This is a genomic window from Mammaliicoccus sp. N-M50 (genome assembly GCF_022386995.1).
GTDB lineage: Bacteria > Bacillota > Bacilli > Staphylococcales > Staphylococcaceae > Mammaliicoccus > Mammaliicoccus sciuri_A.
Genome location: NZ_JAJNJA010000002.1, coordinates 230,686 through 288,356 on the forward strand (window position 1 = coordinate 230,686; position 57,671 = coordinate 288,356).

54 protein-coding genes, 1 other RNA gene and 3 other annotated features (2 of these 58 only partly in view) are annotated in these 57,671 nt (G+C 32.5%); of the genes, 53 read left to right on the forward strand and 2 right to left on the reverse strand.

Translation table 11 applies throughout. The features are described from left to right. From LQ622_RS04435 to LQ622_RS04595, 33 genes are all read left to right on the forward strand, one after another. On the forward strand, nucleotides 1-15 hold the final stretch of the coding sequence (locus tag LQ622_RS04435) for an AbrB family transcriptional regulator (RefSeq protein ID WP_239774727.1). 1,056 nt of this gene lie to the left of the window's left edge; the window shows 15 of its 1,071 coding nt (coding positions 1,057-1,071); its start codon lies off the left edge, out of view; the stop codon is at nucleotides 13-15. 48 nt (nucleotides 16-63) lie between these two features. Further along, nucleotides 64-276, forward strand: a binding site (T-box leader). A 40-nt stretch (nucleotides 277-316) separates the two neighbouring features. Next, entirely contained in the window at nucleotides 317-2,947 is a 2,631-nt protein-coding gene (locus tag LQ622_RS04440; protein WP_204189008.1) for a valine--tRNA ligase, read from the forward strand. Between the two features lie 8 nt (nucleotides 2,948-2,955). Then, nucleotides 2,956-4,218, forward strand: coding sequence for a bifunctional folylpolyglutamate synthase/dihydrofolate synthase (locus LQ622_RS04445; RefSeq protein ID WP_126477556.1), 1,263 nt, complete (start codon nucleotides 2,956-2,958; stop codon nucleotides 4,216-4,218). A 138-nt stretch (nucleotides 4,219-4,356) separates the two neighbouring features. Further along, nucleotides 4,357-5,754 carry a YfcC family protein gene (locus LQ622_RS04450; protein WP_204189006.1) on the forward strand — a complete coding sequence of 466 codons (1,398 nt, stop codon included), beginning with the start codon at nucleotides 4,357-4,359 and terminating at the stop codon, nucleotides 5,752-5,754. 176 nt (nucleotides 5,755-5,930) lie between these two features. Continuing rightward, nucleotides 5,931-6,656, forward strand: a complete 726-nt coding sequence (locus LQ622_RS04455) for a prepilin peptidase (protein WP_204170152.1) — start codon at nucleotides 5,931-5,933, stop codon at nucleotides 6,654-6,656. After that, nucleotides 6,646-7,362, forward strand: coding sequence for a RadC family protein (gene radC, locus LQ622_RS04460; RefSeq protein ID WP_037588446.1), 717 nt, complete (start codon nucleotides 6,646-6,648; stop codon nucleotides 7,360-7,362). Before LQ622_RS04455 ends, radC begins: the two co-directional genes overlap by 11 nt. Before the next feature lie 44 nt (nucleotides 7,363-7,406). Next, nucleotides 7,407-7,685, forward strand: a complete 279-nt coding sequence (locus tag LQ622_RS04465) for a hypothetical protein (RefSeq protein WP_204170029.1) — start codon at nucleotides 7,407-7,409, stop codon at nucleotides 7,683-7,685. 273 nt (nucleotides 7,686-7,958) lie between these two features. Further along, nucleotides 7,959-9,698: an ABC transporter ATP-binding protein gene (locus LQ622_RS04470; RefSeq protein ID WP_204170028.1), complete on the forward strand. Its 1,740-nt coding sequence runs from the start codon at nucleotides 7,959-7,961 to the stop codon at nucleotides 9,696-9,698. Continuing rightward, nucleotides 9,695-11,443, forward strand: a complete 1,749-nt coding sequence (locus LQ622_RS04475) for an ABC transporter ATP-binding protein (RefSeq protein WP_037588440.1) — start codon at nucleotides 9,695-9,697, stop codon at nucleotides 11,441-11,443. The genes LQ622_RS04470 and LQ622_RS04475 overlap by 4 nt, the downstream gene beginning before the upstream one ends. 369 nt (nucleotides 11,444-11,812) lie before the next feature. Next, nucleotides 11,813-12,256 (forward strand): DUF4930 family protein, encoded by a 444-nt coding sequence (locus tag LQ622_RS04480; RefSeq protein WP_239762015.1) that lies wholly within the window; start codon nucleotides 11,813-11,815, stop codon nucleotides 12,254-12,256. A 101-nt stretch (nucleotides 12,257-12,357) separates the two neighbouring features. Continuing rightward, the gene (gene mreC / locus LQ622_RS04485) at nucleotides 12,358-13,215 is read left to right on the forward strand and encodes a rod shape-determining protein MreC (protein WP_037588437.1); all 858 of its coding nucleotides are present in this window, start codon (nucleotides 12,358-12,360) and stop codon (nucleotides 13,213-13,215) included. After that, a complete protein-coding gene (gene mreD / locus LQ622_RS04490) occupies nucleotides 13,215-13,718 on the forward strand; it encodes a rod shape-determining protein MreD (RefSeq protein WP_037588435.1) in 504 nt (167 codons plus the stop codon). The genes mreC and mreD overlap by 1 nt, the downstream gene beginning before the upstream one ends. Nucleotides 13,719-13,777: 59 nt before the next feature. After that, nucleotides 13,778-13,851, forward strand: a sequence feature (ribosomal protein L21 leader region). Nucleotides 13,852-13,863: 12 nt separating this feature from the next. Then, entirely contained in the window at nucleotides 13,864-14,172 is a 309-nt protein-coding gene (gene rplU / locus LQ622_RS04495; RefSeq protein WP_016911517.1) for a 50S ribosomal protein L21, read from the forward strand. Nucleotides 14,173-14,175: 3 nt separating this feature from the next. Next, nucleotides 14,176-14,496: a ribosomal-processing cysteine protease Prp gene (locus tag LQ622_RS04500; RefSeq protein ID WP_037588433.1), complete on the forward strand. Its 321-nt coding sequence runs from the start codon at nucleotides 14,176-14,178 to the stop codon at nucleotides 14,494-14,496. A 10-nt stretch (nucleotides 14,497-14,506) separates the two neighbouring features. After that, on the forward strand, nucleotides 14,507-14,791 hold the full coding sequence (gene rpmA, locus LQ622_RS04505; protein ID WP_025904267.1) for a 50S ribosomal protein L27: 285 nt from the start codon (nucleotides 14,507-14,509) through the stop codon (nucleotides 14,789-14,791). Nucleotides 14,792-14,948: 157 nt separating this feature from the next. After that, entirely contained in the window at nucleotides 14,949-15,515 is a 567-nt protein-coding gene (locus tag LQ622_RS04510; RefSeq protein ID WP_232193780.1) for a Spo0B domain-containing protein, read from the forward strand. Between the two features lie 2 nt (nucleotides 15,516-15,517). Next, nucleotides 15,518-16,807, forward strand: coding sequence for a GTPase ObgE (gene obgE / locus LQ622_RS04515; RefSeq protein ID WP_204170026.1), 1,290 nt, complete (start codon nucleotides 15,518-15,520; stop codon nucleotides 16,805-16,807). Between the two features lie 12 nt (nucleotides 16,808-16,819). Beyond that, the gene (locus tag LQ622_RS04520) at nucleotides 16,820-17,281 is read left to right on the forward strand and encodes an ACT domain-containing protein (RefSeq protein WP_025904264.1); all 462 of its coding nucleotides are present in this window, start codon (nucleotides 16,820-16,822) and stop codon (nucleotides 17,279-17,281) included. 14 nt (nucleotides 17,282-17,295) lie between these two features. Continuing rightward, on the forward strand, nucleotides 17,296-17,886 hold the full coding sequence (gene ruvA / locus LQ622_RS04525; protein ID WP_025904263.1) for a Holliday junction branch migration protein RuvA: 591 nt from the start codon (nucleotides 17,296-17,298) through the stop codon (nucleotides 17,884-17,886). Between the two features lie 28 nt (nucleotides 17,887-17,914). After that, nucleotides 17,915-18,895, forward strand: coding sequence for a Holliday junction branch migration DNA helicase RuvB (gene ruvB, locus LQ622_RS04530; protein WP_411814786.1), 981 nt, complete (start codon nucleotides 17,915-17,917; stop codon nucleotides 18,893-18,895). Nucleotides 18,896-18,911: 16 nt separating this feature from the next. Beyond that, nucleotides 18,912-19,937, forward strand: coding sequence for a tRNA preQ1(34) S-adenosylmethionine ribosyltransferase-isomerase QueA (queA, locus tag LQ622_RS04535; RefSeq protein WP_204170023.1), 1,026 nt, complete (start codon nucleotides 18,912-18,914; stop codon nucleotides 19,935-19,937). Between the two features lie 15 nt (nucleotides 19,938-19,952). Next, nucleotides 19,953-21,092: a tRNA guanosine(34) transglycosylase Tgt gene (tgt, locus tag LQ622_RS04540; protein ID WP_025904260.1), complete on the forward strand. Its 1,140-nt coding sequence runs from the start codon at nucleotides 19,953-19,955 to the stop codon at nucleotides 21,090-21,092. Nucleotides 21,093-21,104: 12 nt separating this feature from the next. Further along, a complete protein-coding gene (yajC, locus tag LQ622_RS04545) occupies nucleotides 21,105-21,368 on the forward strand; it encodes a preprotein translocase subunit YajC (protein ID WP_025904259.1) in 264 nt (87 codons plus the stop codon). A gap of 169 nt (nucleotides 21,369-21,537) precedes the next feature. Then, entirely contained in the window at nucleotides 21,538-23,829 is a 2,292-nt protein-coding gene (gene secDF, locus LQ622_RS04550) for a protein translocase subunit SecDF (RefSeq protein ID WP_239762014.1), read from the forward strand. 415 nt (nucleotides 23,830-24,244) lie between these two features. Further along, nucleotides 24,245-26,539, forward strand: coding sequence for a single-stranded-DNA-specific exonuclease RecJ (recJ, locus tag LQ622_RS04555; RefSeq protein ID WP_239762013.1), 2,295 nt, complete (start codon nucleotides 24,245-24,247; stop codon nucleotides 26,537-26,539). Continuing rightward, complete coding sequence (locus tag LQ622_RS04560) at nucleotides 26,539-27,057, forward strand: adenine phosphoribosyltransferase (protein WP_025904256.1); 519 nt, start codon at nucleotides 26,539-26,541, stop codon at nucleotides 27,055-27,057. The genes recJ and LQ622_RS04560 overlap by 1 nt, the downstream gene beginning before the upstream one ends. Before the next feature lie 119 nt (nucleotides 27,058-27,176). Beyond that, on the forward strand, nucleotides 27,177-29,366 hold the full coding sequence (locus LQ622_RS04565; RefSeq protein ID WP_025904255.1) for a RelA/SpoT family protein: 2,190 nt from the start codon (nucleotides 27,177-27,179) through the stop codon (nucleotides 29,364-29,366). 13 nt (nucleotides 29,367-29,379) lie between these two features. Continuing rightward, nucleotides 29,380-29,832, forward strand: a complete 453-nt coding sequence (gene dtd / locus LQ622_RS04570) for a D-aminoacyl-tRNA deacylase (RefSeq protein ID WP_025904254.1) — start codon at nucleotides 29,380-29,382, stop codon at nucleotides 29,830-29,832. Beyond that, nucleotides 29,829-30,701, forward strand: a complete 873-nt coding sequence (locus tag LQ622_RS04575) for an N-acetylmuramoyl-L-alanine amidase family protein (protein ID WP_204170021.1) — start codon at nucleotides 29,829-29,831, stop codon at nucleotides 30,699-30,701. The genes dtd and LQ622_RS04575 overlap by 4 nt, the downstream gene beginning before the upstream one ends. 322 nt (nucleotides 30,702-31,023) lie before the next feature. Next, entirely contained in the window at nucleotides 31,024-32,289 is a 1,266-nt protein-coding gene (gene hisS, locus LQ622_RS04580; RefSeq protein WP_037588417.1) for a histidine--tRNA ligase, read from the forward strand. Continuing rightward, on the forward strand, nucleotides 32,289-34,061 hold the full coding sequence (gene aspS / locus LQ622_RS04585; protein WP_126477546.1) for an aspartate--tRNA ligase: 1,773 nt from the start codon (nucleotides 32,289-32,291) through the stop codon (nucleotides 34,059-34,061). Before hisS ends, aspS begins: the two co-directional genes overlap by 1 nt. Nucleotides 34,062-34,118: 57 nt before the next feature. Further along, nucleotides 34,119-34,311: non-coding RNA, 6S RNA (ssrS, locus tag LQ622_RS04590), on the forward strand. Between the two features lie 53 nt (nucleotides 34,312-34,364). Next, nucleotides 34,365-35,132, forward strand: coding sequence for a tRNA threonylcarbamoyladenosine dehydratase (locus LQ622_RS04595; RefSeq protein WP_025904250.1), 768 nt, complete (start codon nucleotides 34,365-34,367; stop codon nucleotides 35,130-35,132). Between the two features lie 44 nt (nucleotides 35,133-35,176). Here the strand turns inward: LQ622_RS04595 and LQ622_RS04600 are convergent, their stop codons facing one another. After that, on the reverse strand, nucleotides 35,177-36,439 hold the full coding sequence (locus tag LQ622_RS04600) for a replication-associated recombination protein A (protein ID WP_204188553.1): 1,263 nt from the start codon (nucleotides 36,437-36,439) through the stop codon (nucleotides 35,177-35,179). Nucleotides 36,440-36,528: 89 nt separating this feature from the next. Here LQ622_RS04600 and cymR point away from each other — a divergent pair, with 89 nt between their 5' ends. Next, a complete protein-coding gene (gene cymR / locus LQ622_RS04605) occupies nucleotides 36,529-36,948 on the forward strand; it encodes a cysteine metabolism transcriptional regulator CymR (RefSeq protein ID WP_025904248.1) in 420 nt (139 codons plus the stop codon). 215 nt (nucleotides 36,949-37,163) lie between these two features. Then, entirely contained in the window at nucleotides 37,164-37,898 is a 735-nt protein-coding gene (locus tag LQ622_RS04610) for a trypsin-like serine peptidase (RefSeq protein ID WP_126477544.1), read from the forward strand. A gap of 45 nt (nucleotides 37,899-37,943) precedes the next feature. Here the strand turns inward: LQ622_RS04610 and LQ622_RS04615 are convergent, their stop codons facing one another. Beyond that, nucleotides 37,944-38,954, reverse strand: a complete 1,011-nt coding sequence (locus tag LQ622_RS04615; RefSeq protein ID WP_025904246.1) for an LLM class flavin-dependent oxidoreductase — start codon at nucleotides 38,952-38,954, stop codon at nucleotides 37,944-37,946. A gap of 316 nt (nucleotides 38,955-39,270) precedes the next feature. On the opposite strand from LQ622_RS04615, the gene sal(A) reads away from it, so the two are divergent. The 18 genes from sal(A) to LQ622_RS04705 form a co-directional block, all read left to right on the forward strand. Continuing rightward, the gene (sal(A), locus tag LQ622_RS04620; protein WP_204188555.1) at nucleotides 39,271-40,896 is read left to right on the forward strand and encodes an ABC-F type ribosomal protection protein Sal(A); all 1,626 of its coding nucleotides are present in this window, start codon (nucleotides 39,271-39,273) and stop codon (nucleotides 40,894-40,896) included. Between the two features lie 59 nt (nucleotides 40,897-40,955). Continuing rightward, nucleotides 40,956-42,104, forward strand: coding sequence for a cysteine desulfurase family protein (locus LQ622_RS04625; RefSeq protein WP_037588405.1), 1,149 nt, complete (start codon nucleotides 40,956-40,958; stop codon nucleotides 42,102-42,104). Further along, on the forward strand, nucleotides 42,097-43,206 hold the full coding sequence (gene mnmA / locus LQ622_RS04630) for a tRNA 2-thiouridine(34) synthase MnmA (RefSeq protein WP_037588402.1): 1,110 nt from the start codon (nucleotides 42,097-42,099) through the stop codon (nucleotides 43,204-43,206). Before LQ622_RS04625 ends, mnmA begins: the two co-directional genes overlap by 8 nt. A gap of 86 nt (nucleotides 43,207-43,292) precedes the next feature. Continuing rightward, the gene (locus LQ622_RS04635) at nucleotides 43,293-43,961 is read left to right on the forward strand and encodes a tetratricopeptide repeat protein (protein ID WP_204188556.1); all 669 of its coding nucleotides are present in this window, start codon (nucleotides 43,293-43,295) and stop codon (nucleotides 43,959-43,961) included. A 2-nt stretch (nucleotides 43,962-43,963) separates the two neighbouring features. Continuing rightward, on the forward strand, nucleotides 43,964-46,354 hold the full coding sequence (gene recD2 / locus LQ622_RS04640) for an SF1B family DNA helicase RecD2 (protein WP_191835640.1): 2,391 nt from the start codon (nucleotides 43,964-43,966) through the stop codon (nucleotides 46,352-46,354). A 39-nt stretch (nucleotides 46,355-46,393) separates the two neighbouring features. Next, nucleotides 46,394-46,559: a binding site (T-box leader), on the forward strand. Nucleotides 46,560-46,603: 44 nt separating this feature from the next. Next, complete coding sequence (gene alaS / locus LQ622_RS04645; RefSeq protein ID WP_239762011.1) at nucleotides 46,604-49,234, forward strand: alanine--tRNA ligase; 2,631 nt, start codon at nucleotides 46,604-46,606, stop codon at nucleotides 49,232-49,234. 67 nt (nucleotides 49,235-49,301) lie between these two features. Further along, nucleotides 49,302-49,571 (forward strand): IreB family regulatory phosphoprotein, encoded by a 270-nt coding sequence (locus LQ622_RS04650; RefSeq protein WP_037588397.1) that lies wholly within the window; start codon nucleotides 49,302-49,304, stop codon nucleotides 49,569-49,571. Then, the gene (ruvX, locus tag LQ622_RS04655) at nucleotides 49,564-49,992 is read left to right on the forward strand and encodes a Holliday junction resolvase RuvX (RefSeq protein ID WP_025904238.1); all 429 of its coding nucleotides are present in this window, start codon (nucleotides 49,564-49,566) and stop codon (nucleotides 49,990-49,992) included. Before LQ622_RS04650 ends, ruvX begins: the two co-directional genes overlap by 8 nt. 19 nt (nucleotides 49,993-50,011) lie before the next feature. Next, nucleotides 50,012-50,317, forward strand: coding sequence for a DUF1292 domain-containing protein (locus LQ622_RS04660; protein WP_025904237.1), 306 nt, complete (start codon nucleotides 50,012-50,014; stop codon nucleotides 50,315-50,317). Nucleotides 50,318-50,396: 79 nt separating this feature from the next. Then, nucleotides 50,397-51,512 carry an endolytic transglycosylase MltG gene (gene mltG, locus LQ622_RS04665; RefSeq protein WP_239774728.1) on the forward strand — a complete coding sequence of 372 codons (1,116 nt, stop codon included), beginning with the start codon at nucleotides 50,397-50,399 and terminating at the stop codon, nucleotides 51,510-51,512. Between the two features lie 183 nt (nucleotides 51,513-51,695). Further along, a complete protein-coding gene (locus LQ622_RS04670) occupies nucleotides 51,696-52,337 on the forward strand; it encodes an O-methyltransferase (protein WP_126477539.1) in 642 nt (213 codons plus the stop codon). Continuing rightward, nucleotides 52,337-53,260, forward strand: a complete 924-nt coding sequence (locus LQ622_RS04675) for a peptidase U32 family protein (RefSeq protein ID WP_037588393.1) — start codon at nucleotides 52,337-52,339, stop codon at nucleotides 53,258-53,260. The genes LQ622_RS04670 and LQ622_RS04675 overlap by 1 nt, the downstream gene beginning before the upstream one ends. Before the next feature lie 23 nt (nucleotides 53,261-53,283). Continuing rightward, entirely contained in the window at nucleotides 53,284-54,552 is a 1,269-nt protein-coding gene (locus LQ622_RS04680; RefSeq protein WP_037588390.1) for a peptidase U32 family protein, read from the forward strand. After that, nucleotides 54,552-55,175: a uridine kinase gene (gene udk / locus LQ622_RS04685; RefSeq protein WP_025904232.1), complete on the forward strand. Its 624-nt coding sequence runs from the start codon at nucleotides 54,552-54,554 to the stop codon at nucleotides 55,173-55,175. Before LQ622_RS04680 ends, udk begins: the two co-directional genes overlap by 1 nt. Nucleotides 55,176-55,204: 29 nt before the next feature. After that, nucleotides 55,205-55,681 carry a transcription elongation factor GreA gene (gene greA, locus LQ622_RS04690; RefSeq protein WP_025904231.1) on the forward strand — a complete coding sequence of 159 codons (477 nt, stop codon included), beginning with the start codon at nucleotides 55,205-55,207 and terminating at the stop codon, nucleotides 55,679-55,681. A gap of 149 nt (nucleotides 55,682-55,830) precedes the next feature. Further along, nucleotides 55,831-56,556: a 5-oxoprolinase subunit PxpB gene (gene pxpB, locus LQ622_RS04695; protein ID WP_239762009.1), complete on the forward strand. Its 726-nt coding sequence runs from the start codon at nucleotides 55,831-55,833 to the stop codon at nucleotides 56,554-56,556. Next, entirely contained in the window at nucleotides 56,553-57,560 is a 1,008-nt protein-coding gene (locus LQ622_RS04700; protein WP_239762008.1) for a 5-oxoprolinase subunit C family protein, read from the forward strand. The genes pxpB and LQ622_RS04700 overlap by 4 nt, the downstream gene beginning before the upstream one ends. Further along, nucleotides 57,557-57,671 carry the start of an acetyl-CoA carboxylase biotin carboxyl carrier protein gene (locus LQ622_RS04705; protein WP_204252596.1) on the forward strand. The gene runs 305 nt beyond the window's last position, so 115 of the gene's 420 nt are visible here — the first part of the coding sequence; it begins with the start codon at nucleotides 57,557-57,559; the stop codon falls past the right edge of the window. Before LQ622_RS04700 ends, LQ622_RS04705 begins: the two co-directional genes overlap by 4 nt.

Below are 57,671 nucleotides of genomic sequence, written 5' to 3' on the forward strand. Positions count from 1 at the left end.
AAATATGGAAATTAAATTGAATCAATATTGACTTATATGGATTCTGCTTATATTATTAAAGTAATCGAATATTTATCAAGGAAGAGTAAATCATTGATTAATGATAGAGAGTGCATGGTTGGTGTAAATGCATATTAATGATGATTGAAGGTAGCCTTAAATTGAACGTTAATTGAAACTAAGTAGGTTAATGCGTGTGCGAGCGATAATCGTTAGAGTGCAATATAAGTGATTATATTGAATTTAGGTGGTACCACGGTTTAACCCGTCCTATTTATTAGGACGGGTTTTTTATATTATAAAGGGAGTGATTTTAATGGAAATGGAACCTAAGTATAACCCTAAAAAGGTTGAAGAAGGCCGTTATCAATTTTGGTTAGATCATAATTATTTTAAGCCAAGTGAAAATAAAGACAAGGAAACATACACAATTGTTATTCCACCACCAAATGTAACAGGGAAGTTGCATTTAGGTCATGCATGGGATACAACTTTACAAGATATTTTAACAAGAATGAAAAGAATGCAAGGCTATGACACATTGTATTTACCTGGTATGGACCATGCAGGTATTGCGACTCAAGCTAAAGTTGAAGGTAAATTAAGAGAACAAGGTTTATCAAGACATGATTTAGGAAGAGAAAAATTCCTTGAGCATGCTTGGTCATGGAAAGAAGAATATGCTGACTTTATTAGAGCTCAATGGGCTAAATTAGGTTTAGGATTAGACTATAGTCGTGAACGCTTTACTTTAGATGAAGGTTTATCTCAAGCAGTTAAAAAAGTGTTTGTTGATATGTATAACAAAGGTCTTATCTATCGTGGTGAAAGAATTATTAACTGGGATCCACAAACTAAAACAGCTATTTCTGATATTGAAGTTATTCACGAAGATATTACAGGTCATTTCTATCATATTAAATATCCTTTTAAAGACGGAGAAGGCGCAATTGAAATTGCAACGACACGTCCTGAAACGATGTTAGGTGATACAGCAATCGTTGTTAACCCAAATGATGATCGTTACAAACATTTAATTGGTAAATCCGTTATCTTACCGATTATTGGCCGTGAATTACCGATTATTGGTGATGACTATGTTGATATTGAATTCGGTAGTGGTGCAATGAAAGTTACACCAGCTCATGACCCTAATGACTTCGAAATTGGTGAAAGACATCAACTTGAAAAAATTAATGTAATGAATGAAGACGGTACGATGAATGAGCTTGCAGGTAAATATAATGGCTTAGATCGTTTTGAATGCCGTAAACAATTAATCGAAGACTTAAAAGAAACTGGCGAATTAATCAAAATAGAAGAACATGTTCATTCTGTTGGACACTCAGAAAGAAGTGGCGCAGTAGTTGAACCTTATTTATCTACACAATGGTTTGTTAAAATGGAGCCATTAGCTAAACAAGCATTAGACAATCAAGATACAGATGGTCGTATTAATTTTGTACCAGAACGTTTTGAAGGCACATTCAATAGATGGATGGAAAACATTCGTGACTGGACAATTTCAAGACAATTATGGTGGGGTCATCAAATTCCAGCATGGTACCATAATGAAACAGGTGAAACATACGTTGGTGAAGAACCTCCAGCAGATATCGAGAATTGGACTCAAGATGAAGATGTTCTAGATACATGGTTTAGTTCTGCATTATGGCCATTCTCAACATTAGGTTGGCCAGATGAAAACAATGAAGATTTCAAACGTTACTATCCAACTAATACGTTAGTAACAGGTTATGATATTATTTTCTTCTGGGTATCAAGAATGATTTTCCAAGGATTAGAATTTACAGGTAAAAAGCCGTTCAATGACGTTTTACTACACGGTTTAGTAAGAGCTGAAGATGGCCGTAAAATGAGTAAATCACTTGGTAACGGTGTTGACCCAATGGATGTAATAGATGAATATGGTGCAGATAGTTTAAGATACTTCTTAGCTACTGGTTCATCTCCAGGTCATGACTTACGTTATTCTACTGAAAAAGTTGAAGCGGTATGGAACTTTATCAATAAAATTTGGAATGCGTCTCGTTTCAGCATTATGAATATCGGTGAAGATTTTAAATTTGAAGATATAGATTTATCTGGTGAAAAATCTGTTGCAGATGAATGGATCCTTACACGATTAAATGAAACGATTGCGAACGTTACGGATTTAAGTGATAAATATGAATTCGGTGAAGTTGGCCGTGTATTATATAACTTTATTTGGGATGAATTCTGTGATTGGTATATCGAAATGAGTAAAATACCAATGAATGGTGATGACGAAGCTAAAAAACAAATGACACGTTCAGTACTAGCTTATACGTTAGACCAAACAATGCGTATGCTTCATCCATTAATGCCATTCGTAACAGAACATATTTGGCAAGCATTACCACATGAAGGCGAAACAATTATTCAAGCTTCATGGCCAGAAGTAAGACCAGAATTATCAAATGAAAATAGTAAAGTATCTATGCAACTATTAGTTGAAATCATTAAATCTGTAAGACAAGCACGTCGTGAAGTGAACACGCCAATGTCTAAAGAAGTACCAATTCACATTGAAGCTAAAGACGAAAAAGTGAAAAAACAACTCTTAGACAATAAAGACTATTTAATGCGTTTCTGTAATCCAAGTGAGCTAGTGATTGATACGAAAGTTGATATTCCAGAAAAAGCAATGACTGAAGTTGTATTTGGTGCAACAGTTGTATTACCTTTAGAAGGTTTAATTGATATGGATAAAGAAATAGAAAGACTTGAACAAGAACTTCAAAAATGGCAAAAAGAATTAGATCGTGTTAATAAAAAATTAAGCAATGAAAAATTCGTTGCAAATGCACCTGAAAAGATTATTAACGAAGAAAAAGATAAAAAAGTTAATTATCAAGAAAAATATGATGGTGTATTAGCAAGAATTGAACAACTGAAAGGCTAGGAAATCTTATGAATTATTTAGATAGTTTACACTGGATACATGAACGCACGAAGTTCGGTATTAAACCAGGCGTTAAAAGAATGAAGTGGATGCTCGACAAATTAGGTAATCCTGAAGAAAAGATTCAAGCAGTTCACGTAGTCGGTACAAATGGTAAAGGTTCAACTGTCAGTTATTTAAGAGAAGCCCTAGTAGCTAATAACTATGAAATCGGTACTTTCACATCGCCATATATTGTCACTTTCAATGAAAGAATCAGTATTAATGGAACACCAATCACAGATGATGAATTGGTTGAGTTAGTTCAGATAGTTAAACCAATATCTGAACGACTTGAATCTGAAACTGATTTAGGTCCTGCTACTGAATTTGAAATCATTACATTAATGATGTTTGTATATTTTGGTACAGTACATCCTGTAGATTTTGTCATCATTGAAGCGGGATTAGGTGCTTTAAATGATTCAACGAATGTATTTCAACCAATAATGACGGTGTTAACAAGTATCGGTTTAGATCATACTAATATTTTAGGAGATACGTATATGGATATTGCAAGAGAAAAAGCTGGTGTCATTAAACCAAGTGTTCCTCTTGTATATGCGATTAAGCCTAAAGATGCGTTACATTTCGTTAGAGAAGTAGTTGAGAAAAATTACAATAAAGGTCTAGAACTAGATCGCGATTTTCATGTACTATCAGATGATACTGAATTTACGTATCGATATGGTAGTTATGAATTAGAAAACATTCAACTCAAAATGATAGGTCAACATCAGCATGAAAATGCTGCACTAGCGATCACAACACTTATTGAAATGTATCAAAGAGGTATGATTCAATTAAACTTTAATACAATGATTGATGCGATAGAACATACAACATGGTCAGGTCGAATTGAAAAAGTTCAAGAAGAACCACTTATTTTAATAGACGGTGCCCATAATAGAGAAAGTATTGATGCGTTAGTAGATACATTAAAACAATACTATTCTGACAAAAAAATCGATGTATTATTTGCAGCGATAGATGGTAAGCCAATAGGGAAAATGATGAATAGCATAGAAGAAATAGCCAATAGATTTTATGTAACAACATTTGATTTTCCAAAAGCATTACCAATAGATGCAGTATACGATTATTTAGAGCACCACCATATTGAAAAAGTTCAAGACTATCCTCAATTTATTGAACAATACGACGGAGAATTACTCGTTGTAACAGGAAGTTTATACTTTATTAGTGAAGTAAGAAAATTATTTAAAGATTAATATAAAATGCCGTCAAAGTCATTGACTTTGACGGCATTTTTTTATGGGCATGCACGAATAAAATCGAAGATTTTTATATAATATTCAATATTTTCTGATAATAGTGTATGATGGTACTTATAAATAGGGGGGATTAATTTGAAAGATTTAGTTGGAAAATTTATAAGGTTCAAGAATCCTCATACATATGCTATATTGCTTTTCATTATTGCTATGAGTTGTTTGCTGACATATGTCATACCTTCTGGGGAATTTGACAGGAAGTCTGTTGATGATCGGGAAGAGGTTGTTTCGGGTACATATCATTTAGTAGATAGTGAACCTTCTGGCTTTTTAGAAATATTTAGATCAATACCTGAAGGATTAATCAGTGGTGCTGATATTATCTTTTACATATTTTTAGTTGGTGGTGCTTTTGGCATTATTCATAAGACAGGTGCCATTACAAATGGTGTCAATGCCGCGATGAATAAGCTTGGTAAAAACGGTAAGTTAATGATTCCACTAACGATGTTCATTTTTTCATTGCTTGGTTTCTCTATAGGTTTAGCTGAAGAGACGATTATTTTTGTTCCAATCGGTATAGCGATTGCTAGAGCAGTCGGATATGATGCAATGACAGGTGCTGCAATGATTATCATGGGCGCTGCTGCTGGCTTTCTCGGCGGAATGCTCAACCCATTTACAGTTGGCGTTGCTCAACAGATTGCAGAAATTCCACTTTTTTCTGGATGGGAATTTAGAACAATTATTTATATTTGTGTATTAATTGTAGGTATTGCATACGTTATGTTTTACGCTCGAAAAGTTAAAAAGAATCCAAAGAAAAGTTTAGTATATGAGTTAGAACAACAAGAAAAAGATCAAATAGGACCGCAAGAAGAAATTGGTAGATTTACAAAGCGACAAATGTTTTGTTTAATTTTATTAATTAGTGCAATATGTTTTAACGTATTTGGTATTTTTACATTTGGTTGGTCATTTAATGAAATGAGTGCCAATTTCTTGCTAGTCGGATTATTGGCAGGTTTTATTGCTGGTCTAGGTTTTAATGGTACTTTCGATGCATTAATCGAGGGTATGCAGTCTATTTTATTTGGAGCATTAATTGTTGGCTTCGCTAAAGCAATCGTCGTTGTATTAGAAAATGGTAAAATTATCGACACAATCGTTTATTATTTAACAAATACAATTCAAGATTTACCAGCAAGTATTACGGTAGGGATGATGTTTATCATACAAATGATTTTGAATTTCTTCATCCCATCTGGTTCTGGTCAAGCGATGACGACTATGCCATTAATGGTGCCAATTTCTGATTTATTGAATATCAATAGACAAATGGCAGTACTTGCCTTCCAATATGGTGATGCAGTGAGTAATAGTATTTTCCCAACATCAGCTTCATTAATGGGAGGATTAGCTGTAGCAGGAATCTCATACACAACTTGGGTTAAATTTATTTGGAAGTTATTATTACTGTGGGTTGTTATCTGCTTAGTTGGTATTATTATTGCATTAGCCCTAGGTTATTAAATTTTAAAATTTTACAAAACTTGAAAAACACATGCTATCTTTAGGTGTTTTTCAAGTTTTTTTAATGGATTTATAAAGCGTTTAAAAGTATTAGAGCTATTTACTAACAAAATGCGATTATAAATATTGAGGTGTTATTTGGTATATTAATTTATATCAAAAAGGAGTTAAAAAGCATGTTCAAAATGTTTATATTCGGTGCAATCATTGCAAGTTATATGTATCAACTTACGGGTGTGAAGAAAGTGAACTTTCATTTGTTAACGAAGCGTTCTGTTTGTGAATCATGCCATACATCACTTAAACCAATAGATTTAATACCCATTGTAAGTTATGTAGCATTGCGCGGTAAATGTCGTTATTGTAAGAAGGATATTCCAATAAGTTTATTAATTTGTGAAGTCTTTTTAGGCATACTATTTCTCACTCCAATTCTTTCAACAGTTCAACTAAATCCTCTTTTGTATTACTTCTTAATTATCTTTTTAATACCTTTGTCCATTTATGATTTCCATCATTTTGTCATACCGAATCATATGCTCATCATTATGTTAGTATGTAGTGTTTATTTATTTGGAATAACGCGAGAACAATTTATTTACGCACTGATTATCATATTAATTTTGCACATCTTATATTTCATATCAAGGGGAGGGCTAGGTTATGGAGATATTAAATTATTTTCGTTACTCAGTTTAATTTTATCGGTATCACATTTTATATTATGTTTTATGTTTACTTTTATATTTGCGGGTGTATTGATCACACTTTATGTATGTATCACACGAAATAAAATTCAAAAAGTACCACTCGTTCCTTTTTTGACACTTGCAGTTATATTTGTACAATTATTCCAAATTCAACTTAATGATTATTTTTTAGGAGGCTACTATGGTTATTAAAATTAAAGATTTACAACATGAAGATAAACCGAGAGAAAGACTTAAATCATATGGTCCGGATAAATTAACAAATAGAGAATTATTGGCGATCATTATTAATTCAGGAAGCAAACAATACTCCAGTCTAGAATGTGCAAATAAAGTATTGAATTTAGTTGAAAATACTAGAGAGCTAAGACATTTAACATTGTCTGAATTGCTAAGTGTTAATGGCATTGGTGAATCTAAGGCAATTACAATTTTGGCAGTTATTGAATTAGCTAAAAGAATGCATAGCAATACTGTTCTCGACAAAGTAGAAATCAATGAACCACAAGATGTTGCAGATTATTTAATGGAAAAATTAAGATATTTAAAGCAAGAACACTTTGTGGCTTTATTATTAAATACAAAGAATCAAATTATACATGAACAATCGATTTTTATTGGTTCATTAAATATGGCTGTTGTTCATCCGAGAGATTTATTGAGAGAGGCAGTTAAGCATTCTGCTGCTTCAATTGTGATTGCACATAATCATCCAAGTGGTGATCCAACACCCTCCTTAGAAGATATTAAAACGACAAAGCGCATATTATATTGTTGTGATTTAATGGGTATCGACTTATTAGATCATATTATCATTGGTGATGGTGAATTTATTAGCATATTTGAAAACGACTATATCATGCGTGAAGACTTAGAAATTAATAATATAACTGAATGATTCAATGTTATAATGTAATTAAAAATGAGTCAGGAGTTTTTATTTTGCAAATCATAACGTTCATATTTGTCGTATTACCGTTACTATTTATCATTTCTTTATTTCAACGCAAGAAAAAGCGACCAATTGTTAGAAAAGACTATGGCATCACTTTGGTGTTAGGTATCATAGGTGTATTCTTAGCATCTATTATTCTTACTTTAACTAAAGATGGTTCTGCACTTTCAATTAATTTAATGTTCGGTTCAATTGTTGCAGGAATTGCTTGGGGTATTCTCGTTTCAATTACATTATTCATTTTAAACAAAATATTAAACAAATAAATAAAATTGTAAATTTTCGGATATTATATTGACATTAATTTTTGAAAAGGCTATCATTAACTTAAATTTATGAGAGAGGAGGTAGTGACTTATGAGAAACATCAGAAGAAGATTTTATAAACAAACAACATCATACATCACTACCCCTACGTTAAATATGAAGCATTAGGGAGTAGTATATTCACTTCCTTTAGAATGTAATTTAAGCACACGCTTTCTTTAAGGATGCGTGTGCTTTTTTGTGTTTAATGATAGGGGTTAAGGGGGGACAACATGTTTCAAGCAATTAAAAAGTTAATGTGGTTTTTTAAAGGTCATTGGAAGAGATATACGATTGCAATTATTCTGTTGCTAATTGCGAACGTTGTAGAAGTATTGCCACCTTGGATAGTAGGGCAGACTATAGATAAGATAAGTGACCGTTCTTTGACTGAACAAATATATCATCAATTAGTAATTATTTTTATAATTGTATTAATTTTGTCTTATATCGTGAATTATATTTGGAGAACTTTAATTTTTTCAGGTTCTCAAATACTTGAGTCACTTATGAGACGTAAACTGATGCAAAAATTTTTATCTATGAGTCCAACATTTTTTGAGAAAAATCGAACTGGAGATTTAATGGCAAAGTCTACAAACGATTTGAATCAAATTAGAAATACTGCAGGGATAGGGATTTTAACTTTAATTGATTCTACGACATTTATGGGAACGATAATATTAACGATGGGTATTACAGTGTCATGGAAGCTTACACTATTTGCACTGATTCCATTACCTTTACTAGCCATATTAGAAATTGAATTAGGTAAAAGAATTCATAAACGCTATTTAGTTTCACAAAAATCGTTTGGTGATATGAATGACAGTGTTCTTGAGTCTATTGAAGGTGTACGTGTTACAAGAGCGTATGTACAAGAAGATAAACTCAACAAAGATTTCAAAAATATGACCGAAAGTGTCGTAGAAAAATTTATGAATGTTGAAAAAATGGATGCGTTTTTTCAACCAATAACGATTATTATCACTGCTATGAGTCAAGTGATCGGAATAGGTTATGGAGCATTTCTCGTTAACAGTGGTGAAATGACAATTGGTGGACTAATTTCATTCACCGTATATTTAAATATGCTCGTATGGCCAATGTTTTCAGTTGGTATTTTGATTAATATTATGCAAAGAGGTAATGCGTCTATAGATCGTGTTGAAGAAACATTAAATGAAGCGGAAACAGTAATTGATGTAGAAAATAAAGGTATGCCTTCACATGATATAGGTATGAATTCGGTTGTGTTTAAATATCCATCAAGTGAATCCATAAACTTGAACAACATCAATATTATACTAGGTAAAGGTGAAACTTTAGGTATTGTTGGTGCAACTGGTTCTGGGAAGACGACGTTAATCAAACAAATTTTGAAAGAATATCCTACTGGTGATGGAGAAATCGTACTTGGAGATACTAATATTAATCAAATTTCAAAAAGTGATTTAAGAAGTTTAATTGGTTATGTATCTCAAGAAAATATTTTATTCTCTAGATCTATTAGAGATAACATTAGATTTGGTAAATCGAATGCTACCGACAATGAAATCGAAGAAGCGATCAAATTAGCATACTTTGAAAAAGATATCGAACGTTTACCTCAAGGATTAGAAACATTAGTAGGAGAAAAAGGTATAGCTATTTCTGGAGGTCAAAAGCAAAGAATAGCAATTGCTAGAGCATTGATAATGGATCCTAAAATATTAATTTTAGACGATGCACTATCGGCTGTTGATGCAAAAACTGAAAAGAAAATTATACAAAATATACAAAAATATAGACAAGGTAAAACAACCATTATTGCGACACATCGATTATCTGGTGTTAAACATGCTAATCAAATTGTTGTCATGGACCACGGAGAAATCACGGAGTCAGGTACACATGATCAATTACTCCAAATGAATGGTTGGTACAAATCTCAATTTGAAAGACAACGGTTGAAGGAGGTGTATAGCAAGTGAGTATTGTAAATCAACTCTTTCCATTTGTTAGCAAATATAAGAAAAGATTCATCATTGGTATTGTTATATTAATTGGAGCAGTGGGGTTCGAATTATTAGGGCCATTGGTTGCGATGTATATTATTGATCATTATGTTAAAACATCTGCTTCACAAATTATACAATTACGACCAGTGCTACTATTATTGAGTTTGTTCTTTGTAGTGTCACTTATTCATGCGATATTAAGTTATTTTCAAACACTCGTTCTTCAACGTGCTGGATCAGATGTAATTAAAGAGTTAAGAATTAAGCTCTTTGAACACGTTCAAAAGTTACCGATTAAATACTTTGATAATTTACCAGCTGGAAAAGTAGTAGCTAGAATAACGAATGATACGCAAATGATACTCGAACTATTCACTGTTATATTACCAAACTTTATTTCAGCTTTTATTACGATGATAGGTGTCATTATTGCGATATTCTTTATTAATATTAAAATTGGTTTTATCGCATTGATTACAATACCTTTCGTAATACTTTGGTTATTGTGGTACAAAAAAGTAACGGGTAAATACAACTATGTCATTCGAGAAAAAAATAGTGATATGAATGCACTTATCAATGAATCTATAAATGGTATGAATATCATTCAAGCATTTAAACAGGAAAAACAAATTATGAATGATTTTGATGAAATGAATCAAGCGTATTTAAACAATTATAAAAAAATCATACAATTTGATTCGCTGACAGAACATAATTTGTTAAGTACGATTAGAAGTATTGTGTTTTTAATGTTAATTGTCGTATTTGGAACACAATTTCTAAATTCTTCTGTTGCAATTTCAGTCGGAACGTTATATATTCTTGTAAATTATATAACAAGATTGTTTGATCCATTGTTTGGTGTATTAAATGTATTGGGGCAATTAGAACAGGCAAGAGTTTCTTGCGTAAGAGTATTTGAAATGATGAATGTCTCTGAAGAAAAGATGCCAGAACATCAAATTCAGTTGCCTAAAAAAATAGAAGGTCGTGTACATTTTAAAGATGTATCGTTTGCTTATAATGAAGGTGAATACGTCTTGGAAGATATCAATTTAGATGTCGATAAAGGACAAACAATTGCGTTAGTTGGACATACAGGTTCTGGGAAAAGTTCTATTATGAATTTACTATTCAGATTCTATGATCCTACTAATGGAACAATTGAAATTGATGGTATACCGACCATTAAGACTGATAAAAGAGATATGCGTAAACATATGGGCATTGTATTACAAGACCCATACTTATATACAGGGACTATTTTATCCAACATTACATTAGACGATCCTAAAGTAACACGAGAAAAAGCTGTTGAAAGTTTAAATGCAGTAGGTGGAGATAGAGTGTTAGAACACTTTAAAAAAGGTATTGATGAGCCAGTTATAGAAAGGGGTCGAACACTAAGTTCTGGACAACGACAAATCATTTCATTTGCGAGAGCACTTGCATTTGATCCAGAAATTTTGATTTTAGATGAAGCAACATCAAGTATTGATTCTGAAACGGAAGAAATTATACAAAAAGCAATGACTGTGTTGTCTAAAGGACGAACATCATTTATTATTGCGCACCGACTTTCAACGATTAAGAATGCTGATCAAATTATTGTTCTTGATAAAGGTCGCATTATTGAAAAAGGCAATCATGATGAGTTAATCAAGTTAGAAGGGCAATATTACAAAATGTATCAAATGCAGTCTTTAACAGATTAATCGTGTTAAACAAACTAATGGCCTGGGATATATTATCCCAGGCCATTGTTTTATATTTTTTAAACTCATCATTGCGGTCACATAAAGTAAAGTACGCCTTGATATATGAAGTAAATAACTAAAGCGATGATTGCTAATTTTATTACAACTCTTAATAATCCAACGAAAAATCTAAAAAAGATAATTAAAAACAAGATAGCTAAAAATATATATATTAATTCCAAATTTATCACCTCTTGAATTCATTATAAAGAATAAACTCATTAAATACATCAGACTACAGAATGATTAAAGATTTAGGTCTAAAGCCCGATGATGATATTTGAGCAATTTTCGTATAATATAAATGAATGAGAGGTGTCTATAATTTTGAGATGGTTATTTAGATTAATTAGAAATTTATTAGCGTTATTAGCAATTGTCATTATCATTGTTATTGTATATAGAAACGTACCAGCATTGAGTGATTTAAATCCGTTTGATCATAGTAATGAACAAACGACTGAAGAAATGGCTCCACAACATGCAAATGCAACTTATAAAATTGAAGATAATCCATTATTACAAAATGTACCATTAGGTCAAACTAAACAAGCATTTAATTGGATCAATAAAAGTGAATTCATGGATGTTTCAGGACTAGAACGTATGGGATTTGACGACAACTATGTTGCAGGGCAAAGAGGAACAGAGTATATCTTGTATAAATTTGGGGAACCAAAGATGTATGTTTATCAAACAGAGCAAGATTTAATGAATGATTTAAGTGCAATGCACTCAAATATAGAATTATTACCTAAAACTGCATATTAAATTTTTATTTCGGCAGTCTCTTACTTTATTTAAAGTGCTGTGTAAGCTAAAATAGTAATATCATTGTTAATGAGTCATTTGAAGATTAAGAGGTGTTCGGATTGTCGAATTTTTTTAAAAATAATAAAATAATGATTTTTCTAATTTCTATGGTTTTATTAATTGTAATTGTTGGTTATTCAGTGAGAGCGCAATCTGCATCGCTTAGTGAACAATATGCGAGTGATACATCATCGTTTGGTGGAAGAATCGTATCTTATCCAGTTACTTTTGTTTCTGATTTCTTCTCTGGAATTTTCACTTCAGACGAAGACGTTGATAAACTAAAAGAAGAAGTAAAAAGTACAGATCAAATCAAAGCTGATAAAGCAAGATTAGAAAAAGAAAACAAAGCCTTAAAAAAAGAATTGGATATGAAGGATATTTCGCAATTCAATCCAATATCAGCTACTGTAATCGGTAGAAGTCCAGATCAATGGATGAATACAATCATTATTGATAAAGGAAAAAAGAGCGGCATGAAAGAAAATATGGCTGTCATTACGAGTGAAGGTTTAGTAGGTAGAATTAAAAAAGCAAACCAATTTTCTTCACAAGTTGAATTAATATCTACAAGTGTTAAAACGAGTAAGCTTTCAGTAGATATACAGCAAGATGATGATAATATCTTTGGTATGATTAATCGATATGACGAAGATAAAGATTTACTTGTTATTAGTGATATCGATAATAAATACAGTATCAAAAAAGGATCTAAAGTTGTAACAAATGGTTTAGGTGACCAACTTCCTAAAGGTATATTAGTTGGTAAAGTTGAAAAAGTAGAAAATGATGAATATGGTTTATCTAAAGTTGCTTACATCAAGACATCTACAAACATTAAAGAATTAAACCATGTATATGTTGCTAAACGTGATCCAGAAACGATACCTTCATCTGAAGAAAGTGGTGAGGAATAATGAGATTTTACGTTATTCCTTTAATTGGTGTCTTATTATTTTACTTAGATTCATTATTAACACGTTTATCACCTTTACATTTATTTGGTGAGACATTTATTATCGTGCCTCGATTAACATTTTTGTACTTACTCATAATTGCTGTATACAAAAATCCTAAAGTTGCCATTATTTTAGCAATCGTTACAGGTATTTTTACAGATATTTATTATGGCGGTATATACGGTGTCTATACATTTGGATATGCTATTTTTGTGATTATGATGGATAAACTATTTAAAGTATTTTATAGAGATATTTTGATGATGGTTATTCTCTTAATATCTTCAGTTGTATTACTTGAAATATGGGTCATGGTTTTTTATGGATTTTTAGGCATTGCCTCTATTAATATTGGCCAAATTATTCTATTTAGATTAATTCCAACTGTCATATTTAATTTAATATGTTTAATCATCATTTTCCCATTTGTATTAAAATTATTAGAAAGAAATACTAATTAATGAAAGATTATTGACATCAATAGCTGTAGGTGGTACTCTATTGAAGTTGAGTAGTTTCTAGCTACATACAACCGCTCGATCATAGGTCTTAAAGTACGTATGTCACCTATGAATGGCGTGACTTAAAAAATTAGGAGGTGCAAGTATGTTTGCTATAATTGAAACTGGCGGAAAGCAAGTTAAAGTAGAAGAAGGTCAAACAATTTGGGTTGAGAAATTAGACGTAAATGAAGGTGATTCATTCACATTTGACCAAGTATTATTTGTAGGTGGAGATTCAGTTAAAGTTGGATCACCTGTTGTTGAAGGTGCTTCAGTTACTGCTAAAGTTGAAAAACAAGGACGCGGTAAAAAAATCACTGTATTCAAATACAAAGCTAAGAAAAACTACAAACGTAAACAAGGTCATCGTCAACCTTACACTAAATTAACAATCGAAAAAATCAACGCATAATTTATGATTAATGTAGATGTTAGTTTGAATCAAGAAGGGCAAGTTACAGATATTGAAATGTCTGGACATGCTGATTCAGGTGAATACGGTAAAGACTTAGTCTGTGCCGGTGCTTCAGCAGTTGTCTTTGGTACAACAAATGCTATCATTGGATTAACTGATGAGTCGCCTGATATAGATTACAGTGACGACGGTGGATATTTTCATATACGTAGTGTAAACTTAGAAAATGAACAAGCGCAAATATTATTACAAGGCCTTATCGTTTCTTTGAAAACAATCGAAGAAGAATATGGGCAATATATTAAACTAAATTACAAGTGAGGTGTAACTCATGTTAAAATTAAACTTACAATTTTTCGCATCGAAAAAAGGGGTAGGTTCTACAAAGAACGGTCGTGACTCTGAATCAAAACGTTTAGGTGCTAAACGTGCTGACGGTCAATTCGTTACTGGTGGTTCTATTCTTTATCGTCAACGTGGAACTAAAGTTTTCGCTGGTGAAAACGTAGGTCGCGGTGGAGACGATACATTATTCGCTAAAATCGACGGCGTTGTTAAATTCGAACGTTTTGGTCGTGACAAAAAGAAAGTATCTGTATACGCAGCTGCTGAATAATCTTTATATTTAGATGAGGCTGGGACATGTATAATTGTCCCAGCCTCAATCATTATGTTGGCAGTTATTTATATAAATATGAATGGTACGTTTTATTTATAATGAAGGTATTCAGAAATGCAGTTTCTTTTTTTATTCATAATATTAAAATGTTATAATGAGTGTTATGAATAATGATAATAAAGGTGATGGAATGAATAATTTAGATGTGTATTTAAAGTCTAGACATGATTTTGTGAATCAGTTCCAATTGTTATATACATATAAACAGTTAGGAAAACATGAAGAGGTTGATTTATTAATTGATGAATTGTACAAAAATCTCAAGCAAGAACAGTTGTTTTTAAATGCACCGTGTAGAAAATTTGTTCATAATGTATTTGAATACAAACTATCTTTGTCAGGCTCTAAGTGGACATTTGAAATTGACAACTCAAATATCGATTATTATCAAAAGAACTTAGAAAGAACAGATAATACTTTAGCAAATATATTTAATGATTTGAAATATGTTGTGATTAACGATATGGATGAAAAAAATATTCATATTAGTCTTACAGTAGAAGAGGAATTTGTCACAATGATTATTTGGTTAAGTGCGACTAATCAGGAGCTTAATCAAATTGAACAATCATTTTCTAAATATAACGTTGAAATTTTATCAGAAAGTCAAAATCATATAGAATTAGAATTTTTTATTAACATAAAAGAAATAGAGGTGTAAACATGTTTATAGATCAGGTCAAAATATCGTTAAAAGCTGGTGATGGCGGTAACGGTTTAGTAGCTTTTCGTCGTGAAAAGTATGTTCCATTTGGTGGACCAGCAGGTGGCGACGGTGGTAAAGGTGCGTCAGTCGTATTTGAGGTAGATGAAGGTTTACGTACTTTATTAGACTTTAGATTCCAAAGAAAATTTAAAGCTGATAAAGGTGAAAATGGACAAAGTAGTAATATGCACGGTCGTGGAGCAGACGACTTAATATTAAAAGTACCACCTGGTACAATTATTAAAAATGCTGAAAATGAAGAGATTTTAGCTGACCTTGTTGAACATGGTCAACGCGCTACAGTCGCTAAAGGTGGCCGTGGTGGTAGAGGTAACTCAAGATTTGCTTCAGCAAGTAATCCGGCACCAGATTTCTGTGAAAATGGTGAACCTGGTGAAGAACTTGAAGTCATGTTAGAACTTAAACTTATGGCAGATGTAGGTTTAGTAGGTTATCCAAGCGTTGGTAAATCAACATTATTATCTATCGTTTCCAAAGCAAAACCAAAAATCGGTGCTTATCACTTTACGACAATTAAACCTAATTTAGGTGTTGTCCAAACAAATGATGGTCGAGGATTTGTAATGGCAGATTTACCGGGTTTAATTGAAGGTGCTTCAGAAGGTGTTGGTTTAGGCCATCAATTCTTAAGACATATTGAACGTACAAGAGTAATTGTTCATATAATTGATATGAGTGGTATGGAAGGCAGAGACCCATATGAAGATTATGTTACAATTAATCAAGAATTAAAATCATATAATGAAAATCTTTCTAGAAGACCACAAATTGTTGTTGCGAATAAAATGGATTTACCAGATTCAGAAACACAATTAGAAATGTTTAAAGAACAACTTCAAGAAGATGTTAATATTATTCCTATTAGTACAGTTACACGTCATAACGTTGATAAACTACTATATCAAATTGCTGATTTATTAGATGAAACTGAAGGAATGGACTTCGATTCAGTCGAAGAAGAAACTGGCGTACATCGTGTTGTCTATAAACACGAAAAATCACGAGATCATTTTGTTATTACAAGAGATGACGATGGTGCCTATGTTGTATCAGGTAATTCGATTGAAAGATTATTCAAAATGACGGACTTTAATCGTGATGCAGCAGTTAGAAGATTTGCAAGACAAATGCGTTCAATGGGTATTGATGATGCCTTAAGAGAACGCGGTGCTTCAAATGGTGATATTGTAAGAATTTTAGGTGGAGAATTTGAATTTGTCGAATAGGGCGTGTTCCAATTGAAAAAATCAAATGAATCAACAAAAAGGTTTTATTTAATCAGAGAAGATGTTTTGCCAGAGTCAGTGCAAAAGACAATCAAAGTTAAAAATGCATTATTAAAAAATAATAATTTAACGATTTATGATGCAGTTAAAGAATTTAATTTATCTAGAAGTGCTTTTTATAAATATAAAGATACAATATTTCCAATTGATAGATTAGAAGAACAGACCAAAAATTTAACATTAATTTTATATGTACAAGATGAAGTGGGAATGCTCGCAACTGTCTTGAATAAAATTGCTGAAGTTAAAGGTTCTGTACTTACCATACATCAAAGTCTACCAATAAAGGATAGAGCAACGATTACTATTTCTCTTAATGCTGCAAATATTGAGTTATCATTAGAAGAGTTAATGGATGCAATTAAAGAAAGTCCATATGTTGATGAAGTAGAAATTATTGGAATGAGTATGTAAAGGAAGTTGTCTAAATGTATGCATATATAAAAGGAATCGTTACACAATTATATCCTTCTCATATTGTAGTTGAGGCAAATGGTATAGGTTATGAAATTCAAACACCTAACTCATATCGTTTTCAATCTCAATTAGATAAAGAAACGCAAGTATATACACAATTAATTGTGCGTGAAGATGCCCAATTATTATATGGATTTGTGAATCTTGAAGAAAAGGATATGTTTTTAAGCTTAATTAAAGTGACAGGTATTGGACCGAAGTCAGCTTTAGCAATTTTAGCGACAAGCACGCCTAATGAAGTAGCAATTGCTATAGAAAATGAAAATGAATCATATTTAACAAAGTTTCCAGGTATCGGTAAAAAAACAGCAAGACAAATTATTCTTGATTTAAAAGGGAAATTAATCATCACAGAAGAGTCTGAGTTATTCCCAGAAAGTAAAGATGCCGGTCAAGATGTATTAGAAGAAGCTTTGTTAGCTTTAGAAGCATTAGGTTACTCTAAACGAGAAATTACAAAAGTTAAGAAGAACCTAGAAAAAGAATCATTTGATTCAGTAGATGCTTGTGTTAAAAGAGGTTTAGCATTACTTATTCAGTAAATGAGGTGATTTTTTGGATGAGCGATTAATGGATGAACATGGGCACGAAGATGATATCCAAAGTGAACTTTCATTAAGACCAGATACTTTAAATCAATATATTGGTCAAAACAATATTAAATCAAACTTAGATATATTTATTAAAGCTGCTAAGTTAAGAGAAGAACCTTTAGATCATTGTTTACTTTACGGTCCACCTGGTCTAGGTAAGACAACTTTAGCTCATATTATATCTAATGAGATGAATGTTAATTTACGAACTGCAAGCGGACCTTCTATTGAAAGACCCGGTGATTTAGCAGCCATACTTTCTGCGCTACAACCTGGAGATGTACTTTTCATAGATGAGATACACCGATTAAGCAGAGTTGTTGAAGAAGTGTTATACCCTGCAATGGAAGATTTCTTCTTAGATATCGTTGTTGGTAAAGGTGAAGAAGCAAGAAGTATTAGAATCGATTTGCCGCCATTTACGCTAGTAGGTGCCACAACGCGTGTCGGGAGCCTTTCAGCACCTTTGAGAGATCGTTTCGGTGTGCATCTTAGATTAGAATATTACGACGATAATAGTTTACAAGAAATTATAAAGCGTACTGCTGAAGTATTTGAAGTAGACATTGATCAAAATAGCACGGTTGAGTTATCTAAACGAAGTAGAGGGACACCTCGTATAGCAAATCGTTTATTACGTAGAGTGCGTGATTTTGCTCAAGTAGAAGGTGACGAAGCAATTTCTATAGATATTACAAAGCATGCTTTAGATTTATTGCAAGTAGATGAAGAAGGACTCGACCATATAGACTATAAAATTATGCACTGTATCCTGAATAATTATAAAGGTGGTCCAGTTGGATTAGATGCAATAGCAGCTACAATAGGTGAAGAACGTATAACACTTGAAGACGTTTATGAACCTTATCTCATCCAAAAAGGATTTATAGAAAGAACGCCAAGAGGTCGTCGTGCAACTGCATTAAGTTATGATCACTTCGACGTAAAAAAGGATTAGGAAAGAGGCAAAGTTTGTGAATATTGAAGATTTCGATTTTGATTTACCTGAATCATTAATTGCACAAACACCACTGTTAGATAGAGAAAGCAGTAGGTTATTAAAATGTAATAAAGTAACAGGTGAATTAGAAGATTTAACATTTAAAGAAGTTGTCAATCAACTTTCACCAGGGGACTGTTTAGTATTAAATGATACGAAAGTTATGCCAGCAAGGTTATTTGGTATCAAAGAAGAAACTGGTGCAAAAGTAGAAATGCTAATGCTAACGCAACAAGAAGATAATGAATGGGAAGTATTGATTAAACCAGCTAAACGTATTAGAGTTGGTCAATCTGTGTCATTTGGAGAAGGTAAAATTATTGCGACTTGTGTCAAAGAACTTGAACAAGGTGGACGCATTATGAAACTTTCATACGAAGGTATTTTACAAGAAAGATTAGATGAACTAGGTGAAATGCCTTTACCACCATATATTAAAGAACGTTTAGATGACCAAGATAGATATCAAACAGTTTATGCTAAAGCAGTTGGGTCTGCAGCTGCGCCTACAGCAGGTTTACATTTCACTGAACATTTATTACAAGAAATCGCTGATAAAGGCGTCCACATTGCTTTTATTACATTACATGTTGGCTTAGGTACATTTAGACCAGTTAGTGTAGATAATATAGATGATCATGAGATGCATTCAGAATATTACCAAATGACTGCTGAAACGGCTGATTTATTAAATCGTGTAAAAGCAAGTGGTCATAAAATCATATCTGTAGGTACAACATCTACAAGAACGCTAGAAACAATTCGATCTAAAAATGACCAATTTGTTGAAGAAAGTGGTTGGACAGATATATTTATTTATCCGGGATATGAATTTAAAGCGATAGATGGATTAATTACCAATTTCCATTTACCAAAATCAACACTTATCATGTTGGTATCTGCATTATCAACTAGAGAACATATTTTAAATGCATATAAACATGCTGTTGAAGAAAAGTATAGATTCTTTAGTTTTGGCGATGCAATGATTTTAATATAGAAAAGGAGTAACAATATGCCTGCAGTAACATATGAGCACATTAAAACTTGTAAGCAATCAGGTGCAAGACTCGGGATTGTGCATACACCTCATGGTTCATTTGAGACGCCAATGTTCATGCCTGTTGGAACTAAAGCAACCGTTAAGACAATGAGCCCTGAAGAGCTTAAACAAATGGAAGCAAAAATTATACTTAGTAATACCTATCATTTGTGGTTACAACCTGGAAGTGATATCATTTCTAAAGTGGGTGGATTACATAAGTTTATGAATTGGGATGGACCTATACTTACTGATTCTGGTGGTTTTCAAGTATTCAGCTTAAGTGATATGAGAAAAATCGAAGAAGAAGGTGTACATTTTAGACATCATTTAAATGGTTCTAAATTGTTCTTAAGTCCTGAAAAAGCGATGCATATTCAAAATGATCTTGGTTCAGATATTATGATGGCGTTTGATGAATGTCCTCCAATGCCATCTGAATATGAATATGTAAAAAATTCAATTGAGAGAACATCAAGATGGGCGGAAAGATGTCTAGAAGCTCATCGTCGCCCTGAAGATCAAGCTTTATTTGGTATTATCCAAGGTGGAGAATATAAGGATCTTAGAGAGCAAAGTGCTAAAGACCTCGTTTCACTTGATTTTCCTGGCTATGCAATTGGTGGTTTGTCTGTTGGTGAACCTAAACCTGTCATGTATAGAATGGTTGAACATACAACGCCATTAATGCCATTTAATAAACCAAGATATTTAATGGGAGTTGGTTCTCCAGACGCATTAATCGAATGTTCTATTAGGGGCATCGATATGTTTGATTGCGTATTACCTACACGTATAGCTAGAAATGGTACATGTATGACATCTCAAGGTAGAGTCGTTATAAAAAATGCTAAATATCAGCAAGATTTATCTCCACTTGATCCAGAGTGTGATTGTTATACATGTAGAAACTATACTAAAGCATATTTGCGTCATCTGATTAAAGCAGATGAAACATTTGGAATTCGTCTTACTACATATCATAATTTGTATTTCTTATTAAAACTTATGGAGAACATTCGCCAAGCAATAAGAGAAGATCGATTACTTGATTTCAAAGATGAATTTTTCGAGCAGTATGGACTAAATGTAGATAACCCCAAAAACTTTTAAAGGAGATTGAATATGGAAGTATTAGTACAATTATTACCTATTATCTTAATTTTTGCGCTTGTTTGGTTCTTAATGATCAGACCACAACAAAAGCGTGCTAAAGAACATCGTGAATTATTAAACCGTTTAGAAGTGGGTCAAAAAGTAACTTCAATCGGTGGTATCAAAGGTACAGTTAGAGCAGTTGATGAGTCTATCGTTGTTGTTTCTGTAAACGATAAAGGACACGAAATTACATTTGAAAAACCAGCTATCAAACAAGTAGACCCTTCATAAAATAGTTTACTTTTTTAGGAAATTGGTTTAATATTATGTATCATATTTGATGTTAAAAGACATGGTTATCCATGTCTTTTTTTCATTCATGAATGTTATGGCTATTCAACTATAGTTGATGTATGCTATAACATATATAGTGAATTAAATATATGTAAGAGGTGTTATCGTGAAAAAGCGGAGTAGAATTATAGCCTTTTTACTTCTTGCAGTGTTGGTTTTTAGTTTAATAGGATCAACAACAAAAGATATAACAAAGAATGTAAATTTAGGTCTAGACTTACAAGGTGGTTTTGAAGTATTATATCAAGTTAATCCTTTAGACAAAGGTGATAAGATTGATAATGATGCGGTTAAATCTACTGCAAAGACTTTAGAGTCACGTGTAAACGTATTAGGTGTTTCTGAGCCGAAAATTCAAGTTGAGGAAGGTAATCGTATTCGAGTTCAATTAGCTGGTATTAAAGACCAGAATGAAGCTCGTGAAGTACTTTCAACACAAGCGAATTTAACAATCAGAGATGCAAAGGATAGAGTTTTACTATCTGGTAAAGATTTAGTTCAAGGTGGCGCTAAGCAAGGCTTTAAGGACAATACAAACGAAGTAGCCGTTACACTTAAGCTTAAAGATGCCAAAAAGTTCAAAGAAGTAACTGAAAAAGTTTCTAAAATGAATCCTAATTTAATGGTCATTTGGATGGACTATGAAAAAGGAGACAGTTACGAGAAAGAAGCTAAAAAAGAACAAGAAGGTAAAGAGCCAAAATATATTTCTGCAGCAACTGTAAGCCAACCAATCAATTCAGAAAATGTTGAAATTTCTGGTGGATTTAATGGTGAACAAGGCGTTAAAGAAGCAAAACAAATTGCAGACTTATTAAATTCAGGTTCACTACCTGTTAAATTAGATGAAGTGTATTCTACATCAGTAGGTGCGCAATTCGGTAAAGATGCATTAGATGAAACAGTACTTGCTTCTACAATAGGTGTAGGTATTATATTCTTATTCATGCTTATTTACTACCGATTACCTGGTGTTGTAGCAGTCATTACATTAAGTGCTTATGTTTACTTAACATTAGTAGCATTTAACTTTATTTCAGGGGTATTAACATTGCCTGGACTTGCAGCCTTAGTATTAGGTGTAGGTATGGCCGTTGATGCTAACATCATCATGTACGAACGGATAAAAGATGAATTACGGATCGGAAGGACACTACAACAAGCCTTCAAAAAAGGTTCTGGTTCTTCATTTATTACGATATTAGATGCTAACTTAACAACAATTTTAGCAGCGCTCGTATTATTCGTATTTGGTGAAAGTTCAGTAAAAGGTTTCGCAACAATGTTATTACTTGCGATTCTAATGAGTTTTGTAACTTCAGTATTCTTCACAAGAATATTATTAGGTTTACTAGTAAACTCAAATTACTTCAAGAAAAAATACAATTGGTTTGGTGTTTCTAAGAAAGATAGACATGATATTAGTGAAAGATTAGATGTTCATGATTTAAGAACAGTCTATGACAAAATTAATTTCGTAAAACTTGCTAAACCATTATTAACATTTAGTATTATTACAATCATAGTTGGTGCCATCATCGTATCAATATTCAGATTGAATTTAGGTATTGATTTCACAAGTGGTACACGTGTTGACTTACAATCTGATCAAGCTATCAAGACTGAACAAGTTTCAAAACAGTTTAAAGATATGGGGTTAGAACCATCACAAGTTACAACAAGTGGAACTGGAAACAAAATGGCAACCGTACAATTTAAAGATGCATTAAACAAATCTGAAATACAAAAAGTTAAATCTGACTTTGGTAAATCATTGGGTCATGATCCAAACGTAAGTACGGTTTCACCAGTTGTTGGTCAAGAGTTAGCTGGAAACGCATTAAAAGCAATGCTTTATGCAGCAATAGGAATTGTATTATACGTATCCTTTAGATTTGAATGGAGAATGGGTACAACTGCAGTACTTGCGTTATTACATGACGTATTTATGATTGTAGCAGTATTCAGTTTATTCAGACTCGAAGTGGATATTACGTTTATTGCAGCAGTTCTAACAATAATTGGTTATTCAATTAATGACACAATCGTTACATTTGACCGCGTAAGGGAAAATTTACGTAAAGTGAAAGTGATAACGAAACCAGAAACTGTTGATATGATCGTTAACTCATCTATTAGACAAACGATGACAAGATCAATCAATACCGTATTAACAGTTGTAATCGTAGTTGTCGCATTATTAATACTTGGATCATCAAGTATCTTCAACTTCTCATTAGCACTATTAATCGGTTTAGTATCCGGGGTGTTCTCATCAGTATTCGTCGCAGTACCTTTATGGGGTATCTTGAAAAAACGACAACTTAAAAAATCAGAAAATGGTAAATTAGTTGTATATACTGAGAAAAAATCTAACGATGAAAAAATATTAGTTTAATAAATCATGTACCTGTCCTTAGTAAAAGGGCAGGTGCTTTTTTATTTTAGAATATAGGTTTAACTAAGGCGCCCCATAATTACAAAAGTCCATAGAAATGTAACCAAGGCAGCCTATAGTAACAAAAGTCGTCTGAATTGTAACTAAGGAGTGCCATAGTAACAAAAGTCCGGGGAATTGTAACTAAGGAGTGCCATAGTAACAAAAGTCGGAGGAAATGTGACTAAGGCGCCCCATAATTACAAAAGTCGTCTGAATTGTAACTATGGAACCCTATAATTACAAAATCCCGACAAATTGTAACTAACAGCTGCCTTTTTATTCATACATACTCTTTGCTCATGTTTTATTTGTTTAGTAGAGAAAGTATGATATTTCATGTATAATGTTTTGAGTAGAAATGAGGAGATTTGATATGACTAAAGCTTGTTATCAATGGAAAAAATCAGAGCTCAATCAAAATATTGATCCGCAAATCATAAAAAAATATAAAATTTCGCCACTTTTAGAAAAAACTTTAATTTCAAAAGGCTATACGTCTGAAGAACAAATTGAAAGTTTATTATCTAATGAAGTGTTATTCCACGATCCGATGTTACTAAGTGATATGGAAAAGGCAACTTCGAGAATACATAAAGCTATTGAAAATGATGAAAGAATATTAGTATATGGTGATTATGATGCAGATGGTGTCACATCTACAACGATTCTCGTTAAGACTTTAGAGTCTATGGGCGCTACAGTAGGTTGGTATATTCCGAATAGATTTACTGAAGGATATGGACCAAGTGAAGCGGCATTTAGAAATGCACATGATGAAGGTGTTTCTCTTATCATTACAGTGGATAATGGTATTCAAGGTCATCACGAAATTGATATTGCCAATGAACTTGGTATTGATGTGATTGTGACAGACCATCATGAATTTGGCGAAACAAAGCCTAATGCATATGCGATTGTTCACCCTATGCACCCTGATTTTAATTATCCGTTTAAATATTTAGCTGGTGTAGGTGTTTCATATAAACTTTCTAAAGCACTTAAATCAGATATATCAGATGCATTCTTAGGACTAGTTGCTATCGGTACGATTGCCGACTTAGTGAGCTTAACGGATGAAAATAGATATATGGTTAAACAAGGGTTACGCATATTAAATGAACAACCTTTACCAGGGATAAAAAGTTTATTATCCGTAGCTGATTTTACGGATGAAGTAAGTGAACAAACAGTTGGCTTTATTATCGGACCTCGTTTGAACGCAGTTGGTCGATTAGATGATGCCAGATTAGCTGGAGAGTTGCTTATGAGCGATGATGACGATGAAGCGATGTTCTTAGCTGAAGAAGTGGACCAATTTAATACAGAACGTAAAGCAATCGTTGAAAATATTACGAATGAAGCTATGGAGCTAGCTGAAATTGAAATGCAACAAAATGCCCAATTTCTAATACTTGCAAAAGAAGATTGGAATGAAGGTGTATTAGGTATTGTGGCTTCAAGAATAGTCGAGAAGTATCATTTACCAACAATTGTATTAAATGTTGATATTGAGCAAAACCACGCTAAAGGTTCAGCAAGAAGTATTGAACAAGTTTCAATGTTTGAATTTCTAACAAACCATAGCGACTTAATTCGTAAATTTGGTGGCCATCATATGGCAGCTGGTATGACATTAGATATTGACGCGATTGAACCATTGAAGAAAGCTTTGAATGAAGATATGCACAACATAACAGAAGGTAAAAAATTATTACCACAGTTAATCGTTGATGCAGAAATAGAAACTTCAGATATTACGGTTGATAACATATTTGATTTAGAAAGATTAAGACCTTTTGGTACTGATTTATTAGCACCACTATTTTCAATTAGTAATGTTTCGGTTAAATCTGTTAAAGGTATCGGTCAAGGTAATAAACACCTTAAATTAACTTTAACAGACAAAAATATTGCAGCTTTACATTGGAATGCGGGACATCTCATTCATGATATTTCTAATGATACGACAATCAATGTTGCAGGTAGTTTAAATGTTAATGAATGGAATGGACATCAATCACCACAAATTATTCTTAAAGATTTAGCGTTGAGTAATAACCATGCTATTTTTGATTATAGAAGTAAAAATAAACATGACTTGTTAAAAATTGATCAAGAAAATGCATTGTTTGTTATTAACTCATCATCAGAGAAAATAAATGAGCAATATATATATTATGGTGATACGTATCCAAATGAAGTCGAAACGTGTGTGTTAAGAGATTTACCACAAGATTTAGAATCATTCAAACAAACTTTATCTAATATTAAAGCCGAAAAATATTATTTAGTATTTAAAGGGCAAACAAATTCATACTTTGAAGGTATTCCAAGTGATGAAAAGTTCAAACAAGCTTATAAAGCTTTATATATGAATCAATCAACAAATATTCAAAATGATGGCATGAAATTATGTGAAGCATTAAAAATTAAACCTGATCAATTGAAATTCATTTTGAATTGCTTTTATGAGTTAAACTTTATTACAATGAATCGTGGTATAATTGAAATAAATAAAGATGCGGGAAAAAATGACATTCAAAACGCACCGTTATATCAAGCAAGAAAACAACAAATAGAAATAGAAAAGACATTGTTGTACAATGATAGCCAATCATTAATTAAGTGGATGCATTCATTGTTAAGTGATGTTGAGGAGGAAGTATAATGGATTTAAAACAATACGTTTCAGAAGTACAAGATTGGCCAAAACAAGGTGTTAACTTTAAAGATATTACGACAATTATGGATAATGGTGAAGCATACAAGTATGCTACTGACCAAATCGTACAATATGCTCAAGACAAACAAGTTGATGTTGTAGTTGGACCAGAAGCAAGAGGATTTATTATTGGTTGTCCTGTGTCATACGCAATGGGTATTGGCTTTGCACCAGTACGTAAAGAAGGGAAATTACCTCGTGAAGTAATTCGTTATGAATATGATCTTGAATATGGATCAAATGTGTTAACGATGCACAAAGATGCAATCAAACCAGGTCAACGTGTATTGATTACAGATGATTTATTAGCAACAGGTGGTACAATTGAAGCGGCAATTCACTTAGTAGAATCATTAGGTGGAATCGTAGTGGGTATCGCATTTTTAATTGAACTTAAATATTTAAACGGCATTGAAAAATTAAAAGGTTACGATGTTGTTTCGTTAATTTCATACGATGAATAAAATAGTCACTTTGTGGCTATTTTATTTTTAATTATTATAATTAACGGTGGCATATTACTATTGAAAATTGCTATAATAGTAATATTCAAGAGAATTTTATTTGATGAGGTGGTGTCCCTATGAATAAAGAATATCCATACAGTGCTGATGATGTTTTATATAAAGCTAAAAGTTACTTATCTGAAGATGCATATCGTTTAGTAGAAAAGAGTTATGATTTGGCTTTTAAAGCACATCAAGGACAAATTAGAAAAAATAATTTGCCATATATCATGCATCCTATTCAGGTAGCGGGTATTTTAACCGAAATGAAATTGGATGGTCCAACTATAGTTGCTGGATTCCTTCATGATGTAATTGAGGATACACCTTATACGTATGATGATTTGGTAGAAATGTTTAATGAAGAAGTAGCCATTATTGTAGATGGTGTTACAAAATTAAAAAAAGTTAAATATAAATCTAAAGAAACGCAACAAGCTGAAAATCATAGAAAATTATTTATAGCAATTGCTAAAGATGTCCGAGTTATATTAGTTAAATTAGCAGATAGATTACATAATGTTCGTACTTTAAAAGCGATGCCTAAAGAAAAACAAAAACGTATTGCTAAAGAAACGTTAGAAATCTATGCACCACTTGCGCATAGATTAGGGATCAATACAATTAAGTGGGAACTTGAAGACATCTCATTAAGATATATTGATAGTGTTCAATATTTTAGAATTGTTAATTTGATGAAAAAGAAAAGAAGCGAACGAGAAACGTATATTGCAAATGCGATTAAAGATATAGAGTCTGAAATGGAAGTTATGAATATTTCTGGTGACATAAGTGGTAGACCTAAACATATCTATAGTATTTATAGAAAAATGGTCAAACAGAAAAAGCAATTCGAACAAATTTTTGACTTACTTGCGATCAGAGTAATCGTTCCTTCAATCAAAGATTGTTATGCCGTGCTAGGTCTTGTCCATACATTATGGAAACCAATGCCTGGTCGATTTAAAGACTATATTGCTATGCCTAAACAGAATATGTATCAATCGCTGCATACTACAGTCGTTGGTCCAAATGGAGATCCGTTAGAGATACAAATCAGAACATTTGAAATGCATGAAATTGCAGAACATGGGGTTGCTGCACACTGGGCATATAAAGAAGGCAAAAATTTAAGCAATAAATCAGAAGAATATTTACAAAAAATGAGTTGGCTACAAGAAATCGCTGAAACTGACAATACATCACCTGATGCAGAAGAATTTATGGAATCTTTAAAATATGACCTTCAAAGTGATAAAGTGTATGTCTTTACACCTGAAAGTGATGTAGTTGAATTGCCATATGGTGCAGTTCCAATTGATTTTGCATACGCTGTTCACAGTGAAGTAGGTAATAAAATGATAGGTGCGAAAGTTAATGGCAAAATCGTTCCTATTGATTATAAGTTATCTACTGGTGATATTGTTGAGATTAGAACGAGTAAACATTCATATGGGCCAAGTCGAGATTGGTTAAAAATCGTTCGATCTTCAAGTGCGAAAAGTAAAATCCGCAGTTTCTTCAAGAAACAAGACCGTTCTGCCAATATTGAAAAAGGTAAATTCATGATTGAAGCGGAAATTAAAGAGCATGGCTACAATGTAGATGAAGTATTAAATGCTGAAAACATTAAACTTGTTAACGAAAAATATAATTTTTCAAATGAAGATGATTTATATGCTGCAGTTGGTTTTGGTGGCATAACTGCCTTACAAGCTGTTAACAGACTTACAGAAAAGCTTAGACTTGAACGTAAGAAACAATCGCTTAACCAAGTGCAAGAAGTCAATAAATCCATTCCAATTAAACAAGATATTAGAACAGATACTGGTGTTTATGTCGAAGGTTTAGATAACATGCTTATTAAACTTTCTAAATGTTGTAATCCAATACCTGGTGATGAAATCATTGGCTATATTACAAAAGGTCACGGCGTTAAAGTTCATCGTAAAGATTGCCCAAACATCGTTAACGAAAACGAACGATTAATCGATGTTGAATGGGTTAAAAATACAAATGAACAAAAAAATTATCAAGTAGACTTAGAAATTACAGGTTACGACAGAAATGGTTTATTAAACGAAGTACTTCAAGTTGTGAATGCCATTAAAGTACAATTAGTAAAAGTTTCAGGTAAAGCTGATATAGATAAAAATGCTGTTATTAACATTAGCGTAATGGTTAAAAATGTGAATGACGTATATAGAATTGTTGATCGAATTAAACAATTAGGCGATATTTATACAGTAAGTCGTGTATGGAATTAAGAGGTGAATTTTTTTGAAAGTTGTTCTACAAAAAGTAAGCCAAGCTAAAGTGACATCTGAAAATACTCAAAATGAAATTAAACAAGGATTCTTATTATTAGTCGGTGTTGGACAAGAATCTACTTATGCAGATGCAGATGTTATCGCTAAGAAAATAGCAAAGACAAGAATTTTTGAAGATCAAGAAGGTAAAATGAATTTAGATATACACCAAGTCGGTGGTGAAATCTTGTCGATATCACAATTTACAATATATGCTTCAGTAAAAAAAGGTAATAGACCTGGATTTACAAATGCTAAAAGTCCAGATGAAGCATTAAAGATTTATGAATATTTTAATGAACAGTTAGCTTCTTATAACATTAACGTGAAAACAGGAGAGTTTGGCGCACATATGGATGTGTCATTAATCAATGATGGACCAATTACGATTATATTCGAAAGTAAGGATGGTAACATTCAATGAACCGAATTAATTTATGGTTTAAAAAGAGGAGAATAAAGCCTGTTCCTGTCATCAGTGTTGTCATTTTACTGATTGTTTTGTTAATCATTATTATTTATTTATTGATTCCTAAAGAGGACGAACCTAAAACATTATCTATGAAAGAAGATGGTGAGTTAAGAACTGGCCCTGCCGCTTATTATCCTATTATCTTTGATGTAAAAAAGGGAGATAGTTTTGATATAACAGATAGAGAAGGAAAATGGTTCGAAGTCAAAAATGATCAAAATGAAAAAGGCTGGATTGCTGGTTGGCATACAAATCTTGATATTAAAGAAGATGTTAATCCAGTATTAAAACCATTAAAAGGAAAAGTGATTATTTTAGACCCTGGTCATGGTGGAAGTGACCAAGGTGCATCGAGTTCAAAACATAAAGATGTAACCGAAAAAGTCATTACATTAAAAACTGCAAAAGAACTTAAAGAAATGCTTGAAGCTGAAGGCGCTAAAGTGAAAATGACGAGAACTAAAGATGAATATGTTAAATTAAAAGATAGACAAGGTGATGGAGATGTCTTTATTAGTATCCATAATGATGCATTAGATTCATCAGCACCACATGGTTTAACAGTTTATTACCATCATGATTCTCAAAAAGAATTTGCAGATACGTTACAAACTTCAATCAATCAAAAATCCATACTATCTGATAGAGGTGTACGAAACGAAAACTTCCAAGTGATTCGTCAAACTAAAATGCCTGCTGTATTGTTAGAGTTAGGTTATATTAGTAATCCTACAGATGAAGATTTAATTGTTGATAGAAAATATAGACACATTGTAGAAACAGGTATTGTTGACGGTTTGAAAGTTTACTTTTCAAATTAGATATTGACTACTACAGATTATGGGTTTAATATTAATATAAATTATGAAATAGATTATATACCGTTTATTCTTGAATAGTATGCCGATATAGTAGGAGACAGAGAGTATAACATTTGCTGAAAGTTATATGAATACTGCGTATACTTTTGAACACAAGAAGAGGGAATCTTACGAAAATAAGATCGGTTAACATCCGTTATAATGTTGTTAAGTGAGTATTTAATGGATCATTAAATACTAATTAGGGTGGCAACACGGATAATTCGTCCCTTGTATGTATATGCATACAAGGGACTTTTTATATTTTAAAGGAGGAAATATTATGATTAATATACCACGCGGTACACAAGATTTATTACCAAAAGACACTTATAAATGGCAATACATTGAGAACAAATTACATGAGTTAATGAAAATATATAATTATAAAGAAATTAGAACACCAATATTTGAAAGTACTGAACTTTTTAGTAGAGGTGTCGGTGATTCAACAGATGTTGTACAAAAAGAAATGTACACATTTAAAGATAAGGGTGATAGAAGCATTACATTAAGACCTGAAGGCACTGCAGGTGTTGTTAGAAGTTACATCGAAAACAAAATGCAAGGTGAACCTAATCAACCAGTTAAGCTTTATTACAATGGTCCAATGTTCCGATATGAAAGAAAACAAAAAGGGCGTTATCGTCAATTCGTTCAATTCGGGGTAGAAGCTATAGGATCAGAAAATCCTGCTATTGATGTTGAAATTATTTCAATGCTCGTACACATATACAAATCTTTCGGATTGAAAGACTTAAAATTAGTCATCAATAGTATTGGTGATGCAGAATCAAGAGCTGATTACACTAAGGCATTACAAGCGCACTTTGAACCAGTAATTGATACTTTCTGTAGCGATTGTCAAAGTCGATTACACACAAATCCAATGCGTATATTGGACTGTAAAGTAGACAGAGATAAAGAAGCAGTTAAAAATGCGCCTAAAATTACGGAATACTTAAATGACTATTCTAAACAATATTTCGAAGAGGTAAAAAGTTTATTAGACGAACTTGGTATCGAGTATGAAATAGATACGAATTTAGTACGTGGGTTAGATTATTATACACACACAGCATTTGAAGTAATGAGTAATGCTGAAGGATTTGGTGCTATTACAACTTTATGTGGTGGCGGTAGATATAACGGCTTACTAGAATTACTTGATGGTCCTAAAGAAACAGGTATTGGTTTTGCATTGAGTATTGAACGTTTGTTACTAGCGCTTGAAGCTGAAGGTATTGAAATTGAAGAAGAAGAAACTATCGACTTATTTATTGCAACAATGGGTGAAGAAGCGGATAGAATGTCAGTTCAATTAATCAATCAATTAAGAATGGCTGGTATTAGTTGTGATAAAGACTATTTACAACGTAAATTAAAAGGTCAAATGAAACAAGCCGATAGATTAAATGCGAAATATACGATTGTATTAGGTGAGAATGAATTAGAAAAACAAGAAGTGGAAGTTAAAAATATGGAAACTGGTGAAAAGACACTTGTTTCGTTATCAGAATTAGAGAATTATTTAAAGGTGGAATCATAATGGAAAAAAGAACAACATATGCTGGTAAAATAACTGAAGAATATATTGGTCAAACCGTTACTTTAAATGGTTGGGTACAAAAAAGACGTGACTTAGGCGGTTTAATATTTATTGATTTACGTGACCGCGAAGGCGTTGTACAAATTGTCTTTAACCCAGACTTCTCTCAAGAAGCTTTAAGTGTTGCTGAGAAAATCCGTTCTGAATATGTTATTCAAGTTAAAGGTTTAGTAACTAAAAGAGACGAGAAATCAATTAATGACAAAATCAAGACGGGTAAAGTTGAAGTACAAGTCTCTGAAATTACAATTTTAAATGAATCTGAAACACCTCCATTTTCTATAACAGATATGAATGATATTGATGAAAATGTAAGATTAAAATATCGTTATATTGACTTAAGAAGAGAAAGTTTAGCTCAAACATTCAAAATGAGACATCAAATTACACGTGCAGTAAGAAATTACTTAGATGAAGGTGAGTTTTACGAAGTAGAAACACCTGTGTTAACTAAATCTACGCCAGAAGGTGCGAGAGACTATTTAGTACCATCTCGTGTACATGATGGAGAGTTCTATGCTTTACCTCAATCTCCACAAATATTTAAACAATTATTAATGATTGGTGGATTTGATAAATACTATCAAATCGTTAAATGTTTTAGAGACGAAGATTTAAGAGCGGATAGACAACCTGAATTTACGCAAATCGATATCGAGATGAGCTTTGTAGATCAAGAAGACGTTATCAAAATGAATGAAGGTCTTATGAAACGTATCATGAAAGATGTAAAAGGTATTGATATTACAACGCCATTCCCACGTATGACATACGCTGAAGCAATGGAAAGATACGGAATTGACAAGCCAGATACAAGATTTGGTATGGAACTGATTAACTTATCAGAACTTGCTTCAAAAATGGACTTTAAAGTGTTTAAATCTGCAGTTGAAAATGGTGGAGAAGTTAAAGCAATCGTCGTTGAAGATGGTGCGGCTGATTACTCTAGAAAAGATATCGACCAATTACAATCATTTGCAAGTATATATGGAGCTAAAGGTTTAGCTTGGGTTAAAGTAACAGAAGAAGGCTTAAACGGTCCAATTAGCAAATTCTTTGATGAAGATATTACTGCTGAATTATTAAAACAAACTGAAGCTAAAACTGGAGACTTAGTATTATTTGTAGCAGATAAAAAAGATGTTGTAGCAGCAAGTTTAGCGCAGTTAAGAAATAAACTTGGTAAAGATCGTGGTTTAATTGATCCAAATAAATATAATTTCTTATGGGTAACTGATTGGCCATTATTTGAATACGATGAAGAATCAGAACGTTATGTTGCAGCGCACCATCCATTTACTGCACCTAAAAAAGAGCATGAAGAAATGCTTGAAACTGATCCAACAAATGTTGAAGCGAATGCATACGATATCGTTTTAAATGGTTTTGAATTAGGTGGAGGATCTATTAGAATTCATAAATCAGAACTACAAGAAAAAATGTTTAAAGCGCTTGGATTTACTGAAGAACAAGCACAAGAACAATTTGGATTCTTAATTGAAGCGTTCAAATATGGTGCACCACCACATGGCGGAATTGCTTTAGGTTTAGATAGATTAGTTATGTTATTGTCAGGAAGAACAAACTTAAGAGATACAATTGCATTCCCTAAAACAGCAAGTGCTTCTTGTCTATTAACAGATGCGCCAAGTGAAGTATCTAACAGTCAGTTACATGAATTACATTTGCAACTTGATTTAGATGAAAAATAATTAAAAGTATAAATACTTGTTATTTAGAAGAATTATGATAAAATAAATTTATAAGGTAGTCATCTGAAGTGTTCGTAATAAGCTTTTTATATTTTGACCTAACACTTTTGATCAAGGGAGCCTAATTGGTTTTCTTAATAGCGCATACGCCTCGTAAGGAGGACATGCAAAATAAGAAACAGGGCACCCACCTGTATATAGCAGGCCAAAATGATCTAGCACTTAATATTACGGCACAATTGGATTCTATCGGTACGCAAGACTTTATGTCTTGCGTATTTTTGTGTAAAGGAGTAAATAATGATGAAGCATCAATTTTCAAGAAATGAATTAGCGATTGGTAAAGAAGGCTTAGATTTATTAAAAAGTAAAACAGTAGTTGTCCTTGGTGTAGGCGGTGTAGGTTCATTTGCTGCTGAAGCACTAGCGAGAACTAATATTGGTCATATCATATTAATAGATAAAGATGATGTAGATATCACAAATGTAAATAGACAATTACATGCATTAACAACAACAATTGGTCAATCAAAAGTAGATTTAATGGAAGAGCGTATTAAATTAATTAATCCTGATTGTAAAGTCACTTCATTGCATATGTTCTATACTGAAGAAACTTACGAAGCTTTATTTAATGAATACGACATTGATTACTTTGTAGATGCTAGTGATACAATCATGTATAAAGTTCATCTTATGAAAGAGTGTTTAGAAAGAGGTATTAATGTTATCTCAAGTATGGGTGCTGCAAACAAAACAGACCCTACTAAATTTGAAATAGCTGATATTTCTAAAACACATACAGATCCTATGGCGAAAATTATACGTCTAAAATTAAGAAAAATGGGCATTCATAAAGGTATTAATGTTGTATTTAGTGATGAAAGTCCAATTATGATAAGAGAAGATGTAAAAGAAGTTGTAGGCGATAAAAACGCAAAAGTTAGAAAGGCGCAAATGCCACCATCATCTAATGCTTTTGTACCAAGCGTTGTTGGTTTAATTTGTGCAAGCTATGTTGTGAATGATATTTTGAAAGATATCCCAGTAAAAAGAATCAAAGATAAATAGCTAACAGCTTTGATAATAAAAAATGAGACTGGATACGTCCAGCCTCATTTTTTTAAGTTGCGATATATTTCTGCTAATTTTTGTTCAGATTTAGATGTGAGTTTAGGTTGATAATATTGTTTGCCTTTTAAAGTATCAGGTAAATATTGTTGTTCTACATATCCATTTTCATAATTATGTGGGTATTTATAACCAATTGCATTTCCTAATTCTTTTGCACCTTGATAGTGTCCATCTTTCAAATGTTTCGGAACTAAACCGGCTTTACCTTTTCTGATGTCTGATAGAGCTTCATCAATAGATACAATAGCTGAATTAGATTTAGGTGATAAGCATAGCTCGATGACCGCTTGGCTTAATGGTATACGTGCTTCTGGAAAGCCGAGACGTTCACTCGCTTCAATAGCTGATAATGTTCTAGCTGCAGCACCCGGAGAAGCTAAACCGATATCTTCATAGCTAATTACGAGAAGGCGTCTTGCAATAGTAGGTAAATCTCCCGCTTCAATTAATCTAGCTAAATAATGTAGCGCTGCGTCGACATCACTACCTCTAATAGATTTTTGGAATGCACTCATAACATCATAATGTTGATCACCATCTTTATCGTGTTGGAAAGCGTTCTTTTGAATACAAACTTTCGCATCTTCAATCGTGACATGACGTTTGTCATCTTGAACATCAGCACTTAGTACAGCAAGTTCGAGTGCATTTAAAGCGCTTCTCACATCGCCGTAACTTGCTTTTGCGAAATATTCTAAAGCATCTTTGTCTACAACAGGAGCGTATGATGCTAATCCATTTTCTTCATCTTCAATTGCTCTGTTTAAAGCAATGATGATATCATCTTCATTAAGAGGATATAGTTCAAAGATTTGCGTTCTGCTTCGTATAGCTGGGTTGATAGCATGGTATGGGTTTGACGTCGTTGCGCCAATAAGAACGATTTTGCCAGATTCTAAATGCGGTAATAAGAAATCTTGTTTTGCTTTATCTAGACGATGAATTTCGTCTAGTAAAAGTATAACTTGTCCAGACATTTTGGCTTCTTCAACGACAAGTTGCATATCTTTTTTAGTGTTAGTGACAGCGTTAAGTTGTCTAAATTTATATTGAGTACTCCCGGCAATAGCTTGGGCGATACTCGTTTTTCCAATTCCCGGAGGTCCATAAAATATCATAGAAGTTAACTTTTTAGTGTTAACCATTCTTCTAATAATGGCTTTTGGACCGACTAAATGTTCTTGGCTTATCACATCGTCAATCGTTTGGGGACGCATTCTATAAGCTAATGGTTCGTTTTTCATTTGGAATCAACCTTTCTAATTACTCAAAGTGTACAAAAAATGATAAAATGAATTAATAATATTTTTTTAGAAAATAAGAGGTGTAGTACATGAAAATTTCTACTAAAGGACGATATGGCTTAACACTTATGATATCGTTGACTAAGCGTTATGGTCAAGGATGTACATCTTTAAAGTCAATCGCTGAAGAAAACAATTTAAGTGATTTATATTTAGAACAATTAGTAGGACCGCTACGTAATGCTGGTCTTATTAAAAGTGTAAGAGGTGCCAAAGGGGGCTATCAATTACAAAAAGCACCATCAGAAATTACAGCTGGTGATGTGATTAGATTGTTAGAGGGGCCAATTACACCTGTTGAAGGTATAGAAGACGAGCCACCTGCACAACAACAATTGTGGATTCGTATTAGAGACGCTGTAAAAGAAGTTCTAGATAATACAACACTAGAATACTTAGCAAATTATACAAATGAAGATGAACTAGAAGGCTATATGTTCTATATCTAGTTCACAAATTAAATAGGATAGCAATCTTCAAGACGAATATTGAAGATTGCTATCTTATTTTTTATTTCTTAACTGTATGGATTTCATGCCTAACTGCACAAAATATTTCGTTATTTTAACAGTTAAGCATGAATATGTGTTAAGTAGTGTAATATTCCCCTTCAAGATTATTTTCATATTAAGATAGTTGTACACTACAACAAAGGGGAGAGTATATGAAAAATTTAAAACGATACATATTAAGTGTAGTAGCAGTTTTATTATTAAGTTTCATTGCATTACCGTTTGAAGTTAACGCAAAGACAGATGGTCCGTCATCTAGAGTTATATTACCGAAAAATGATCGTACACAAATTACGAATACAACGTCTGCACATTATCAATCGATTGCATTCGCTGATATCGGAGGTACATCAATTGCATCAGGTGTAGTTGTCGGTAAAAATACCGTTCTTACAAATAAACATGTAGTAGATGCTACGAATGGTGATGCTTCTGTACTAAAATTCTCACCAGCAGCAAATGGCGATGGGAATTTCCCAGCTGGTACATTTACAGCAACTGATTATAAAGTAGCGCCAGGCGGTGAAGATTTAGCAGTCGTTACAGTCGGTAAAAATAGTAAAGGTCAATCTATTGGTGACGCTGTTCAAGCAGCGACAATCGCAGATACATCTTCAGTTAAAAAAGGTGATAACATCACAGTAACAGGTTATCCAGGAGATAAACCTATTGCGACATTATGGGAAAGTAAAGGTAATATATTGTCTGCTTCAGGTAGTGACGTATCTTACGACTTAAGTACTTATGGTGGTAATTCAGGTTCACCAATCTTTAATGCAAATAACCAAGTTATTGGTTTACATTATGGTGGCGTACCAGATAGCCATAATAGTGGCGTGTTATTTAACAGCAACGTTCAACAATTTATACAAAGTAATTTAAAATAAAAAAACGATCATAAAGTGATGACTCATCACTTTATGATCGTTTTTTTATGCTTCCCCGTATACATCATCTACAATTTTCTTGAATGATTCATATGATTGGTATTGTTTATCTAAATCATAAATATAGCTCACTGCCATAATTTCATCTACATTGTATTTGTTTTGGAAATCTATCAATTGTTGTTTTACAGTTTCTTCACTACCAATGAAAGATGTGTTTGTTTTAGACTGCGCCATATATTTTTCTTGTGGTGACCAAATGTTTTCAAGTTGATCAGTAGGGGGTTGTAATGGCATGCGCGCATTTCTTACAATACTTAAGAACATCAAGTGCATAGTTGAAGATAAATAAGTCGCTTCTTCATCTGTTTCGCCAACAATGACATTTAAACAAACGGTCATGTATGGCTCATCTAAATATTCTGATGGCTCAAATAAGTCTCTATATATTTCGATTGCTTGAGCCATTTGATCTGGTGCAAAGTGTGCTGCAAAGACGTATGGTAAACCTAATCGAGCAGCTAAATGTGCAGAGTCCGTTGAAGATCCTAACACATATATCGGTATATTTGTATCTACACCTGGATATGGTCTTACATATGATTGTTGTTCTTCAGGACCAAAATATTGTAGTAATTGTTTAATATCGTCACCAAATGTATATACACCTTTATGTGAATCTCTTCTTAGTGCAGAAGCGGTCATCATATCGGTACCTGGTGCTCGTCCTAAGCCAAGATTTAATCGATTAGGAAACATTGTAGCCATTGTTCCAAATTGCTCAGCAACAATAAGAGGCGCATGGTTTGGTAACATGATACCGCCTGAACCTACTTGAATAGACTCTGTATGTTCAAGTGTATGTTGAATGAGTAAAGCAGTTGCAGAACTTACTAAATTTGGTGCATTATGATGTTCTGCAATCCAGTAACGTTCGTAGCCTAATTTTTCTACATTTTGAGCAAGTGATACCATATTCTTAATAGCATCTTGTTCCGTTTCACCTTTTCTAAGTGGAACTAGATTTAATGCAGAAACTGGGAATTTTGATTTCATTTTGTGACGCTCCTTACATAATTATATATTGGAAGTATATCAACTGTATTTATGTTGTACTATTTAATTGCTCAACAACATTTGACTAATATGTAACTAAAAGTTATAATTAATGCAAATTTACAGAGAGGTGGCATCAACAATAGGCATGGATATCCAATAATTTTTTGCGCTAATAGTAAATAACGTAAAAAACCATTGTATTACGCAATGATGATTGGATAAGTATGTCTATAATATGATGTTGCCGTTACAAACTGAGAATAGTGTAATGGTGCGTCTTCATGTGTAATACATGGGTATAGGAGGCTACATTATGCTATTTTTATTTGAAGAAAAAGCATTAGAAGTTGAACATAAAGTATTAATACCCGAGTTGACTTTTTCAATAGAGGACCATGAACATTTAGCAATCGTTGGTGTTAATGGTGTTGGAAAGTCTACATTATTAAAAGTGATTCACCAAGATCAAACAGTTGATTCAGCGATGATGGAACAAGATTTAACACCTTATAATGATTGGACAGTTATGGATTATATAATTGAATCTTACCCAGAAATCGTCAAGGTTAGATCGCAACTTAATCATACAGATATGATTAATAAATATATTGAGTTAGATGGATACCTTATAGAAGGAGAAATCGTAACAGAAGCAAAAAAGCTCGGCATAAAAGAGGAACAACTAGAACAGAAAATTTCTACTTTAAGTGGTGGAGAACAGACAAAAGTTTCATTTTTAAAAGTAAAAATGTCTAAGGCATCGTTATTATTAATCGATGAGCCAACAAATCATATGGATTTAGAAATGAAGGAATGGTTGACGAAAGCTTTTAAACAAGAACAACGTGCTATATTATTTGTATCTCATGACAGAACATTCTTAAATGAAACACCAGATGCTATATTAGAATTGAGTCCTGATGGTGCTAAGAAATATATCGGTAAATACGATAAATACAAACAACAAAAAGATATAGAGCATGAAACATTAAAGCTACAATATGAAAAGCAACAAAAAGAACAAGCGGCTATTGAAGAAACGATCAAAAAATATAAAGCGTGGTATCAAAAAGCAGAACAAAGTGCTTCTGTGCGAAACCCGTATCAACAAAAACAATTAAGTAAGTTAGCGAAACGATTCAAATCAAAAGAACAACAATTAAATCGTAAACTTGATCAAGAGCACATCGCTAATCCAAATAAAAAAGAGAAAGCTTTCTCAATACAACATCATGATTTTAAATCACATTATTTAGTTCAATTTAACCATGTGTCGTTTGCATATGATAATAGGAAGATATTCGAAGATGTATCTTTCTATATTAAGCGAAATCAAAATGTGATTATAGAAGGCAGAAATGGAACAGGAAAATCAACTTTAATCAAATTGATACTCGGTGAACTCGAGCCGACTAAAGGTGATATAACTGTTCATCCTGAATTAGAAATTGGATATTTCTCTCAAGATTTTGAGAACTTAAATATGCACAATACTGTTTTAAATGAAATATTAGAAATTCCTGAAATGAAAGAAGCAGATGCAAGAACCATTTTAGCAAGCTTTTATTTCGATAAGAATAGAATAAATGATGTCGTTGAAACACTGTCCATGGGTGAAAAGTGTAGATTACAATTTGTAAAATTATATTTTTCAAATCCTCATATTATGATTTTAGATGAGCCGACAAACTATTTTGATATTGGCATGCAAGAAAAAATCATTCAATTAATACAATCATTTCAAGGTTCAGTCCTTATTGTATCTCATGATGATTATTTTAAATCACAAATTAAAGACCAAATATGGACGATCAAAAATCATCAAATGACGCATGAAAATGTTCAAGTTAAAGATCCAATTAATACAGAATCTATGAAACATCAATTAAAAGAATTAGAACAATATACAGAAGAAAGAAATCGTGAAACAGAGTTCTAGTCTTTTCATAAAAATGGTGCTAGAATAGGTACATTGAAAACTAAGAAAGGACGTTCAACATGAAAGTATATGCAGATTATGCAGCAACTACTCCAGTTAAGCCCGTTGTAACTGAAAAAATAACAGAAATATTATCTGAACACTTTGGAAACCCGTCATCTATTCATTCAATTGGGAGAGACGGTAGAAAGTATTTAGATCAATCAAGACGAGAGATTGCTACATTATTAGGTGCAAAGCCTCAAGAAGTTATTTTTACAAGTGGGGCAACAGAGTCTAATAACACAGCAATAAAAGGTATAGCACGAAAACGAAAACATATAGGTCAACATATTATAACGAGTAGAATAGAGCATCATTCTGTATTGCATGTCTTTGAAGAACTTGAACGTGAAGGTTTCGATGTTTCGTATATAGATGTAAATTCAGAAGGTATTGTCGATATTGATGCTTTGAGACAAGCAATCCGACCTGATACGACATTGGTGTCAATTATGTTAGTGAATAATGAAGTCGGTACAGTTCAACCTATGTATGATATTGCGGAAGTCATAGAGAATACGGATATCGTATTTCATGTTGATGCTGTTCAAGCTATCGGTCATATGCCAATAGAATTCGATGAAATGCCAGTTGATATGTTAAGCATAACTGCGCATAAATTTGGCGGACCAAAAGGAATAGGTGCATTGTTGGTAAAACAAGGTGTTCAGTTCGAAACGTTTATACAAGGTGGCGAACAAGAAGTAAAGCGAAGAGCAGGTACAGAGAATGTTCCATATATATGTGGAATGGCAACAGCGCTGAAAGACGCTTATGAACATATGAATGAAAGTAATATTCATTTAATGAACTTAAAAGAAAAGCTCATTGTAGGTTTACAACAACGTGCAATTCCGTTTGAACTTAATGGTAGTATGACAGATACAACTGGTCATATCACAAATTTATATTTCCCATTTATTGAAGTTGAAACGATGTTAACGTTACTTGATATGGCAAATATATATGTTTCAAGTGGATCTGCATGTACAGCCGGTTCAACATTACCATCTCACGTTCTAGAAGCGATGTTTGGTGAAGATAATAGAGTGAAACAATCTGTAAGATTTAGTTTCAGCTCATTAACGACTGAAGAAGAAATTAATTATATCGTAAGTACGATAATGAAAATATATCAACAATTTAAGGAGGAAGAAAATGAATAATCAATCTACCCGCGTTGTCGTTGGGATGAGCGGGGGCGTAGATAGCTCGGTAACTGCACATATATTAAAAGAACAAGGTTATGATGTAGTTGGAATTTTTATGAAAAATTGGGATGACACAGACGAAAATGGTGTATGTACAGCTACTGAAGACTATAATGATGTCATCGAAGTATGTAACCAATTAGATATACCTTATTATGCAGTTAACTTTGAACAAGAATATTGGGATAAAGTATTTACGTATTTCTTAGACGAATATAAAAAAGGTAGAACACCTAACCCAGATGTAATGTGTAATAAAGAAATTAAATTTAAAGCATTTTTAAATCATGCACTTAAACTAGGTGCGGACTATGTTGCTACAGGTCATTACGCACGTGTTAATCGTGATGGTGATAAAGTAGAAATGCTACGTGGTGTAGATAACAACAAAGACCAAACTTATTTCTTAAATCAACTTACAAAAGATCAATTATCTAAAGTGATGTTCCCAATTGGTGAATTAGAAAAAAGTGAAGTAAGAAGAATTGCTGAAGAACAAAACTTAGCAACTGCTAAAAAGAAAGACTCTACTGGTATTTGTTTTATTGGTGAGAAAAACTTTAAAACATTCTTATCTCAATACTTACCTGCTCAAAACGGTAAAATGCAAACATTAGACGGTGTTGATATGGGTGAACATAGTGGCTTAATGTATTATACGATTGGCCAAAGACATGGTCTTGGTATAGGCGGAGACGGAGACCCTTGGTTTGTAGTCGGTAAAAACCTAAAAGAAAACATCCTATATGTAGAACAAGGTTTCCATCACGAAGCATTATATAGTGACTATTTAATCGCTTCTGATATTTCATTTGTGAATGATCTTGATTTCTCACAACCGGTGAAATGTTCAGCAAAATTTAGATATAGACAAAAAGATACACAAGTAACTGTAGAAAAAATTTCTGACAATCAAATTAAAGTGATATTTGACGAACCAGTGCGTGCAATTACACCTGGTCAAGCTGTCGTATTATATGACGGTGATGTTTGTTTAGGTGGCGCAACAATCGATGAAGTATATAAAACAGAAAAGCAATTAGATTATATGGTATAAAATATATAGACTGAGATAAATTTATGTCTCAGTCTATTTTTATTTTTGTTATAATAGCAAGTAATGATATTTAAAGGAGTCACAACATGCATAGTGAAGAACAAATTGTTAAATTAATTCAAAATAAAAAATTCGACGAAGCATTGTCGCATTTATTTGAAAATATAGAAGAAGATCCAAACGAAGTAACCAATTATATCAATGCAGGGACAATATTAGCAGAAGCAAATGATATTGAAAGAGCTGAGAAATTCTTTCAAAAAGCCATTACTGTAAACGAAAGTCATGGTGGTGCTTATTATAGTCTTGCAAATTTATACTACAACCAACAGCGCTTTGAAGAAGCGATTAAATTATATCAACATGCGATTAAAAGAGGGCTTAATGATGCAGATACTAATTTTATGTTAGGAATGAGTTTCAACGAATTAGGTGCACATACTGAAGCTTTACCGTATGTAATGAGAGCTCATGAGCTAAATGAAGATGATGTAGAAATTGGATTCCAATACGGATTAACATTATGCCAATTAGAAATGTTCGATGAGGCCATTGTGCAACTAGAAAAAGTATTAGAAAAAGATTCTAAACATGTTGACGCATTATACAATTTAGGATTGGCTAAATATATGAAAAATGAAAATGCTGAAGAAGCACTTGTTTATTTTAGAAAAGCGGTCGACATTCAACCAGATCATTTATTAAGTGGTCATGCTATCAACATGTTTGAACAATTATTAGAAGAGGAGGACTAACATTGGAAAACTTATCTTTATTTGATCTTTCACATGTAAAAGGTGAAGTTATTAGAATTCTTTTTCAAAACAGTGATAACTATTATACCGTTATTAAAGTCGATGTGATGGATTCAAATGAAGATTTTGATCAAGAAGTCACAATTGTTGGTTACTTACCTCAAATAGTTGAAGGAGAAACGTACCTTTTCAAAGGTAAAGTAACAAACCATCCGAAATACGGTAAACAACTACAAGCTGAAACATTTGAAAAAGAATTGCCACAAACGAAACAAGGTGTTATCCATTACTTATCGAGTGATTTATTTAAAGGTATTGGTAAGAAAACAGCAGAAACAATCGTGGACAAACTTGGTGAAGATGCACTTCAGAAAATTATAGATGACCCGGATGTCCTTAAAGAAATACCTAAACTCAATAAGCAAAAAAGAGACACGATTGCAGAATCCATACGTGAAAATCAAGCCATTGAACGCATTATGATTAAACTTAATGAACTTGGATTTGGACCGAAACTTGCGATGGCAATTTATCAATTTTATAAAGATGAAACACTTAATATTATTAAGCAATCTCCTTATCGTTTAGTGATGGATATTAATGGTATAGGTTTTCAAAGAGCTGACCAAATAGCTGAACAAGTTGGGATATCTAAAGATCATCATGATCGACTTGTAGCAGGTGTGAGTTACTTTTTAGACCAACAATCATTACAGAATGGTCATACATTTTTACCTGTTGATATTTTGGTCAACGGGGCATATGAATTGTTAAATCATAATCAACCTGAAGTTGTAAATAAAGATCAGATTAATGGTGTCATTATCGAAATGAGTGAAGAAAATAAACTTATTATCGAAAATGATAATTGTTTTTTACCTTCACTTTATTATTCAGAAGCAAAAAGTGTGCAAATCATTCATAGACTTTATCAACATCAAGATGAGCTCAAAGAAATTGAGAAAAGTGATCTTCAATTACACATTGGTCAAATTGAAGATATGAATGATGTTTCATATGCAGATGGACAAAAATTAGCGTTAGAGACAGCTATTAATCATAAAATGATGCTTTTAACAGGTGGACCTGGAACAGGTAAGACGACCGTTATTCGAGGCATTTGTGAGTTGTATTCTGAAATACACGGTGTGAGTTTGAATTATGATGATTATCAAGAAGGGACAGACTTTCCAATTGTATTAGCAGCACCGACTGGACGTGCAGCAAAGCGTTTAAGTGAATCAACGGGACTAGAAGCGATGACAATTCATAGATTAATTGGATGGAGTAAAGATACGCAACCGGATGATGTGTTAGATAATGATATTCATGCCCATTTAATCATTCTAGATGAAATGTCTATGGTAGATACATGGTTAATGTACCAATTTTTAAGAGCAGTCCCTGATTATGCCCAAATCATATTTGTAGGTGATGAAGATCAATTACCATCAGTAGGTCCGGGTCAGATTTTTAAAGATTTGATTGATTCTAAAGTTATACCGAGAGTGAACTTAACAGAAGTTTATAGACAACAAGAAGGATCATCTATCATAGATTTAGCGCATAAAATAAAAAATGGATTGCCTGTTTCTATCAATGAAAAACATCACGACCGTTCATTTATTCCGTGCAGTAGTAATCAAATTGCGACAGTTGTAGAAAAGGTCGTTCAAGGTGCCGTAAATAAAGGATATAATATGCAAGATATTCAAGTGCTAGCTCCAATATACCGTGGACCAGCTGGTATTAATAAATTAAATGAATTATTGCAAGATATATTAAATCCGAAAGATGAAGATACACGATTCCTTCAATATGGCGATATTGAATATCGAGAAAATGATAAAGTACTACAACTTATTAATCGTCCAGATGATAATGTATTTAATGGTGATATTGGTGTAGTAACAGGTGTTTACAAAGCAGAAGAAAATGCACTTGGCAAAGATGTCGTCATTGTAGATTATGAAGGGAATGACATAACATACACTAAACAAGATTTATCAGAAATTACACATGCTTATTGTTGTTCAATTCATAAATCACAAGGGTCAGAATTCCCGATAGTCATCATGCCTATTGTCAGACAATACTTTAGAATGTTACAAAAGAACATTCTATATACCGGACTTACACGTGCGAAACAGTCGCTTGTCGTCTGCGGTGAAGAACAAGCCTTTAACCAAGGTATTCAAACGCTAGGTCATGAGAGAATGACATCGTTTGATACGAAATTAAAAATGTATTTCGATACTGATGTTGAAGAAGATACGGAGTCTGAAACAGAATCTATTCAAACGAAACATATTATTTTAACTGAAGATAATATGTTTGAAATAGATCCAATGATTAATATGAATGATAAAACACCATATGATTTTATGAAATAATTGACATCTAAAAATCGAGTGATTATAATCAAATAGAATACAAAAAAGAAACCGAGTAAATAATTGATTGTTTAAGAGACATGTTGGCTGGTGAGAAACATGACAATGATTATTGAACGCTACTTCTTTTATAAAAGTTTAATAAACTTAAAGTGATGACTTATAGTCATAACTAGGGTGGTACCGCGATACGTTCGTCCCTTTTTTAGGGGATGGACGTTTTTTTATTTTAATTGAGGAGTGAAGACAATGAAAAAATTAAAAGCTAGTGAAATCAGACAAATGTATATTGACTTTTTTGTTGAAAAAGGACATATGGTAGAACCATCTGCACCTTTAGTGCCAATTGATGATGATACTTTATTATGGATAAACTCAGGTGTTGCGACTTTAAAAAAATATTTTGATGGTCGAGAAATCCCTAAAAATCCTAAAATTGTAAATGCTCAAAAAGCAATTAGAACAAATGATATTGAAAATGTTGGTTTTACTGCAAGACACCATACATTCTTTGAAATGTTAGGAAACTTTTCAATTGGTGATTACTTTAAACGTGAAGCAATTGAATATGCTTGGGAATTTTTAACGAGTGATAAATGGATGGCAATGGATCCAGAGAAATTATATGTAACGATTCATCCTGAAGATACAGAAGCATATGATTTATGGCATGATTTGATTGGTCTTGAAGAAAGTAGAATTATTAGAATCGAAGGTAACTTCTGGGATATCGGTGAAGGACCTTCTGGACCTAATACTGAAATATTCTATGACAGAGGCGACACATACGGGAAAGAAGATCCAGCTGAAGAAATGTATCCAGGTGGAGAAAATGAACGTTATTTAGAAGTGTGGAATCTAGTATTTAGTGAATTTAACCATAATGCTGACCATACTTATACGCCACTTCCAAATCAAAATATTGATACAGGTATGGGTCTTGAGCGTATGACATCTATTTCTCAAGATGTACCAACGAACTATGATACAGACTTATTTATTCCAATTATTGAACAAGTCGAAGCGGTTAGTGGATTAAAATACTTAGAGAATAAAGAACAAGATATCGCATTTAAAGTTATTTCTGATCATATTAGAACGATCAGTTTTGCGATTGGTGACGGTGCGTTACCTGCAAATGAAGGTAGAGGATATGTATTAAGAAGATTACTAAGAAGAGCTGTTCGTTTTAGCCAATCACTTAATATTAACGAACCATTCTTATATAAATTAGTTGATATTGTAGCAGAAATTATGGAACCTTATTATCCAAATGTTAAAGCACAAAGTGACTTCATTAAAAAAGTTGTAAAATCTGAAGAAGAACGTTTCCATGAAACACTTGAAGAAGGTTTAGCAATTTTAAACACAATGATGGCATCAGCTATGCAACAGGATAATGTATTATCTGGATCAGATGCATTTAAATTATATGATACGTATGGTTTCCCAATCGAGTTAACAGAAGAAATCACTGCTCAAGAAGGCATTTCAATAGATAATGAAGGTTTTGAAAATGAAATGCATCAACAACGTGAAAGAGCAAGAGCTGCACGTCAAAAGACGCAATCAATGCAAGTTCAAAATGAAGTACTTGGTAGCATTAATACACCAAGTAAATTCGTTGGCTATGACGTAACAGAAGCACAAACAGAAATTACAGATATTATATTTAATGGTGAATTAGTTGATGAAGTAGAAAGTGGAGAAAACATCCAATTTATTTTAAGAGAAACACCATTTTATGCAGTATCAGGTGGTCAAGTAGCGGATAAAGGTATCATTCGTCATGATCAATTTGAAATTGAAGTGACAGAAGTTATAAAAGCACCTAATGGTCAAAATTTACATGCTGGACATGTGACATTTGGACAAGTTCATGTTGGTGAAACTGTAGAAGCTATTGTTAATAAAGATGATCGTAAATCAATTATCAAAAACCACTCAGCAACTCACTTATTACATGCAGCTTTAAAAGAAGTTTTAGGTACGCATGTTAATCAAGCAGGTTCATTAGTTGAAAGTGATAGATTACGATTTGACTTCTCACACTTTGGTCAAGTTACACAAGAAGAATTAGAAACAATCGAAAAAATTGTTAACGAAAAAATTTGGCAAAACATTCCTGTAGTAATCGAAGAAATGCCAATAGAACAAGCTAAAGAAAAAGGCGCTATGGCATTATTCGGAGAAAAATATGGTGATGTTGTAAGAGTTGTTGAAATGTCATCATACTCAATCGAGTTATGTGGTGGTATACACGTACGTAACACAAGTGAAATTGGTATCTTCAAAATTGTTTCAGAATCTGGTACAGGTGCAGGTGTTCGAAGAATCGAAGCTGTAACAGGTAGAAAAGCATACGAAACATTAAAAGAAACAGAAACAATCCTTAAAGATGTTATGCAACATGTCAAAATTAAAGACCAATCAAGAACAATTGAAAAAATCGAACAAATTCAACAACATAATAAAGACTTAGAAAAAGAAGTTCAACAAAAGAACAAAACAATTACTGAATTAAAATCAGGCAATATTGAAGATAGCGTTGAAGAAATTAATGGTATTAAAGTACTTTCACAATTAGTTGAAGCTGAAAATCCAAAAGTATTAAGATCAATCATGGATGATTTTAAATCTAAAATGCAAGATACAGTTCTATTATTAGCTAGTGTCAACGGAGATAAAGTTTCACTTGTGTCTTCAGTACCTAAAGATTTAACGGATAAAGTTAAAGCTGGTGACATTATTAGAGAAGCTGCTCAAATTACAAACGGTAAAGGTGGCGGTCGTCCTGATATGGCTCAAGGTGGCGGAACAGATCCATCTAAAGTAACAGAAGCATTACAGTTTGTTAAAGACTACATTAAAACGCTATAATTTTACGTGTAATTAGAATATGATATAATTAATATTAAGTTAATGGAGTTAGGGAGTGTAAATAAAGATGAATAATTTTGATAAAACTATGAAATTTAACTATGATGATTTTCCAAAAGAAAATGTCAAAACAGTACTACAAAATGTTTATCGAACTTTAGAAGAAAGAGGCTATAATCCAGTAAATCAAATAGTCGGTTATTTACTTTCTGGCGATCCAGCTTATATACCTAGACACAACGAAGCAAGAAATCAAATAAGACGTTTAGATAGAGATGATATTATGGAAGAGCTTGTATCACACTATTTAAAGCAAGAAAATGAATTCAATGCTTAAAAACAGGATAATAGGTTTAGACGTCGGTAGTAAAACAATAGGTGTAGCTGTAAGTGATGCGATGGGTTGGACAGCTCAAGGTATAGATACACTCCGCATTAACGAAGAAAACGAAGATTTTGGAATTGACCAACTTATAAAAATCATTGATGAATATGATGTTGATACTGTCATTATAGGATTGCCAAAAAACATGAACAATTCTATTGGTCCTCGCGGAGAGGCATCCATTCAATTCAAAGATTTACTTCAACAAGAAAGACCAGAATTAAAAATGGTAATGTGGGATGAAAGATTAAGCACAGTTGGTGCTGAACGCACATTATTAGAAGCAGATGTTTCTCGAAAAAAAAGAAAAAAAGTAATAGACAAAATGGCAGCTGTATTTATATTACAGGGTTACCTAGATTCTATTAAATAATTGATGAGGAGAATGAATAATGACTGAACATAATCACGAAGGACATTTAGAAATTAACAATGAGGAAGAATTATTAACATTAATAGACGAAAATAATAATGAAGTCTTATACCGTAAAGTATTAGAATTCTATCACCCAGAATTCAAGAAAGAATACATCATCTTAGCTGAAGAAGGTACAGCAGATGATGAAGAAATTGAATTAATCCCAATGATCAATGAAGCTAATGACGACGGTGAAGGTGGTAAATTATTACCAGTTGAAACTGACGAAGAGTGGGATATGATTGAAGAAATCGTTAATACTGAAATGGACGATGTTTAAAATTTAATATGTAATAGTACACTTTACCCCTAATGTGATATAATCATTAGGGGTATTTATTTTACATAAGGAGTTACATATGGAAAAAAATAGTATATATAAAGATGCGAGATTATTATCTAAGTATATTAGTTTAACAATCATCAGCATCCTCTTTTTATTACTTATATTAATTACTTTAATAGGCTTAATTGTAGTAGGTATTAATGTGAAACCTGTTAACGCCGATAGCAATGAGCAAGTTATTGTCAATGTTAATCCAAACACAAATACTGAAATGTTAAGCCAAGAGTTATCCGATAAAAAAATAATTAGAAATGCTACTATTTTCAAATATTATTTGAAACTTAATAATATTTCTAGCTTTCAAGCTGGGGAATATAAGTTTTCACCATCAATGTCACCAAGAGATATTGCGAAAAGTTTAGAAACTGGAAAAGTGTATTTAAAAACAGCAGTCCAATATGATATAAAAGAAGGTTCGAATATAGAATTAATTGCTGGTATTTTAGAAGAAAATACTTCTATTAGTCGCGAAAGCTTTTTAAAGAAAATGAGAGATCAAGATTTTGTGAAAAAATATCAAAAAAAATATCCCGATATGTTAACGGACGAAGTATTAAATAAAAACTTAAGATACCCATTAGAAGGCTATTTAGCACCAAGTACGTATCAGTTTTCAAAAAAAGATGTGACGATTGATGACGTTACAAATGAAATGCTGAATGAAACTTACCATACAACTTATAAAATATATAAAGAAAATGGTGGCTTTAAATATACGACTAACTATGAAGAAAAGAAGATTACTTTCCATGAGTATTTAACGTTATCATCAATTGTAGAATCAGAAATGAAAAACGTGACAGATAAATCGAGATATATTTCAGTACTGTTAAACAGAATTGAAAACAATCCACAAATTGCTTTGAATTCAGATGCGACTGTAAGATATGCAAATAAAAAAGAGACAACTGAAGTATTATCAGATAAAGATTATAAAAATGATTCAAAATATAACACATATGCACATAAAGGATTACCTATAGGTCCAATATGTAATATATCTGATGAAACAGCTAGAACAACGGTAAACCCTCCGGAAACAGATTATTTTTACTATACAACAACTAAAAAGGGTAAAGTATTATTTGCAGAGAACTTAAAGGAACAAGAAAAGAATAGAGATAAATAATATAACAAGAACGCTTTTAAATTTTAAAAGCGTTCTTGTTATATATATACTTACTTTTTATTCGAAAATATGGTAAAATATCTAATGTTTATGAAATCATATTGCAGATATGACTGATACATACTAACTAGTCAGGAGACTAGTTGGGTTTTTTATTATATTCGAGTGTAAGGAAGTAATGACATGGAAAAAGATATAGAATATATCGAACAATTGTTGTTTCAAAATTCATCAAATATCGATGAATTAAGGCATTATGCTGAACAATATAATGTTCCAATAATGGACAAAATCTCCACAGAGTTTGTTAAACAATTAATTAGAATTAAAGATGTGAAAAGTATTCTAGAGATTGGAACGGCAATTGGATATAGCGCGATGCATTTTGCTTCATGTGATCCGAGTATTAATGTGTGGACGATTGAAAGAAAAGAAGAAATGTATGAACAAGCTCTTTCAAATATTAAAGACTTTGGTTATGAAAGCCAAGTTAATGTTATCTTTTCTGATGCATTAGAAGCTTTTGAATTATTACCTACCGACCAGTCATTTGATATGATTTTTATCGATGCTGCTAAAGCACAATCACAAAAGTTTTTTGAGCTTTATGAACCACTGCTTAAAGATGATGGCATCATTATTACAGACAATATTTTATACCATGGTTTTGTAAGTAATATTGAAATTGTAAGAAACAGAAACGTTAAACAAATGGTTAAGAAAGTTCAAAAATATAATCATTGGTTAATGAATCATGAAAATTATAAAACGACATTGATTAATATTGGTGATGGAATGGCCATTTCTAAAAAGGAGAAATTGTAATGACAGAATTACTAGTGACACCTAAGTCCGTTGAACATATTGAACAATTAATCAAATTAGGTGCTGATGCATTTGTCATTGGTGAAGAAAAATTTGGATTAAGACTTGCTGGTGAATTTAAAGAACCAGAACTTCGTGAAGCCATTAAGCTTATCCATGAGCATGGTAAAAAAGCATACGTAGCGGTAAATGGTATTTTTCATAATGAACATATTGATGATTTGGAATCCTATATTGATCTGTTACATGAATTAAAAGCAGATAGAATCATTTTTGGCGATCCAGCAGTTGTTATGGCAATGAAACATCGTGAGAATCCTATACCTTTAAATTGGAATGCTGAAACAATCGTGACAAATCATTTTCAATGTAATTATTGGGGTGATAGAGGTTCAGCTAGAGCAGTGTTGGCTCGTGAGTTAAGTATTGAAGAAGTACTAGAAATTAAAGAAAAAAGTAATGTCGAAATTGAAGTACAAGTACACGGCATGACTTGTATGTTCCAGTCTAAAAGAAAATTACTTGGTAATTACTTTATGTATCAAGATAAAGTCATGAAAATTGAAAATCGTAAAGAAAATAAAGACATGCTTTTATATGATGAAGAAAGAAGTAATAAATATCCAATTTATGAAGATTATAATGGTACACACATTATGAGTCCGAATGATATTTGCTTAATCGAAGACTTAGAGGATTTATTAGAAGCACAAATTGATGCGTTTAAGATTGACGGCGTACTTCAAACAGAAGAATATATTAATATCGCGACTGAGCAATATAGACAAGCGATTGACTTATATAACGAAGATCCAGAGTTATATGAAGATGAAAAATTTATGTTAGTTGAACCTATTGAAGAGGTTCAAAAAGATCATCGTCCAATGGATCAAGGATTTATGTTCAAACAAACAGTTTATTAAGTTATATTAAAGGAATGATATATATGAAAGTTCTAGAACCTATTGGCGCTAGTCGTCAAACAAAGATAAAAAAACCAGAACTTCTAGCGCCTGCAGGAAATTTAGAAAAACTCAAAATTGCTGTTCATTATGGTGCGGATGCAGTGTTCCTAGGTGGACAAGAATATGGTTTAAGGTCAAATGCTGATAACTTTACGATGGAAGAAATAAAAGAAGGCGTCCAGTTTGCAGCAAAATATGGCGCGAAAATTTATGTTACAACAAATATTTTTGCACATGATGAAAATATTCCAGGGCTAGAAGAATATTTAAAAAATCTAAATGAAACGGGTGCACACGGTATTATAGTTGCCGATCCACTTATTATAGAAACGTGTAAACGTGTTGCACCTAATTTAGAAATCCATTTAAGTACACAACAATCTTTATCAAATTACCGTGCAGTTCAATATTGGAAAGAAGAAGGGCTTGAGAGAGTCGTTCTAGCTCGTGAAACGAGTGCTGAAGAAATGCGCGAAATGAAAGAAAAAGTTGATATTGAAATAGAAACATTTATTCACGGTGCAATGTGTATTGCATATTCTGGTAGATGTACATTAAGTAATCATATGACAGCAAGAGACTCAAATAGAGGTGGCTGTTGTCAAAGTTGTAGATGGGATTATGATTTAATTTCAGTAGAAGAAGATGGAGAATTAGAGCCATATTTCGATGGTAATGAGATCACACCTTTTGCAATGAGTCCAAAAGACTTGAAATTAATCGAATCAATACCTAAAATGATGGACATCGGTATAGATTCTCTAAAAATTGAAGGTCGAATGAAATCTATTCATTATATTGCTACTGTTGTATCTGTATATCGTAAAGTAATTGATCGCTATGCTGAGGATCCAGAAAACTTTAAAATTGATCCTAGATGGTTGATTGAATTAGATAAATGTGCGAATAGAGACACTGCACCAGCGTTCTTCGAAGGTGTACCACATTACGAAGAACAAATGTTTGGACACGAATCAAATAAAAAAACACCTTTTGATTTTTGTGGATTAGTGTTAGACTATGACGAAGTATCACAAATAGCTACCATCCAACAAAGAAATTATTTCAAGCCAGGACAAGAAATTGAATTTTTTGGACCTGAGATTGAAAACTTCACTCAAGTCATTGATAAGATATATGATGAAAATGGTGAAGAGCTAGACGCAGCCAGACATCCACTTCAAGTCATTCAAATAAAAGTGGATCGTCAGATTTATCCAAATAACATGATGAGAAAGGGAATCGTTTGATGGGAAAGACTACAATTATAGGTATTGCAGGGGGTTCTGGTTCAGGTAAGACTTCTGTAACATCCGAAATTATGAAAAATTTAGATGGATATAGTGTTGCATTAATAGAACAAGATTACTATTATAAAGATCAATCACATATGTCTTTTGAAGATAGATTGAAGACTAACTATGATCATCCATTCGCTTTCGATAATGAAAGATTAAAACAAGATTTAACAAGAATTAAAGATGGACATGCAATTGAAGTGCCTACGTATGATTATTCAAATCACACGAGAAGCGATAAGACGATTAGATTCGAACCTAAAGATGTTATTATACTTGAAGGTATATTCGCGCTTGAAAATGAAGATTTACGTAATTTAATGGATGTTAAGATTTATGTTGATACTGATGCTGACTTAAGAATTTTACGTCGTTTAACGAGAGATATTAAAGAAAGAGGACGTACGATGGAGTCAGTAATTGATCAATACTTATCAGTTGTAAGACCGATGCATATCCAGTTTATTGAACCAACTAAGAAATATGCGGATATCATCATCCCTGAAGGTGGTAGTAATAAGGTAGCTATTGATATTATGACTACGAAAATTCAATCGTTAGTTAAAAATATTTAAATAATTATAAAGTAAAGGAAGATGGAAGAATGGAAACACAAAAAGAATTTCCTATGACACAGGAAGGTTTTAACAAATTAGAAAAAGAACTTGAAGAATTAAAAACAGTTAAGCGACCAGAAGTCGTTGAAAAAATAAAAGTAGCACGTAGTTTTGGTGACTTATCTGAGAACTCTGAATATGATGCAGCTAAAGATGAGCAAGGTTTCATTGAGCAAGAAATTCAAAAAATTGAAAATATGATTCGTCATGCTCAAATTATTGAAGATAATGGTTCAAAAAATGACGTGCAAATCGGTAGAACTGTAACATTTACTGAAATTCCAGGTAACGAAGAAGAAAGCTACAAAATTGTAGGTTCAGCAGAAGCAGATCCATTCGAAGGTAAAATTTCTAATGAATCTCCAATTGCTAAAGCTTTAATTGGTAAAAAATTAAACGAAGAAGTAAATGTTCCATTACCAAATGGTAACGAAATGAAAGTTAAAATCGTAAAAATCGATTAATCGTATAATAATTTAATAGAAAAGCTGTAGAAACGTATGAAACAAACGTTTTTACAGCTTTTTTTTTATATATAAATCATGGTATTATGATAAAGTATAATTGATTTAATTATCTGATTATTAAAAGCGTTAACAAAGGGGTGGTAAAATTGGATATTAAGCAAGTGAGTGAGACGCATTTTATGATTTATGAACAAAATGAAATCAGTCCAGAAATAAGGAATAAAATTTCGACAATCGCTTTACATATTGAATCATTGCAGCATCCTGCTGTTATAAGTGTGACATCATCATATCGATCAATCATGGTCGCATTTGATGTTAAACATTATACATACGAAACACTCCTTGATGAACTAGACTTACATCATTTAAATCTTAATCAAGAAAATGCATCACGTTCAAAAAAATTGATAACATTACCAGTTGTATATGGTGGTGAATTTGGACCAGACTTAAATATTGTTGCTGAGCATGCACAATTATCAGAAGAAGATGTGATTCAAATACATACGGAAGAAAATTATTTAATTTATGCAATTGGATTTTTACCTGGCTTTCCATTTTTAGGAGGACTAAATGAGAAAATACATACACCTAGAAAGGAAACTCCTAGAAGTAAAATCGTCCAAGGATCTGTTGGAATTGCAAATAATCAAACAGGACTTTATCCGAAATCATCACCAGGCGGATGGCAAATTATTGGTCGCACGCCGATAGATGTTTTTAACTTAGATCGAGAGCCTATGATTTTATACGAAGCTGGAGACTATATTGCTTTTAAAGCAATTCATCAAGAAGAATTTACAAGAATCGAAGACGAAATTGCAAATGGCACATTTGATTATAGTCAGTTAGTAGGTGAATTGAAATGAAATGTATAAAACCCGGTTTGTTTACAACTGTTCAAGATATTGGTCGATCAAAGTTTGAAAAAGATGGATTTTCTGAAGCGGGTGTTATGAATCAATATTTATACAGTATCGCAAATGCTTTAGTGGATAATGACAATGCACCTGTTTTAGAAGTGACTTTAAATGGTCCTACATTGAAATTTGAAGAATCGAACATCGTTGCATTTGTTGCGTATGATGCTGATATACAGCTTGATGATCAAACAATACCAGTAAATACAGCAATTTATGTAGAAAAAGGGCAAGTGCTCAATATAAAGACTATTTCATCTGGGGCGAGAGGCTATTTAGCTTTTCATAAGTCTTTAAATATTGAACCCATATTAGACAGTGTATCGACACATACTAGAAGTGGCATAGGTGGCATGAATGGAAGAATATTAAATAGAAATGATGTTTTGAAATTCAAAGATAAAACAATCAACCATGACATTATAGGTAATACGTTTAATATCAATCAATTAGAAGATGCAAACATCATTCCAATTATGGAAGGGCTACAATTTGATGAATTTACATCAGAAGCACATGACCAACTTGTTAATCAATCATATACAATATCAGAAATGTCAGATCGTATGGGTTATCGATTAAATGGGGATGAACCGCTTGAACATAAGCACAACGCAGACATTATTTCTGAACCGATTGCACCAGGTAGTGTACAAGTTCCTATTAATGGTCAACCGATTATATTGCTTAATGATCGTCAGACGATAGGTGGTTATACAAAGATTGCTACAGTTAGTTTTATAGGTAGAGAAAAGCTCTCTCAATTAAAAGCAAATGACAGCATTACTTTTAAATGGATTTCATTTGAAGATGCCACGCTTGAATATCAAACATATATTAAACAATTAGAAGCAGATATAGATGATATTAAACTGAAAAAATATAAAGATTTAAGCAATATTCGTCCTAAATCTAAAAAAATCGCAAAACTTATAAAGGGGAATCAGTCATGAATATAGAAAAGATAGAAGAACTTATTAAACTCATGAGACAAAATCAAGTAAATTATATGAAATATAAAGATGAAACGGTCGAAGTCGAGTTAGATTTAAAATCAACATCAA

Bases quoted from the DNA above. Each gene is read 5' to 3' on its own strand.
- radC (WP_037588446.1), top strand. From the start codon at position 6,646: ATGGTTATTAAAATTAAAGATTTACAACATGAAGATAAACCGAGAGAA.
- LQ622_RS04470 (WP_204170028.1), top strand. From the start codon at position 7,959: ATGTTTCAAGCAATTAAAAAGTTAATGTGGTTTTTTAAAGGTCATTGG.
- LQ622_RS04600 (WP_204188553.1), bottom strand. From the start codon at position 36,439: ATGAAAAACGAACCATTAGCTTATAGAATGCGTCCCCAAACGATTGAC.
- ruvA (WP_025904263.1), top strand. From the start codon at position 17,296: ATGTATGCATATATAAAAGGAATCGTTACACAATTATATCCTTCTCAT.
- LQ622_RS04625 (WP_037588405.1), top strand. From the start codon at position 40,956: ATGAAAGTATATGCAGATTATGCAGCAACTACTCCAGTTAAGCCCGTT.
- mreD (WP_037588435.1), top strand. From the start codon at position 13,215: ATGAGATTTTACGTTATTCCTTTAATTGGTGTCTTATTATTTTACTTA.
- alaS (WP_239762011.1), top strand. From the start codon at position 46,604: ATGAAAAAATTAAAAGCTAGTGAAATCAGACAAATGTATATTGACTTT.
- LQ622_RS04500 (WP_037588433.1), top strand. From the start codon at position 14,176: ATGATTAATGTAGATGTTAGTTTGAATCAAGAAGGGCAAGTTACAGAT.
- LQ622_RS04510 (WP_232193780.1), top strand. From the start codon at position 14,949: ATGAGTGTTATGAATAATGATAATAAAGGTGATGGAATGAATAATTTA.
- LQ622_RS04595 (WP_025904250.1), top strand. From the start codon at position 34,365: ATGAAGCATCAATTTTCAAGAAATGAATTAGCGATTGGTAAAGAAGGC.
- LQ622_RS04445 (WP_126477556.1), top strand. From the start codon at position 2,956: ATGAATTATTTAGATAGTTTACACTGGATACATGAACGCACGAAGTTC.
- LQ622_RS04675 (WP_037588393.1), top strand. From the start codon at position 52,337: ATGACAGAATTACTAGTGACACCTAAGTCCGTTGAACATATTGAACAA.
- tgt (WP_025904260.1), top strand. From the start codon at position 19,953: ATGCCTGCAGTAACATATGAGCACATTAAAACTTGTAAGCAATCAGGT.
- mltG (WP_239774728.1), top strand. From the start codon at position 50,397: ATGGAAAAAAATAGTATATATAAAGATGCGAGATTATTATCTAAGTAT.
- rplU (WP_016911517.1), top strand. From the start codon at position 13,864: ATGTTTGCTATAATTGAAACTGGCGGAAAGCAAGTTAAAGTAGAAGAA.
- recJ (WP_239762013.1), top strand. From the start codon at position 24,245: ATGACTAAAGCTTGTTATCAATGGAAAAAATCAGAGCTCAATCAAAAT.
- mnmA (WP_037588402.1), top strand. From the start codon at position 42,097: ATGAATAATCAATCTACCCGCGTTGTCGTTGGGATGAGCGGGGGCGTA.
- greA (WP_025904231.1), top strand. From the start codon at position 55,205: ATGGAAACACAAAAAGAATTTCCTATGACACAGGAAGGTTTTAACAAA.
- LQ622_RS04700 (WP_239762008.1), top strand. From the start codon at position 56,553: ATGAAATGTATAAAACCCGGTTTGTTTACAACTGTTCAAGATATTGGT.
- yajC (WP_025904259.1), top strand. From the start codon at position 21,105: ATGGAAGTATTAGTACAATTATTACCTATTATCTTAATTTTTGCGCTT.
- ruvX (WP_025904238.1), top strand. From the start codon at position 49,564: ATGCTTAAAAACAGGATAATAGGTTTAGACGTCGGTAGTAAAACAATA.
- LQ622_RS04660 (WP_025904237.1), top strand. From the start codon at position 50,012: ATGACTGAACATAATCACGAAGGACATTTAGAAATTAACAATGAGGAA.
- udk (WP_025904232.1), top strand. From the start codon at position 54,552: ATGGGAAAGACTACAATTATAGGTATTGCAGGGGGTTCTGGTTCAGGT.
- LQ622_RS04650 (WP_037588397.1), top strand. From the start codon at position 49,302: ATGAATAATTTTGATAAAACTATGAAATTTAACTATGATGATTTTCCA.
- LQ622_RS04635 (WP_204188556.1), top strand. From the start codon at position 43,293: ATGCATAGTGAAGAACAAATTGTTAAATTAATTCAAAATAAAAAATTC.
- LQ622_RS04680 (WP_037588390.1), top strand. From the start codon at position 53,284: ATGAAAGTTCTAGAACCTATTGGCGCTAGTCGTCAAACAAAGATAAAA.
- obgE (WP_204170026.1), top strand. From the start codon at position 15,518: ATGTTTATAGATCAGGTCAAAATATCGTTAAAAGCTGGTGATGGCGGT.
- rpmA (WP_025904267.1), top strand. From the start codon at position 14,507: ATGTTAAAATTAAACTTACAATTTTTCGCATCGAAAAAAGGGGTAGGT.
- LQ622_RS04560 (WP_025904256.1), top strand. From the start codon at position 26,539: ATGGATTTAAAACAATACGTTTCAGAAGTACAAGATTGGCCAAAACAA.
- LQ622_RS04670 (WP_126477539.1), top strand. From the start codon at position 51,696: ATGGAAAAAGATATAGAATATATCGAACAATTGTTGTTTCAAAATTCA.
- LQ622_RS04575 (WP_204170021.1), top strand. From the start codon at position 29,829: ATGAACCGAATTAATTTATGGTTTAAAAAGAGGAGAATAAAGCCTGTT.
- LQ622_RS04615 (WP_025904246.1), bottom strand. From the start codon at position 38,954: ATGAAATCAAAATTCCCAGTTTCTGCATTAAATCTAGTTCCACTTAGA.
- LQ622_RS04440 (WP_204189008.1), top strand. From the start codon at position 317: ATGGAAATGGAACCTAAGTATAACCCTAAAAAGGTTGAAGAAGGCCGT.
- ruvB (WP_411814786.1), top strand. From the start codon at position 17,915: ATGGATGAACATGGGCACGAAGATGATATCCAAAGTGAACTTTCATTA.
- cymR (WP_025904248.1), top strand. From the start codon at position 36,529: ATGAAAATTTCTACTAAAGGACGATATGGCTTAACACTTATGATATCG.
- hisS (WP_037588417.1), top strand. From the start codon at position 31,024: ATGATTAATATACCACGCGGTACACAAGATTTATTACCAAAAGACACT.
- LQ622_RS04610 (WP_126477544.1), top strand. From the start codon at position 37,164: ATGAAAAATTTAAAACGATACATATTAAGTGTAGTAGCAGTTTTATTA.
- LQ622_RS04565 (WP_025904255.1), top strand. From the start codon at position 27,177: ATGAATAAAGAATATCCATACAGTGCTGATGATGTTTTATATAAAGCT.
- aspS (WP_126477546.1), top strand. From the start codon at position 32,289: ATGGAAAAAAGAACAACATATGCTGGTAAAATAACTGAAGAATATATT.
- LQ622_RS04455 (WP_204170152.1), top strand. From the start codon at position 5,931: ATGTTCAAAATGTTTATATTCGGTGCAATCATTGCAAGTTATATGTAT.